The 55,881-nt window shown below is 57.2% G+C and carries 56 protein-coding genes (1 of these 56 only partly in view); 25 read left to right on the forward strand and 31 right to left on the reverse strand.

All coding sequences use genetic code 11. From position 1 onward, the window contains the following. Positions 1–611 precede the first annotated feature (611 nt). Positions 612–839 carry a hypothetical protein gene (locus ACN08V_RS00005; protein ID WP_419104071.1) on the reverse strand — a complete coding sequence of 76 codons (228 nt, stop codon included), beginning with the start codon at positions 837–839 and terminating at the stop codon, positions 612–614. A 577-nt stretch (positions 840–1,416) separates the two neighbouring features. Between ACN08V_RS00005 and ACN08V_RS00010 the strand changes: the two genes are divergently transcribed. The 3 genes from ACN08V_RS00010 to ACN08V_RS00020 all read left to right on the forward strand — a co-directional run bounded on the left by ACN08V_RS00010 (position 1,417) and on the right by ACN08V_RS00020 (position 3,907). Continuing rightward, positions 1,417–1,833, forward strand: coding sequence for a PaaI family thioesterase (locus ACN08V_RS00010; RefSeq protein WP_419099436.1), 417 nt, complete (start codon positions 1,417–1,419; stop codon positions 1,831–1,833). Next, positions 1,830–3,203 carry a phenylacetate--CoA ligase family protein gene (locus ACN08V_RS00015; protein ID WP_419104072.1) on the forward strand — a complete coding sequence of 458 codons (1,374 nt, stop codon included), beginning with the start codon at positions 1,830–1,832 and terminating at the stop codon, positions 3,201–3,203. The genes ACN08V_RS00010 and ACN08V_RS00015 overlap by 4 nt, the downstream gene beginning before the upstream one ends. 77 nt (positions 3,204–3,280) lie before the next feature. Then, positions 3,281–3,907: a TetR/AcrR family transcriptional regulator gene (locus tag ACN08V_RS00020; RefSeq protein ID WP_419104073.1), complete on the forward strand. Its 627-nt coding sequence runs from the start codon at positions 3,281–3,283 to the stop codon at positions 3,905–3,907. A 133-nt stretch (positions 3,908–4,040) separates the two neighbouring features. Here the strand turns inward: ACN08V_RS00020 and paaZ are convergent, their stop codons facing one another. Then, entirely contained in the window at positions 4,041–6,122 is a 2,082-nt protein-coding gene (gene paaZ, locus ACN08V_RS00025; protein WP_419104074.1) for a phenylacetic acid degradation bifunctional protein PaaZ, read from the reverse strand. Between the two features lie 146 nt (positions 6,123–6,268). Between paaZ and ACN08V_RS00030 the strand changes: the two genes are divergently transcribed. Next, positions 6,269–6,688, forward strand: a complete 420-nt coding sequence (locus tag ACN08V_RS00030) for a PaaI family thioesterase (protein ID WP_419104075.1) — start codon at positions 6,269–6,271, stop codon at positions 6,686–6,688. Between the two features lie 83 nt (positions 6,689–6,771). Here the strand turns inward: ACN08V_RS00030 and ACN08V_RS00035 are convergent, their stop codons facing one another. The 7 genes from ACN08V_RS00035 to ACN08V_RS00065 all read right to left on the reverse strand — a co-directional run bounded on the left by ACN08V_RS00035 (position 6,772) and on the right by ACN08V_RS00065 (position 14,693). Beyond that, positions 6,772–7,560 (reverse strand): hypothetical protein, encoded by a 789-nt coding sequence (locus ACN08V_RS00035; protein WP_419104076.1) that lies wholly within the window; start codon positions 7,558–7,560, stop codon positions 6,772–6,774. Between the two features lie 8 nt (positions 7,561–7,568). Next, positions 7,569–8,291 carry a hypothetical protein gene (locus ACN08V_RS00040; protein WP_419104077.1) on the reverse strand — a complete coding sequence of 241 codons (723 nt, stop codon included), beginning with the start codon at positions 8,289–8,291 and terminating at the stop codon, positions 7,569–7,571. A 367-nt stretch (positions 8,292–8,658) separates the two neighbouring features. Then, positions 8,659–9,525: a 3-hydroxyacyl-CoA dehydrogenase family protein gene (locus ACN08V_RS00045; protein WP_419098893.1), complete on the reverse strand. Its 867-nt coding sequence runs from the start codon at positions 9,523–9,525 to the stop codon at positions 8,659–8,661. Between the two features lie 9 nt (positions 9,526–9,534). Then, positions 9,535–10,233 (reverse strand): enoyl-CoA hydratase/isomerase family protein, encoded by a 699-nt coding sequence (locus ACN08V_RS00050; protein WP_419104214.1) that lies wholly within the window; start codon positions 10,231–10,233, stop codon positions 9,535–9,537. Positions 10,234–10,295: 62 nt separating this feature from the next. Further along, positions 10,296–11,504 (reverse strand): thiolase family protein, encoded by a 1,209-nt coding sequence (locus ACN08V_RS00055; protein WP_419104078.1) that lies wholly within the window; start codon positions 11,502–11,504, stop codon positions 10,296–10,298. Between the two features lie 176 nt (positions 11,505–11,680). Then, positions 11,681–13,012, reverse strand: a complete 1,332-nt coding sequence (locus tag ACN08V_RS00060) for an MFS transporter (RefSeq protein ID WP_419098895.1) — start codon at positions 13,010–13,012, stop codon at positions 11,681–11,683. Between the two features lie 265 nt (positions 13,013–13,277). Then, positions 13,278–14,693 carry an aldehyde dehydrogenase family protein gene (locus ACN08V_RS00065; RefSeq protein WP_419098896.1) on the reverse strand — a complete coding sequence of 472 codons (1,416 nt, stop codon included), beginning with the start codon at positions 14,691–14,693 and terminating at the stop codon, positions 13,278–13,280. 148 nt (positions 14,694–14,841) lie between these two features. Between ACN08V_RS00065 and ACN08V_RS00070 the strand changes: the two genes are divergently transcribed. After that, complete coding sequence (locus tag ACN08V_RS00070; protein WP_419098897.1) at positions 14,842–15,801, forward strand: helix-turn-helix domain-containing protein; 960 nt, start codon at positions 14,842–14,844, stop codon at positions 15,799–15,801. A gap of 37 nt (positions 15,802–15,838) precedes the next feature. Here ACN08V_RS00070 and ACN08V_RS00075 read toward each other — a convergent pair whose 3' ends face one another. From ACN08V_RS00075 to ACN08V_RS00125, 11 genes are all read right to left on the reverse strand, one after another. After that, positions 15,839–16,249 carry a hypothetical protein gene (locus tag ACN08V_RS00075; protein ID WP_419098898.1) on the reverse strand — a complete coding sequence of 137 codons (411 nt, stop codon included), beginning with the start codon at positions 16,247–16,249 and terminating at the stop codon, positions 15,839–15,841. After that, positions 16,242–16,814 carry a hypothetical protein gene (locus ACN08V_RS00080; RefSeq protein WP_419104079.1) on the reverse strand — a complete coding sequence of 191 codons (573 nt, stop codon included), beginning with the start codon at positions 16,812–16,814 and terminating at the stop codon, positions 16,242–16,244. Before ACN08V_RS00080 ends, ACN08V_RS00075 begins: the two co-directional genes overlap by 8 nt. A gap of 1 nt (position 16,815) precedes the next feature. Next, positions 16,816–17,379, reverse strand: a complete 564-nt coding sequence (locus ACN08V_RS00085; RefSeq protein ID WP_419098900.1) for an RNA polymerase sigma factor — start codon at positions 17,377–17,379, stop codon at positions 16,816–16,818. A gap of 100 nt (positions 17,380–17,479) precedes the next feature. Continuing rightward, complete coding sequence (locus ACN08V_RS00090; RefSeq protein WP_419104080.1) at positions 17,480–18,097, reverse strand: hypothetical protein; 618 nt, start codon at positions 18,095–18,097, stop codon at positions 17,480–17,482. Position 18,098: 1 nt separating this feature from the next. Next, positions 18,099–18,752, reverse strand: a complete 654-nt coding sequence (locus ACN08V_RS00095; RefSeq protein ID WP_419104081.1) for a DUF6286 domain-containing protein — start codon at positions 18,750–18,752, stop codon at positions 18,099–18,101. Next, on the reverse strand, positions 18,749–19,120 hold the full coding sequence (locus ACN08V_RS00100) for a hypothetical protein (RefSeq protein ID WP_419098903.1): 372 nt from the start codon (positions 19,118–19,120) through the stop codon (positions 18,749–18,751). Before ACN08V_RS00100 ends, ACN08V_RS00095 begins: the two co-directional genes overlap by 4 nt. A gap of 69 nt (positions 19,121–19,189) precedes the next feature. Continuing rightward, complete coding sequence (locus ACN08V_RS00105) at positions 19,190–19,384, reverse strand: hypothetical protein (protein WP_419098904.1); 195 nt, start codon at positions 19,382–19,384, stop codon at positions 19,190–19,192. Beyond that, a complete protein-coding gene (locus ACN08V_RS00110; RefSeq protein ID WP_419104082.1) occupies positions 19,384–19,863 on the reverse strand; it encodes an Asp23/Gls24 family envelope stress response protein in 480 nt (159 codons plus the stop codon). The genes ACN08V_RS00105 and ACN08V_RS00110 overlap by 1 nt, the downstream gene beginning before the upstream one ends. Positions 19,864–20,066: 203 nt before the next feature. Further along, entirely contained in the window at positions 20,067–22,325 is a 2,259-nt protein-coding gene (locus tag ACN08V_RS00115) for a heavy metal translocating P-type ATPase (protein WP_419104083.1), read from the reverse strand. 168 nt (positions 22,326–22,493) lie between these two features. Continuing rightward, the gene (locus ACN08V_RS00120) at positions 22,494–22,706 is read right to left on the reverse strand and encodes a heavy-metal-associated domain-containing protein (protein ID WP_419104084.1); all 213 of its coding nucleotides are present in this window, start codon (positions 22,704–22,706) and stop codon (positions 22,494–22,496) included. A gap of 15 nt (positions 22,707–22,721) precedes the next feature. Further along, positions 22,722–23,048, reverse strand: coding sequence for a metal-sensitive transcriptional regulator (locus tag ACN08V_RS00125; RefSeq protein WP_419104085.1), 327 nt, complete (start codon positions 23,046–23,048; stop codon positions 22,722–22,724). Positions 23,049–23,146: 98 nt separating this feature from the next. Here ACN08V_RS00125 and ACN08V_RS00130 point away from each other — a divergent pair, with 98 nt between their 5' ends. Beyond that, positions 23,147–25,192: a glycoside hydrolase family 15 protein gene (locus ACN08V_RS00130; RefSeq protein ID WP_419104086.1), complete on the forward strand. Its 2,046-nt coding sequence runs from the start codon at positions 23,147–23,149 to the stop codon at positions 25,190–25,192. 44 nt (positions 25,193–25,236) lie between these two features. Here ACN08V_RS00130 and ACN08V_RS00135 read toward each other — a convergent pair whose 3' ends face one another. Then, positions 25,237–25,959 (reverse strand): LysE family translocator, encoded by a 723-nt coding sequence (locus ACN08V_RS00135; RefSeq protein WP_419104087.1) that lies wholly within the window; start codon positions 25,957–25,959, stop codon positions 25,237–25,239. A gap of 156 nt (positions 25,960–26,115) precedes the next feature. Between ACN08V_RS00135 and ACN08V_RS00140 the strand changes: the two genes are divergently transcribed. Then, positions 26,116–26,640, forward strand: a complete 525-nt coding sequence (locus ACN08V_RS00140; protein WP_419098911.1) for an NUDIX domain-containing protein — start codon at positions 26,116–26,118, stop codon at positions 26,638–26,640. A 105-nt stretch (positions 26,641–26,745) separates the two neighbouring features. Here the strand turns inward: ACN08V_RS00140 and ACN08V_RS00145 are convergent, their stop codons facing one another. The 5 genes from ACN08V_RS00145 to pta all read right to left on the reverse strand — a co-directional run bounded on the left by ACN08V_RS00145 (position 26,746) and on the right by pta (position 33,078). Continuing rightward, positions 26,746–27,720 carry a bile acid:sodium symporter family protein gene (locus ACN08V_RS00145; RefSeq protein WP_419104088.1) on the reverse strand — a complete coding sequence of 325 codons (975 nt, stop codon included), beginning with the start codon at positions 27,718–27,720 and terminating at the stop codon, positions 26,746–26,748. An 11-nt stretch (positions 27,721–27,731) separates the two neighbouring features. Further along, positions 27,732–29,189, reverse strand: coding sequence for a M48 family metalloprotease (locus tag ACN08V_RS00150; protein WP_419104089.1), 1,458 nt, complete (start codon positions 29,187–29,189; stop codon positions 27,732–27,734). 100 nt (positions 29,190–29,289) lie between these two features. Then, positions 29,290–29,550, reverse strand: a complete 261-nt coding sequence (locus ACN08V_RS00155) for a hypothetical protein (protein ID WP_419104090.1) — start codon at positions 29,548–29,550, stop codon at positions 29,290–29,292. A 249-nt stretch (positions 29,551–29,799) separates the two neighbouring features. Continuing rightward, entirely contained in the window at positions 29,800–30,939 is a 1,140-nt protein-coding gene (locus tag ACN08V_RS00160) for an acetate/propionate family kinase (RefSeq protein WP_419098915.1), read from the reverse strand. Between the two features lie 27 nt (positions 30,940–30,966). Then, positions 30,967–33,078, reverse strand: a complete 2,112-nt coding sequence (pta, locus tag ACN08V_RS00165) for a phosphate acetyltransferase (RefSeq protein ID WP_419104091.1) — start codon at positions 33,076–33,078, stop codon at positions 30,967–30,969. Between the two features lie 248 nt (positions 33,079–33,326). Between pta and ACN08V_RS00170 the strand changes: the two genes are divergently transcribed. The 6 genes from ACN08V_RS00170 to ACN08V_RS00195 all read left to right on the forward strand — a co-directional run bounded on the left by ACN08V_RS00170 (position 33,327) and on the right by ACN08V_RS00195 (position 38,063). After that, complete coding sequence (locus ACN08V_RS00170) at positions 33,327–34,040, forward strand: DsbA family protein (protein ID WP_419104092.1); 714 nt, start codon at positions 33,327–33,329, stop codon at positions 34,038–34,040. Between the two features lie 40 nt (positions 34,041–34,080). Further along, positions 34,081–34,896, forward strand: a complete 816-nt coding sequence (locus tag ACN08V_RS00175) for a nitrilase-related carbon-nitrogen hydrolase (RefSeq protein WP_419104093.1) — start codon at positions 34,081–34,083, stop codon at positions 34,894–34,896. 160 nt (positions 34,897–35,056) lie between these two features. Further along, positions 35,057–35,374 carry an acylphosphatase gene (locus tag ACN08V_RS00180; protein WP_419098919.1) on the forward strand — a complete coding sequence of 106 codons (318 nt, stop codon included), beginning with the start codon at positions 35,057–35,059 and terminating at the stop codon, positions 35,372–35,374. 10 nt (positions 35,375–35,384) lie between these two features. After that, complete coding sequence (locus tag ACN08V_RS00185; protein ID WP_419104094.1) at positions 35,385–36,311, forward strand: cation diffusion facilitator family transporter; 927 nt, start codon at positions 35,385–35,387, stop codon at positions 36,309–36,311. 67 nt (positions 36,312–36,378) lie between these two features. Then, positions 36,379–37,176, forward strand: a complete 798-nt coding sequence (locus tag ACN08V_RS00190) for a spermidine synthase (protein ID WP_419104095.1) — start codon at positions 36,379–36,381, stop codon at positions 37,174–37,176. A gap of 83 nt (positions 37,177–37,259) precedes the next feature. After that, positions 37,260–38,063, forward strand: coding sequence for a di- and tripeptidase (locus ACN08V_RS00195; protein ID WP_419098924.1), 804 nt, complete (start codon positions 37,260–37,262; stop codon positions 38,061–38,063). A 77-nt stretch (positions 38,064–38,140) separates the two neighbouring features. Here ACN08V_RS00195 and ACN08V_RS00200 read toward each other — a convergent pair whose 3' ends face one another. Next, on the reverse strand, positions 38,141–39,004 hold the full coding sequence (locus ACN08V_RS00200) for a hypothetical protein (RefSeq protein ID WP_419104096.1): 864 nt from the start codon (positions 39,002–39,004) through the stop codon (positions 38,141–38,143). 24 nt (positions 39,005–39,028) lie between these two features. Beyond that, complete coding sequence (gene purB / locus ACN08V_RS00205; RefSeq protein ID WP_419104097.1) at positions 39,029–40,462, reverse strand: adenylosuccinate lyase; 1,434 nt, start codon at positions 40,460–40,462, stop codon at positions 39,029–39,031. A 265-nt stretch (positions 40,463–40,727) separates the two neighbouring features. On the opposite strand from purB, the gene ACN08V_RS00210 reads away from it, so the two are divergent. Beyond that, positions 40,728–41,270 (forward strand): hypothetical protein, encoded by a 543-nt coding sequence (locus tag ACN08V_RS00210; RefSeq protein WP_419104098.1) that lies wholly within the window; start codon positions 40,728–40,730, stop codon positions 41,268–41,270. Between the two features lie 4 nt (positions 41,271–41,274). Further along, on the forward strand, positions 41,275–43,068 hold the full coding sequence (locus ACN08V_RS00215; RefSeq protein WP_419098928.1) for a WXG100 family type VII secretion target: 1,794 nt from the start codon (positions 41,275–41,277) through the stop codon (positions 43,066–43,068). A 22-nt stretch (positions 43,069–43,090) separates the two neighbouring features. On the opposite strand, the gene ACN08V_RS00220 is transcribed toward ACN08V_RS00215, so the two are convergent. Next, positions 43,091–43,708 (reverse strand): GNAT family N-acetyltransferase, encoded by a 618-nt coding sequence (locus tag ACN08V_RS00220; protein ID WP_419104099.1) that lies wholly within the window; start codon positions 43,706–43,708, stop codon positions 43,091–43,093. 87 nt (positions 43,709–43,795) lie between these two features. Here ACN08V_RS00220 and ACN08V_RS00225 point away from each other — a divergent pair, with 87 nt between their 5' ends. The 3 genes from ACN08V_RS00225 (at position 43,796) to ACN08V_RS00235 (ending at position 45,427) form a co-directional block, all read left to right on the forward strand. Further along, positions 43,796–44,707: a spermidine synthase gene (locus ACN08V_RS00225; protein WP_419104100.1), complete on the forward strand. Its 912-nt coding sequence runs from the start codon at positions 43,796–43,798 to the stop codon at positions 44,705–44,707. A 189-nt stretch (positions 44,708–44,896) separates the two neighbouring features. Then, entirely contained in the window at positions 44,897–45,094 is a 198-nt protein-coding gene (locus ACN08V_RS00230) for a hypothetical protein (RefSeq protein ID WP_419104215.1), read from the forward strand. 27 nt (positions 45,095–45,121) lie between these two features. Further along, entirely contained in the window at positions 45,122–45,427 is a 306-nt protein-coding gene (locus tag ACN08V_RS00235; protein WP_419104101.1) for a winged helix-turn-helix domain-containing protein, read from the forward strand. Between the two features lie 52 nt (positions 45,428–45,479). Here the strand turns inward: ACN08V_RS00235 and ACN08V_RS00240 are convergent, their stop codons facing one another. Next, positions 45,480–45,902, reverse strand: a complete 423-nt coding sequence (locus ACN08V_RS00240) for a YchJ family protein (RefSeq protein ID WP_419104102.1) — start codon at positions 45,900–45,902, stop codon at positions 45,480–45,482. A gap of 100 nt (positions 45,903–46,002) precedes the next feature. Continuing rightward, the gene (locus ACN08V_RS00245; RefSeq protein WP_419104103.1) at positions 46,003–47,472 is read right to left on the reverse strand and encodes an NCS2 family permease; all 1,470 of its coding nucleotides are present in this window, start codon (positions 47,470–47,472) and stop codon (positions 46,003–46,005) included. A 237-nt stretch (positions 47,473–47,709) separates the two neighbouring features. Here ACN08V_RS00245 and ACN08V_RS00250 point away from each other — a divergent pair, with 237 nt between their 5' ends. The 7 genes from ACN08V_RS00250 to ACN08V_RS00280 form a co-directional block, all read left to right on the forward strand. Continuing rightward, entirely contained in the window at positions 47,710–48,066 is a 357-nt protein-coding gene (locus ACN08V_RS00250) for a DUF2218 domain-containing protein (RefSeq protein WP_419104104.1), read from the forward strand. Positions 48,067–48,200: 134 nt separating this feature from the next. Next, positions 48,201–48,509 carry a DUF6457 domain-containing protein gene (locus tag ACN08V_RS00255; protein ID WP_419104105.1) on the forward strand — a complete coding sequence of 103 codons (309 nt, stop codon included), beginning with the start codon at positions 48,201–48,203 and terminating at the stop codon, positions 48,507–48,509. Then, entirely contained in the window at positions 48,496–49,362 is an 867-nt protein-coding gene (fdhD, locus tag ACN08V_RS00260; protein ID WP_419104106.1) for a formate dehydrogenase accessory sulfurtransferase FdhD, read from the forward strand. The genes ACN08V_RS00255 and fdhD overlap by 14 nt, the downstream gene beginning before the upstream one ends. 41 nt (positions 49,363–49,403) lie before the next feature. Further along, positions 49,404–51,707: an FdhF/YdeP family oxidoreductase gene (locus tag ACN08V_RS00265; protein ID WP_419104107.1), complete on the forward strand. Its 2,304-nt coding sequence runs from the start codon at positions 49,404–49,406 to the stop codon at positions 51,705–51,707. A gap of 354 nt (positions 51,708–52,061) precedes the next feature. Beyond that, positions 52,062–53,330, forward strand: a complete 1,269-nt coding sequence (locus ACN08V_RS00270) for a hypothetical protein (RefSeq protein WP_419104108.1) — start codon at positions 52,062–52,064, stop codon at positions 53,328–53,330. 64 nt (positions 53,331–53,394) lie between these two features. Continuing rightward, positions 53,395–55,101 carry a GT4 family glycosyltransferase PelF gene (pelF, locus tag ACN08V_RS00275; protein WP_419104109.1) on the forward strand — a complete coding sequence of 569 codons (1,707 nt, stop codon included), beginning with the start codon at positions 53,395–53,397 and terminating at the stop codon, positions 55,099–55,101. Between the two features lie 8 nt (positions 55,102–55,109). Beyond that, positions 55,110–55,881, forward strand: partial view of a putative glycoside hydrolase gene (locus tag ACN08V_RS00280; RefSeq protein ID WP_419104110.1) — the 5' portion only. It continues 380 nt past the right edge of the window; 772 of the gene's 1,152 nt are visible here — the first part of the coding sequence; it begins with the start codon at positions 55,110–55,112; its stop codon lies beyond the right edge, outside the window.

Consider the following 55,881-nt stretch of genomic DNA (forward strand, 5'->3'; position numbering starts at 1 on the left):
ATGGCACGGATGGTGTTGTAGGCGTGGATGGCGAAGCCGATGAGGAGGATTATGAGGCCGGGGATGAAGAGCTCTTGGTGTTTGTAGCCGTGGTAGCCGAGGAGGATAAAGCCGATGAGGGCGGTGAGTACCCCTACCCAGTAGAGGGGTGTTTTGAGCGTTTCTTTCATAACTTCTTTATTGTTCATTTCAGCAGGCCGTACTGTCCGAAAAGTAGCAGGTAGAGGCAAACGAATAAACAAAGGACGCTAGGCCCTACTGTTGTGAGGTATCTGCCTGCTGGGGTGGGGTTTTTGAAGATCATGGTTTCAGGCCATACAGCAGGGTTCCCTTCTTTGATGTTTTTCTTAGTCTTAAAGTAGAAGAAGGGTATTGTGAACAAGGAAGCTACGATGAAGCAGATATAAACATAGTGGGAAATATTCATATAAGTATCCTATTTTTATCCGACCGGTAAGGGGAAATTAAAATTAAGGGTAGCACTTCAACCGACACGCTTTCTGCTTGCTCGGTCGGGGTGGACCTTTAACCTGTAGATGAAAACTGTAAAACCTACAAGAAAAGCAATCGCTCCAAATTTTATTACTGTATTATTTATTTTATTTCACAGGCTAAGATATTCCGTGGGCTCTAGGGCTCGTCCCAGGTAATTTTTTATTTTTTTCATCATAGTGCGCTGAAGCTCCAGCTACCATCAATATAATTACTCCTGTTCCAAACAGTATGTACCCTGCGGGGTGCACCGTTGATGCAGTTCCCGAAAAAGTATTAAGTATTATCAAAATTCCAGTAAATAAAAATAGGGCGGCAACTATCTGAATTATTAAAGCCTTCTTCATTATTTCCCTAAAAATATATAATTGTAAAAATTATCATCAACATTCCCATGAGGCACCCAAAAAACTGTGTTGCAAACTTGATAGAAAAGCCTTCACTGTTGAGCGTCCTGGCAGATAGTGTCACGGCAAATATCGTGTAAAAGCTAAACACTATCAACATGAGAACTTGCAATGTGCTCATTCTTATCCAATCGGTATTGAGAAATCCAATCCTAAATTATATCATCCGGAGCTTGTCACAATTCCGGCATGATGAACGTGGTACCTGGCTGCTTATTTGAAAGAGAGCCACCAAAATATCCTCCTACCGTGTAACCACCGCGACAGCCCCAGCTAGTCACCCCCTCACCCATATTGTCGTCGCTGCTAGGAGCGGGGGTGCGGTCACCTAAACCCTCGGGGGCAGGTGGGGGCTATTCTCCTACGCTCTGTGTCTGTAGAGGGCTTTGCGGTGCCGGATAACAAGACCCCCTAGAGTGTTGCACATCTCACTAAAATGTGAAACAGTGGGTCTAAACAATAACTGACCGAATGGTCACTAAATTCTTGTGGAGGTTATGTGGCCCCCCAGCACCCCATGCTCAAGCAGGACCAGGCCAGTCACTGGATGGGCATCCGCCTGCTCACCGTTGAGCCAGGCCATGCCATCATCGAAATGGACATCCGAGACGAAATGGTCAACGGCTTCGGCATGGTGCACGGGGGCATGACTTTCGCGTTCGCAGATACCGCCTTTGCCCTGGCCTGCAACAGCAGTGACCCAGAGGAACTAGCCCAAAGCATCACGGTCGGAACAGGCGTGGACATCAACTACCTTGCACCGGCCTACCGAGGGCAAACCCTGCAAGCAGAAGCCACACTCACCCACCGCACCGGGCGAACCTGCCTGGTCGATGTCACCGTCACCTGCAAGCAGAAGCTCATCGCTGAGTTTCGCGGGCGCGGGCGGTCAATCACCCCTCCAGCTCCCACCACGGAAGGACACCCAGCATGAGCACCACCCCGCACTCTACCTGTAGCGTAGAGAACCCCTACAGCCCCGCGCCCCGCGCCACAGACCCAGCCCAGCCCGACCCCGAAGAGCTGGCCAGCCGGGACCAGATCGAAGCCCTACAGTTTGAGCGCCTGCGCTGGACCCTGCACTACGCCTACGAGAACGTCCCCGCCTACAAGGAACTCTACGACTCCCACGGCGTTCACCCCGGCGACTTTAAAGAACTCGATGACCTCAAACTCTTCCCCTACACCGACAAAGAGTTCCTCCGCAAGGCCTACCCCTTCAAAGCCTTCGCGGTGCCCATGAGCGATGTCCGCCGCATCCACGCCTCCTCGGGTACTACCGGCCAGCCCACCGTGGTTGGCTACACCGAAAACGACATTGCCACCTGGAGCTCCCTGGTGGCCCGCTGCTTCCGTTTCTCCGGCATTAAACCCGGCTACAAGGTGCACAACGCCTACGGTTACGGCCTCTTCACTGGTGGGCTGGGTGCCCACTACGGTGCCGAACGCCTGGGTGCTGCCGTTATCCCCATGTCCGGTGGCCAGACCGAGAAGCAGGTTCAGCTCATCCGAGACTTTGAACCCGATGCCATCCTTTCAACTCCGACCTATCTGCTGACCATTGCAGATGCCTTCCGTAAACAGGGGATTGACCCGCAAGAAACTTCCCTCAAAACAGCTGTGCTTGGTGCCGAGCCCTGGACTGCGGAAATGCGCCACGAGATTGAAAAGACCTTCGGAACCCTCAAAGCCTGCGACATTTACGGGCTATCTGAGGTCATGGGCCCCGGTGTGGCCGGGGAGTCCTTTGAAACCCAGGACGGCTCCCACATCTGGGAGGACCATTTCCGCCCCGAAATCATCGACCCCTTTGATGACACTGTGCTGGATATGGGCCGCCCCGGTGAGCTGGTCTTTACCTCCCTGACTAAAGAGGCCCTGCCCATTATCCGCTACCGCACCCACGACCTAACCCGCCTCCTGCCCGGTACCGCCCGCCCCGGCCACCGCCGCCTGGGGCGCATCACCGGTCGTAGCGATGACATGATTATCTTGCGCGGGGTTAACCTCTTCCCCTCCCAGGTGGAAGAGCTCGCCCTGCAGCAGCCTGAGCTCTCGCCCCACTTTGCCCTGGAACTGACCCGCCCTGGCCGTATGGACGAGATGACTGTGCGCATTGAACGCCGCGAAGAGGTCACGCTCGAAGCCGCCCAGGAAGCCGGCAAGCGGCTCCTGCACGATATCAAAACCAAGATTGGTTCCACCTGCCAGATTGAGGTGCTAGACCCGGAGGTTCTGCCCCGCTCGGTAGGTAAGATTCGCCGTATCTACGACTACCGTAACAAGCCCAAGGGCAATGAGTAGGCTGGTCCGCTTAAGTTAGCATGTAGGGAGCCCCCGCTAGATGGGGGCTCCCTACTGCTGATGTGAGAGGACCACCCGTGAGCGCCCAGCCTACCGTCACCACTCAGACCGGTGCCCGTGTCAAACGAGGCCGCCCCGGCTACGACCGCCAAGAGGTGCTGCGGGTCTGCGTTGAGGCTTTCAACGAGCACGGCTACGACGCCACCAGCATGGACATGCTGGCTAAACGGCTGGGGCTGACTAAGAGCGCAATCTACCACCATGTCACATCCAAAGAGGAGATCCTGCGCACGGCCCTGGACCGGGCCCTCGATGCCCTCGAAGAGGTTTTTGAAGCCGGTGAGGTGCTAGAAGCTGACCCCAGAGAGCGCCTAGAGTTTGTGGTCCGTCAAACCGTCTTTGTGCTCGCTGAACACCTGCCCTCGGTCACCTTGCTCCTCAGGCTCAAGGGCAACACCCCGGTGCAAGAGGCGGCCCTGGATAAGCGCCGTGCCCTGACCGTGCGCCTTGCCGCCCTGGTCGCGGCGGCCCAGCAGGCGGGGCAGGTGCGGGAAAGCGCGGATGCCCGCACCCTGGCCCGCCTGATTTTCGGCATGATTAACTCCCTGGCGGTCTGGTACGACCCGGATCGCGGAGGGGATGTTGAGGCCCTGGCCGACGCCGTAGTCGACATGGCCTTCCGGGGCATTGCGGTTGAACCTTAAGGCCCAAGCTGGAGGGGAAAGAAAGTAGTCAAACTGAGTATTCGTTACCTCACGATCCCAGCTAAGAGCTAGGAGGGGCACTGGTCTTGTGCAACCGGCCCCTCCCGTTTCCCGTCTCTAGTACTGAGAGTTTTTAGTCCTCGCTCATCTCCTGCATAGGCCAGGTTTTAGCGACCAGGGTGAGCACATCGTAGGTGGCGACGACTTCGTCCTTCTGATTGTGCAGAACAGCGTCCCAGGTGACCTCGCCGTAGTCGTCGGTAACGCGCGGAGTAATCTTCTTAGCGGTCAGTGTCACCCGGATAGCGTCATCGTAGGTGACCGGTGTGATAAAGCGCAGATTCTCCAAGCCGTAGTTAGCCAGTACCGGGCCCGGTGCAGGGTCCACAAAAAGGCCTGCCGCCCACGAAACCAGCAGGTAGCCGTGAGCCACCCTGCGCGGGAAGAAGGGGTTAGCGGTAGCTGCCTGCTCATCGGTGTGGGCGTAGAACATATCCCCGGTTTCCTGCGCGAACGCCGTGATATCCTCCAGGGTCACCGTGCGCAGGTCAGAAGCGAACTGATCCCCGATCTCCAGCTCCGCCAGAGACTTGCGGAAGGGGTGGACCCCCTGCCCGGCCTCCACCTGGGCACGAGTCACCGTGCGAGCATCCGCCCCGCTATGCCAGACCCCGGTCAGGGCAGTGAGCTTATTGGGTGAGCCCTGAAGGGCGGTGCGCTGCATGTAATGCTTGATAGCGCGCACACCTCCCAGCTCCTCACCGCCACCGGCCCGGCCCGGCCCACCGTGAACCAGATGAGGCACCGGGGAGCCGTGCCCCGTAGAAGTCTTAGCGTCCTCACGGTCTAGAATCAGTACACGCCCGTGGTGGGCGGCAATGCCCAAAGCCAGTTGGCGGGCCACAGCATCGTCGTGGGTGCAGACTGTAGCAACCAAGGAACCAGCGCCCAGGGCTGCCAGCTCCACCGCTTCTGCCACATCCTGGTACTCAAGTACGGAGGTCACCGGCCCAAAAGCCTCTACCGCGTGAACCTCAGGGGTTCGAGCATCAGCAAAGGTCAGCACAGTCACCGGGTAGAAGGAGGGGCCCTCGGGGGCCTGCCCCTGGAAGGCGACCTGACCGCCTGCGGCAACCAGCCGCTCTACCGCTGCGCTGACCTCCGCTTTCTGCTCGGGTGAAGCCAAGGAACCCATGGTCACGCCCTCAGCCTGTGGGTCGCCCACTACAACGCGGCCCGAAATTTTAGCGGCAAGAGCTTCAACGACCTCACCGGCACGTCCCTGCGGGACCAGCACCCGGCGGATAGCCGTACACTTCTGACCGGCCTTAGCGGTAATCTCCACCATGACCGACTTGATAAAGGCCTCAAACTCCGGGGTATCAGCGGTAGCGTCCGGGCCCAGAATCGCGGCGTTGAGTGAATCAGTCTCGGCAGTAAAGTGCAGTCCCTTAGTCTGGACGCTGGGGTGGGAACGCAGAGTCTGCGCTGTGGCAGCTGAACCGGTGAAAGCAACATGATCCCGGTAGTCCAGATGATCCAGCAGATCGCGGGCAGAACCAGAAATGAGCTGTAGGGAGCCTTCCGGTAGCAGGCCGGAATCCAGCATGATGCGCACCGTGGCCTCAGTAACATAGCCGGTGGGGGTGGCTGGCTTAACAATGGTGGGCATCCCGGCAATAAAGGCAGGGGCGAACTTCTCGAGCATCCCCCAGATGGGGAAGTTGAAAGCATTAATTTCTACCGCAACACCGGGCAGGGTGGTGTAGATATGTTCACCGATAAAGGAGCCATCGCGTGAGAGCGGTTCCAGGGCACCATCAATAATGACCTGGGCGTTGGGCAGTTCCCGGCGGCCCTTGGACGAGAAGGTAAAGAGTGTGCCAATACCGCCGTCTACATCGATGTAGTGGTCGCGGGCGGTTGCGCCGGTGGCAAAGGAGAGCGCGTAGAGTTCCTCCTTGTACTTGCCCAGGTGCAGGGCCAGCTCTTTGATGATCAGGGCGCGTTCATGGAAGGTTAGTGCGCTGAGGTTGGCCTGGCCCACGGTGCGGGCGTAGTCGATGGCCCCGGCGGTGTCGATGCCCTCGGTGGAAACCCGGTAGATGACCTCACCGGTGACGGCCTTGAGGACGTCCTGGGCCTTGGAGGGGTTTTGGGGCACCCACCAGTTACCCTTGATGAAGCTGGGGACTAGAGGGGCAGTGCTCGTCATGGGGGTTCCTTTGCTCGGTCAGGTGGTAACGCTAGGGACAGCCCGGCAAATAAGTGACCGAGCGTTCAGTTATTGCTATAAACTATAGTTCACATCACACTTGAAAGAAAGTGCCCAGCCCGCCGGGCAGAAAGGAAAACAAAAGCATGACTCAGGATGCACGCCCCGCCGACCAGGCGGAACTCTGGAAGATTAGGCTGGGGGAGCTGGATCAAAAACTGGGTGTGGAAGTACTCGAAGAGTCGGCTCAGCGGGTTGTCGCCACTATGCCCATTGAGGGGAACCGTCAGTCGCTGGGGCTACTGCACGGTGGAGCCATGCTTGCCCTGGGCGAGGCCGTGGGCTCCTGGGCAGCCGTTATTCACGCGTCCAGCATGGGCAAGGTCGCTGTAGGTGTAGATGTCAACGCCACCCACCACAAATCTTCCCGGGCCGGTACCGTGCGCGCAGTAGCGCAGGCCATTCACCTGGGGCGCTCACTGACCACCCACGAAGTTATCATCACCCACCAGGAGAGCGGGGACCGGCTCTGCACCCTGCGAATCACCAACTTCATCAAGGGGTAGTTTCTTTATAAAGTAGCCCGCCCGGGTGGGTCCGGCAAATTTCTGCCAGGTCCGTAAAATGGGTACCCCGTTGGTTATTTTTACTAGCCAGTAATTATTTTATTAATCTTGAGATTTCTTAGCTGGCTTTCCAGCGGCTTGTTATTGCGAGTTTCTAGAATGCAATACCTAGAGCCGTTCAATACTGGCGCAGGATCAACCACCTTCAAATCATCACGCCACATATACGTTGATGTGCCCATATAAGTATTAGCTCGATCTTCGCAGTTGAGCGCTTCAGAGGCTGACTCAGCTTGTTGATATACAACCTCACCTAAGTGGGGCTCGCCGCAACTTACTATTTTTTGTGAAGATTGAATACCTGCATAACATGCACGCAAGGGGTCAATCTCAGGCGAATAGTTCAAACTATCCCAGATATTCTTAATGGACGAGCTCCTTATGGGAAAAGTTGCAATACAGGATTCATCGGATTTTTCTACAGATACTTCAGGGGCAGGAATGTCGTACTCTTTATTTCCTGCAGTGTAAGTGTAGAAATGATCCATAGAACAAGTGTCCCCTTGAGCGACCAATTCTTGATTATGGGTGGTGTCACAAGGGACAGTAGAACCTGAGTTAAGGCATGTCCCAATAGTCAAACCCTTGCTATCTATCGTAGGAGCTGTGCTACTTGATGGCCCCGTTGAGAGCTGATTGCTATTTGTGGACCCTTCTGAGGTGCGGGAGTCCCCTATATTTATTAATGAAATATCTGAATTTTGGATACTGGGGGCGCAAAGTGTGAAGGAGAATAGTGTGAAAGTGATGCCAGCAAAGGAAAAGAAAATTTTTGGAACATTTTTCCCTTTTTTATCAAAAAACTTAACCATGGACTGATTTAGGATAGGCTCACGTTGTAAATTACCGGCTCAATTGATTTACTGGAGCAGGTGTCGCTTCCTTTCTTTTGAATGTAAATCTGAATAAAAATAACACTTCGGTTGGTAGTATCAATATCAATGGGAACAATTTCATCAAATTGAACGGTATGTATATCACCTATTTGTTTGGTTCCATCGGTAATTCTAATTGCAAGAACTTGATCCATGGATTGGGATCCAATGTTTTGACCCGCTTTAAATTTGAGGGAACTATATTTATGCCCTAAATTTAGTCGAAGAGTTTCTTCCCCAGAGCCATAGCTATTGCCTAAATCATTTGTTTGAGGTGCTTCAATACACTGATCGAGTTTTGTTCCAATCCCGGTCATTGTTTCACCGGCAATAGAAAACGTCCCGTCTTTCCAGCCATTGCTGTGTGCGGCAAAGTCATCTAAAACCATAGAGTCTGAAGGTTCACTCAACTTAATGTTGTCACTTGCTGAGGGGGAGCTCTGTGCTTCGTAATTAGATGCCCTAGCGGCAGGGCTTGAAGGAGACGCGGCCTCTGTGGATGAGCTGGGTTCGGCTGAAGCCGGTGATTGAATGACCTGCTGAGAAGTAGAAGCACTGCTCTCTGTCGCCGCCGGTTCGCTATCGCTAGCTTTGGTTGCCCCGCACCCGGCTAGAAGCATGGCGCTGACGAATGCGAGTGAGACGAAACTTTTCATATTTGTTTTCATGTTAATCCCTAGTTGTTAACTATGCTACGTTTTACTCTAGTGATTATACATATAAATAAAAAATCCTGAAATACATTTGCTTATGAGGCCCATTCAACTTAGAATCTTCTGTGATTTAGTGCTCAGTGCATTACACGCGAAACAACGAGTGGGATCAATAGAGGTCTTTAATCGCGCGTCAACATCACTGTAGAGCCGGTTTAGCGCAATAAGTAGCCGGGGCGGGTCCATGAAATTTCTGCCGGGTCCACAATACGGGTGCCCCGCTGGAAAGATGGATGCCCAGACGCGTCAGCCCCGCCCGGTTCTCCGGAAGCTGACTTGTTGCGGCTTCTCGAAGACCGGGCCTCAGAGTAAGGGCAGGCACCTAGCTGTAGTCGTAGAAGCCCCTACCGCTTTTACGGCCTAGCTCGCCACGGGCCACCATGTCGCGCATGAGCTGCGGGGGTGCGAAACGTTCACCCAGCTGCGATTCCAGGTACTCAGCAATGCCCAGGCGCACATCCAGGCCCACCACATCGGTCAAAGCCAGCGGACCAATGGGGAACTTGTAGCCCAGCACCATAGCGTTATCAATATCCTCAGGGCTTGCTACGCCCTCTTCAACCATGCGGATAGCCTCCAAGGCGATAGCCACACCCAGGCGGGAGGACGCAAACCCTGGGGCGTCATTGACCACCACGGGGGTCTTGCCCAGGCCCTCAACCCAGGTGCGTGCAAGGGTTTTCAGTTCATCGGAGGAATGCTTAGACTGCACTACCTCCACCAGTTGTGAAGCCGGTACGGGGTTGAAAAAGTGCAGGCCAATAAAGTGAGCTGGCCGTTCTAGTGATTCTGCCAGCCCATCAATGGACAGCGATGAAGTATTAGAGGCCAACCATGCGCTTTCATCAAGCTCTTCCTCTACCGCGCGCAGGGCCGAGACTTTCAGGTCCCAGTTTTCGGGTACGGCTTCTACGACGAGTTGGCGGTCAGAAAAATCAGCGTAGCTCAGAGAGAGGCTCAAACGTTCGGTCAGTTCATCCAGATTGCCATCGAAGGTGCCGCGCTCTAGCGACTTAGCCAGGTCACGTTCGACCCTCTCGCGGGCGGCCTGGGCGCTGAGCTCGTCACGCTCCACCACCAGAACCTGCGCCCCAGCCAGCAGGAAGGCGTGGGCAATACCGGCACCCATGCGCCCACCGCCCAGCACGCCTACGCGGGCGGGTACTTTAAGTTCGTGAATTTCGGTCATAGGACACCTCTACTTCTTTTTGCGGTCTAAAAAGGCCTGCATACGGTCAAACTTGGCCTGGGATTCAAACAAGATAGCCTGGGCTAGCTCATCAATGTGCGGGTGAGCCTGCCGGGGGGCGGCAAACACCCGTTTGGTGACGCGAATAGCCAGGGGGTCCTGGGCGGCTATGCGGTCGGCTAGGGCATGCGCAGCCGGGAGCAGGTCATCCGGTTCGTGCAGCTCTGTGACCAGGTGCAGATCCAGGGCCTCCTGGGCATTGAGGATACGCCCGGCCAGCAGGATCTCCAGGGCCACCGGCTCACCGACCAGCTCTTTGAGCCGCCACAAACCACCTGCGGCGGCAATGATGCCCAGGTTGGTTTCTGGCTGACCCATCTTGAGGTAGGGGGTGCCCAGCCGGAAATCGGCGGCGTAGGCCAGCTCCGCCCCGCCGCCTAAGGCGTAGCCGTCAAGAGCGGCAATGACCGGCATGGGGAGCTTATGGATGCGGTCAAAAATCTGCGAGTTAACTCCGCGCAGGGCATCGTCCCGGCGGCGTTCACGCAACTGGGCGATATCGGCACCGGAGGCAAAAATGCCCCGTCCCTCTACCTGGCAGCCGGTCAGAATCAGAATCTTGGGGGTGTTTTCCAGATAGGCGCATACTTCGTGGAGCTCAGCGACCATGGTTGCGTCAATAGCGTTACGTACCTGGGGGCGGTTCATGCGTACCAGCAGGCGATCTTGGCTTTCCTCAAGGGTGAGGGCGGTGAAATGTTCAAACACGCTTAGACCCTTTCAAGTAGCAGGGCCGCGCCCTGGCCTACACCGATACACATGGTTGCCAGGCCACGCTGGGCCTCCTCCCGCTCCATGCGACCTAAGAGGGTGATGACGATACGGCAGCCGGAGGATCCCAGCGGGTGGCCCAGGGCAATAGCCCCACCGTCCTTGTTAACGATTTCTTCGTTGAGGCCCAGGCGACGCATGGAGGCAAGGGACTGGCTGGCGAAGGCTTCGTTTAGTTCTACAGCGTCAAGATCGGCTACAGACCAGCCTGCACGTGCCAGCGCCTTCTCGGTAGCGGGGACCGGGCCTAGGCCCATGATTTCGGGGGCAAGACCGGCGCTGGTACCGGTCACCACGCGGGCGCGCGGGGTCAGCCCGTACTTTTCGAGGGCGGCCTCGGAGGCAACCAAAATTGCAGAAGCACCGTCGTTGAGGGAGGATGAATTACCTGCTGTTACTACTGACCCACCGCTCACTACCGGGCGTAGGGAGGCCAGCACTTCTGTGCTGGTGCCTGGGCGGGGCCCCTCATCGGTGTCAACAAGGGTTTCGCGCCCCTTACGATCCCGGACGGTGACAGGGACAATCTCGTCACGGAAACGACCGTCCTTGATAGCTGCCAGGGCACGCTCATGGGAACGGAGGGCGAAAGCATCGCAGTCTTGCCGGCTGATGCCCTCTTGCCGCGCTACTTCCTCGGCGGTTTCGGGCATGGAGTAGGTGAACTTGTCACGGCTGGCAAAGGCCGGGTTGATAAAACGCCAGCCGATAGAGGTATCAAAAACCTGGCCGGGCTTAGCGAAAGCGGTTGCCGGTTTTTCCATGACCCAGGGGGCCCGCGACATGGACTCGGTGCCGCCTGCTATGACCAGGTCAGCTTCCCCTGCCTTAATCATCTGGGCCGCTAGGGTAATGGCGCTCATGCCGGAGGCGCAGAGGCGGTTGACGGTAATCCCGGGGACGGTATCGGGGTAGTCATTCAGTAGCCAGGCCAGGCGGGCAACGTTGCGGTTTTCTTCACCCGCGCCGTTGGCGTTGCCCAGGATGACCTCATCGATAGTGGCGGGGTCTATGCCGGTCTTCTCGACGAGGTCTTTGATGACCAGGGCGGCCAGATCATCGGGCCGGATGGAGGACAGGGCGCCTCCATACCTGCCAACGGGTGTGCGGGAGCCTCCCACGAGATAGGCCTGGGGTGTCTGGGACATTCTTACTCCTTTGTGAGAAGGCATGAGTCATAGAGCCAAATAACTGACCAATCGTTCAATAAATCTTGTCATTTTATGTGACTTAGGTCAAGTCTTGTGGTTGGGTGCTGGGCGGTCTTAAAGCCAACTGCCAGCCCTCTGGTCGGGGGCTGGCGGTTACTGTGCTCAGGTGTTACTTAGTGAACCCGGGAGCTTTCATCTGCTGGGTGCAAATCTATCTCCTGGATCCCTCGAGGTACCTTGCTGACGGCAATCAGGGAGACGACCGCTAGCAGGGCGATGTAGAGACCAATAATCCAGGACTGGCCGGTTTGCTTGAGAATCATCTCTGCAATCATGGGGGCAAAGGCACCGCCGAGAATCGCACCGATGGCATAGCCAATGGAGATACCTGAGAAACGGACGGAGGCAGGGAACATCTCAGCATACATAGCGGACTGGGGGCCGTAGGAGGGGCCCAGGGCCAGGGTAAGTACCAGGATGGCCAGGGTGAAGAGGGCAAAGTTGCCGCTATCAATCAGGAACCACATGGGAATAGCCCACAGGGCCATAAGACCATAGCCTATTTGGAAGGTTCGAACGCGGCCCACTGTATCAGACATCCAGCCGCCCACCATGGTGAAGATAAGCCAGCTGAGGCCACCAATGATGGCTGCGGTCATGGCTTGTCCACGGCTCATATCCAGGTTCTTGACGCCGTAGGAGATAAAGAAGGCGATCACCAGGTAGCCTGCGGCATTGTTGGCGATAAAGATTAAGGCGGCCAGGATGACCTCACGCTTGTTGCTCTTGAAGAGCTGTTTCAGGGGTGCTGATTCCTTCTTCTTGAGGGTTTGCATCTCCTTGAAGACGGGGGATTCCTCAACCGAGTGGCGGATGTAGAAGCCAACCAAAATCAAGATGATGGAGGACCAGAAGGGAATGCGCCAACCGAAGCTTAGGAACTGTTCTTCGGTGAGGATGGCGTTGAGGAGCAGATTGACCAGGGTTGCCAGAATCATGCCCAGGGGCACGCCAATCTGTGGGAAGGAGCCAAAGAAGCCGCGGCGGTGGCGGGGGGCGTGTTCTACAGACATGAGGGCCGCACCGCCCCATTCGCCACCGGCAGAGAAGCCCTGAATAATGCGCAGCAGGACGATGAGTAGGGGAGCGGCTATGCCGATTTGGGCGTAGGTGGGTACGCAGCCTACACCTACGGTTGCTAGCCCCATGAGCAGGAGGGTCAGGACCAGGGCGATGCGGCGGCCGAACTTATCGCCGATATGCCCGGCTACTACTGCCCCCAGGGGGCGGAAGATGAAGCTGATACCTAGGGAGGCCCAGGCGACGATCTGGGCTAGGGTGTTGTCCTCACCTTCGGGTGTGAAGTACTGTTTGGCCAGAATCAGGCCGGCTGCCTGGGCGTAGATGAAGAAGTCATACCACTCAATGGTTGTGCCAATGAGGGTTCCGGCGAGGACCTTTCTTTCTTCTTTATTTATTTTGTGTGCTGTGGCGGGTGAAGACATCTGCGTCTCCTTGTGTGTCATGGTCAAGTCAGGGGCCTTTATGAGGCGGGCATCACAGTGCCTTGCAAGAAATCATATATGAAAACTGGGCTTGGCACACCCGGGGCGCACTATTTTTTTACCATTTGGTCAGTAAATAAGGTCAGGCAGGGTGACGGACTGCCCTCACCCGAAGGTTTGCCTCATAGGGTGGGCGCGCGGTACACAAGGGCCCCGGCCCGCTCCACAAGGAGACAGGCCGGGGCCCTCAAAAAATGATGGCGCCCTACTCGCAAATGACCTGGGGTAGGCCCATGTGCTTGAGCCCCTCAACACCAAACTCGATGCCGTAGCCAGACTGCTTGATACCACCAAAAGGAATACGGGGATCAATAGCGCCGTGCTTATTAATCCAGACGGTACCGGCCTCAATCTTGGACGCAACCTCGCGGGCCCGCTCAATATTAGGAGACCAGACCGAAGCGCCCAGCCCTACATCCAGCTTGTTGGCTTCCTCAATGGCCTCTTCCAGGGTGGAGTAACGAACAATCGGCAGAGCCGGGCCGAACTGCTCCTCAACCACCAGAGGATTATCTCCATCAATATCTGCAACCAAGGTAGTGGGGTAGAAGAAACCCTTGGCGCTCTCGTCGGGATCCCCACCCAGTAGAATACGGGCGCCAGAGTCCTTAGCTTTCTGGACCAGATCAGCAACAATATCGTACTGGGCCTTATTCTGGAGCGGCCCCAGAACATTCTGCTCGTCCAGACCAACACCCATAGGCATCTGCTGGGCAACAGCTAGCAACTCTTGGCAGACCTGATCATAGAGTGAGTCGGGTACGTAGAGACGCTTCAGAGCGGCGCAGGTTTGGCCGGTATTAATAAAGGCTCCCCAGAAGAGACCTTCAGCAATAGCCTTGGGGTCAGCATCATCAAGAACGATACCGGCATCATTACCACCAAGCTCCAGGGTGAGCCGCTTGAGTGTATCTGCTGCCGAGGCAGCAATTTTTCTACCGGTAGCGGTAGACCCGGTGAAAGTAATCTTGTCAAAGCCGGGGTGGGTGCTCATAGCTGCACCGACACCGCGATCAGCGGCAATAATCTGGACCACTCCCTCGGGCAGGACCGTATTGATAATCTCTACCAGGGCCAGCACGCTCAAAGTGGTGTACTCAGAGGGCTTGAGCACAATAGTGTTGCCCATACGCAGGGCTGGGGCAATCTGCCAGATAGAAATCATCAGCGGCCAGTTCCAGGGGCCAATGCCACCTACTACACCGATAGGCCGATAATTGAGGACAGCCCGTGTCTCTTCATCATCTACCAAGACCTCCTCATCCATAGCAAAGGAGGCTGTAGCCCGGGTCCAGGCCACGCAACCACCGACCTCAAAACGGGCGTTAGGTCCGTTCAGGGGCTTGCCTTGCTCCCTGGAAAGGAGCTCAGCCAGCGGCTCGGCGCTTGCCTCAATGGCATCAGCCATCTTCATCAGGTAGTCGCTACGCTCAGCGTGCGAGAGGGCACCCCAGGCTGGCTGGGCCGCCCGGGCTTTCTCGACCAGCTCGTTGAGGACGTCTTCGCCCTGCACCGGTGCAAGACCAATGAGCTCTTCGGTTGCCGGGTCAAAAACCTCTCGGCTGCCACCGGTGGTGACGCGCTCAAGAAGTTCCTGGTAGGTGGTGGGTAGTGACGACACTGTCAGCTCCTTAGTTATGTATGAACAGTTATATCCATGGTGGGATTGGGCTGCAGGGTTGCGTTAGGTGGGGAGCGCACAACCCTTGGCCTGGTGTGCTACGCCTCACTTCCGCTAAAGTGTGAGAAGCCCCCCAGAAAGGTAATCCATGCGCCAGCCCGTTCAGCAGTCTTCCCCCTACCACTTTCGGCACCACGACCCTATGGGCTTTACCCAGTGGGTTGAGCGGGTCCGGGAGACTTTTGGCCCCCTGGAGATCAAAGCCCCCAACCCAGGTAGCTTTAGGGCCAGCGCTCGCACTGCCTCCCTGGGGGAAATTATGCTCTTGGACATGCGCACACCGGCCCATTCAGTTAGCAGGGACCCTGAGCCCTCAGAGCAGGTACAGGGCGGCTACTGCAAACTCAGCCTGCAATTAGAGGGACAATCCCAGGTAAGCCAGGACGGCCGTAGGTGCACCCTTAACCCCGGCGACCTTGCTCTCTATATCACCAAGCGTCCTTATCGACTTGATTACACCGGTCCCCAACGTAGCCTGGTCGTACTTTTCCCGCAGAGCTTTGTACACCTCAGCCCTGAATATACCGACCTGATAACGGCCACTCCGGTTTCTGAATCCCAGGGGCTTGGGAAATTCGCGGTTCCGCTTTTTGAGCAGCTAGCGACCAATCTGGAGGAGCTAGGAGGGCCTCACGCCTTAGCCTTGGTACGCTCTGCCCTAGAGATGGTCATTACAGTTATGATTGCTGAGTCTACACAAGCTGGGCGTCAACCGGCACACACAATATATCACCGAGCAGTAGCCTACATAGAGGAGCACCTGGACGACCCAGATCTAGGCCCCAGCAAAATAGCTGAAGCTCTCTATATTTCTCTACGCCAACTCCACAGCCGTTTTTCAGCCCACCAGCAGACAGTCTCTGCCTTTATTCGTGTCCGCCGTCTGGAAAGAATCCGAGAGGACCTAGCAAACCCGCGCTACAGGGCAGAGTCCGTGCAGGCCATCAGCGCCCGCTACGCCCTCTTTGATCCCTCCTATGTGAGCAAAGCCTTTAAAACTCAGTACGGTCTAAGTCCCTCAGCCTACCGTTCACAGATTCTTGGCTAGCTAGACCGGGTATCAACCGGAGAACCTCAGAGTCAGCTTATGAGCAACTAACGACTTCAAGATGGATAGGGTGGCCGGGTAGCTCGGCAGCTAGGGCTAACCCCACCTCTTGGGTAACCTCAACTACATTGTGGCTTGCACTGATACCCAATCTAACCTTGACTTGGGCAGGCAGGGAGCTGGCTTGCTCAGCGTCGTGCTCTAAAGCTTGGGCCCTTTCGGTATCTTCCGTCAAGAGCGGGGCACGGACCAGGTCTATCAGGTAAGGAGTACGCGGGTATAGCTTATGAGCCCCTGGAACCTGCAGAACTAGCTGCCGCAAGCGGTCAAGGTCAAGCTCCCCAGCGCTCCTGTCGTGAGGTTTACTAGCCCCTTCTTGTTCCTGAGAGGCCGGGGCATCAGCAGGCTCAAGGTAGATTTCCTGGATGGGCGCACTTGGGCTAGTCATTGAGGGATTTTTCATGAAGGTCCTGAATCGTGATATTGATTGCGACAATATTAAGCTCGCTGCACCGTTCCAGTGATTCCTGAATACTAGAGCGCAGGGCTTGGGCCAAATCTGGGATAACCAGACCTATCTGAACAGATGCTGTCACATTGACTTCCACAGGAGCCCCTGGGGTCTCAATGTCACCTTCTAGCCGGCACTGGCCGATGATTACTTCATCAAGTTCATCTGCAACAGCTCTTACAGCTGCCACAACAGCCCCTTCGTCCTGGCGGATGCGTACAGCCTGGTGTGGTGAGGGAAGGGGGATTGAACGGCCTGCCTTGGCTTCTAGAACCAGATTGCTCAGGAGGTTCTCCGCCCAGCTCAAATCCTTCTCTAGCTCTTTAACCTCGTGGTCAAAGTCTTGGCTAGCGAGGGAGTGAAGCTTGTGAAGAGAGGCGACTTTGCGGTCGCACTCCGGGCATGAATCAATATGACGTGTTAGCTGTGGCTTCTGTGAGTCTGTCTCTAAATCATCAACCCAGCTGCTCAGGGCGCTTAGAGGAATACTGCAGTTAGTCATTTTAGTTCTTTCCCTCCATCTCTTCGAGGAGTGTGGCCCGTGCACGTGCGAGTTTGCCCCGGACGCTGGGTGTGCTCATCCCCAGGGACTGAGCAATTTCTTGGTAGCTACAGGCGCCGTATTCACGCATGATCCAGACTCGCTGCTGATCTACCGGTAGTTTCTTGAGGGCCTGGCTGAGCGTATCAATCTCAGAGCGGCTCATTGCAAGGTCCTCAGGACTTGCTGAACCATCACTGAGGTGGTGGTAGTCATCGATATCCGCGTTAGGTTTGCGCTTCCTGAGCAGGTCGATACTTTTGCGACCGGTCAGTTTCATCACCCAGCTTTTAAACTGAGCGGGATCCTGGAGGGTATCAAGCTTTTGCCAGGCCTGTAGAAGAGAATCTTGGAGGGCATCATCCGCATCCGCTGAGTTACCGGTTAGTCGAATAGCATAGGCCCGCATCATGGGTAAATATGGTTGTACCAGCAAGCGGAAAGCCTGCGAGTCACCATCAACAGCTCGCTGCAGAAGTAGGCTTGGCGCTAACTCCGCGAGGTGACGGTTGCTCAGTTCTGTCACTACAGACTCCTGAAAGTATTGACGGGGGAAACCCCCTATGGCTAAGCGCGATGCTCTGGGGGGACAGTGCACCGCGCTTAGAATTTAGAGACAATTTATTTTACCGAACCCGCTGGGTCTCGTCTGCGAAGGTGGACCGCAGTCCACCGGTCACTCGGACCAGTAAGGGAATCTTGTGACCCAAAAGCTGATCTAAGCCCGCAACAACCTGAGCTGCCCTTTTTTCGAGGCTGGCGATGTCAGCACCCTGTCTGACCTCAAGTTTGACCGAGCAGGCTGAGGAGCGCTTGAGCTCCTGGGAGCTGACGGATACCGAGAGGATGTCGGGGTGACTTTCAAAGCCATCGGTGATGGCCTGCTTGATGAACTTATCGGAGATAGTGGTTCGTCCAGCGGTCTGGGTGTCCTGCTGACTGAGCAGGGTCTTTGATTTCTTAGGCTTCTGAGCAATTATTCCCATCATGAGGGCGATTACAACTAAGAGAAGCAAGAGAACAAAAAGCAGGGTCAGTAGGCTTGTCTGACCGTCAACGGTGTTGAAGGCAACCCTATCAAAGGCAGCTCGGGCAGGTTCCTCCAAGGGCTGTACATACTCGGCCCATAGATCTTGAGCTTGGGGCACAAGGGGAAGGCAAAGGCTCACAAGCCCTAGGACAAGTAAGACCAACCCCAGCACAGCTAGAAAGAAACGGTTTAGTTTTCTGGGAGTGTTACCCATTTTATATAGCTCCCTGCTTCTCAATAACTACCTTGGTACCCGGCTGGTCCTGCAAGGCCAGGTTGGCTACTGTCTGCTTAACCAGCTCATGCACCTGCTGCTGATCCAGCGGCCTGCCAGAGGTCGGCGTTACAGTAACTTTAATCTGGCGAGGGCTAACACTGGTTACTACCTGGTCCTGGTCAAGGCCGGTGCGAGCACGCACACTTGCGCTGATGGATGAGGCCAGGGCTTTATTATCAACCACCATAGCGAAGCGCCCTGAACGAGCACTGTGGCGGCTCAGGCGCCCCGGACGGAGGCTGAGGGCAAGCAATACCAGCCCCAGTAGAACTAGAACTGACCCAATGATGACGCCCCAAAGAGGGCTGAGAAGCTCATCGAGCTTAAAGAAGCCTGAAAAGAGATCCTCGCCGGTGATGAGGAGGGGAGGTTGGCCCAGGGCCGAAAGAACAAGTTCTGTGCCCAGCCAGGAAAGGCTCAAAATGAGTACAGTGTTGACAATGACTGTGGTCAGCCAGCGGGATGAGTGAGTCTCCTGGCGGGCCAGTAAGCGCTCATAAGGGCCAGCTTCTTGCCGTGAACCGATGAAAGAGGCCTGGTCAACCTGGCCTGAGGTCTGCTGATGCTGTGGTGTAGAGTTTTGTTGCTTCATTGCACCCTTGCCTTATCACTGCTGGGGCTAGTTGTTCCATCGAGTGCTATGTTGATTGATCCCACTTCTGAGCCACAGAGCTGAGTAAGTTGCCGGGCTATACGAGCCCGCGCCTGGGCAAGAAGATCAAAAATAGTTCCCTGCCCGTGGGTACCTTGAGCAAGAGCTTTTGCATCATGGATTGGGCCAAGCGGGTAGTCAAGGTTGATATCTACCCCCAGCTTGCCAGCATCATCAAAAATTGATGACTGGACATGATCGGAGGGTACACCAAGTTCCTGAGCCGCTACCGCATGAGACATAGAGACAAGAGCTTTCTTGCGTACTCTCGTGCTACCGGGGCCGCTATCGGTGGTATTTTTATTCATTAAAAGCCTGATCTATCCTATGCGCAGGTGGTTGAGTAACCACCTGCGCATGAATTTGGAATTCTGGGATTAGCGTGATGATGAATTCTTACGTACCGAATCCAGCATGTTACCCACTGAAAGATCTGAGCTCTGCACCAGGTGCCCAATCGTGGCACCTGCAGCCATCAGCACAGCAAAGAGGACAAACCCTCCAAAACCGTAGCGGAGGCCAGCAAAGGCCAGAAGGGCTCCTATGAGAGCGCCTGTGAATTCTTTAGACATTACTTAACGCGGCTTTCCTGCTCATCGTTCTTCTGCTCAGCGTCCTGGTCATCGCCGGGTACGTGAACATCAAGGACCTCAATGTTTACTTCGGTGACCTCAAGGCCAGCCAGTGACTGGATAGCCTCTACAACAGCCTTACGGGCGTTCTCGGCAACATCGTAGATGGGGTGGGGGTACTCAACGATGATGGACAGATCAACAGCAGCCTGAGTCTGGCCTACTTCTACGCTGATACCCTGCTTGAGGTTGTTGTCCTGGCCAACAGCGCTACGCAGAGCACCCATGGCACGAGCGGCACCGCCACCCAGATCGTAAACGCCTTCAACATCGCGCAGTGCGATACCGGCAATCTTGGCGACAACACCGTCATTGATGCTGGTGGTCCCCTGACCGGTTGCTGCACCGGTGTTCTTGACGGGAGCCTGGTTCTTCTTTTCAGCCAGGGTTGCGGGGGTGGTTGCAGGTGTCTGGTTCATATTATTTCCTAATTTCTGTTAGGTAGGTATTAAGGTGACAGCGCAGGTTGCGGAATCCGAAGAAACCGCAACCTATGCCAGTTGCGCTGTCATAGGTTAAGACGGGGTGAGCCCGGCAGATGTCACGCAGATTTCTAAAATTTTTTAATTTCTTTTTAGAACTGGCTGTGCCTGAGCCCTCTCCTACCTTTCAATCTAGCTGTTTATCCCTTGAAACCCAATAGCCTGGCAGAATTGAATACTACAAAAACTGACGAAAAGGCCATAGCGGCGGCGGCAATCATGGGGTTGAGCAGTCCAGCGGCCGCCACCGGAATTGCTACCGTGTTATAGGCAAAGGCCCAGAAGAGGTTGCCCTTAATGAGGCGCAGAGTAGCCCGAGAGAGCCTGATGGCGGTGGGCAGGGCGGCCAGATCACTGCGCATAATGGTCATATCTGCCGCTTCCATGGCCACATCGGTACCTGAACCCATAGCAACACCCAGGTCTGCCTTGGCTAGGGCGGCGGCATCGTTCACGCCGTCACCGACCATAGCGACTCCCCGCCCGCCTTCTTGCAGGCGGGTAATGGTGGCTAGCTTATCGTGCGGGCTGACTTCTGCAAATACGTTCTCGGCTGCAATGCCCACCTCGGCGGCGATAGCCCGCGCTACCGGCTGAGCATCACCTGTGAGGAGGACGGGGGTCAGACCCAGTTCTTTAAGCTGGGTCAGCGCGGCAAGGGCATCGGGCTTGGGGGAGTCTTGGAGCGATACTAGCCCGGCAACCTGCCCATCGACAGCCAGAATCACGGTAGTCTGACCGGCCTCCTGCTGGGTGCGCAGGGCCTGGTCCTGGGCCTGGCTCAGCTCAACACCTTCACCGCTCAGAAAGCTCTTTTGCCCCAGGACAATATGACGGTGCGCGCCCTTGTGCAGGAGGGTTGCTCGCACGCCGCCACCGGGGGCTGACTCAAAATCGGTGACCGAGGGAAGAGTGTGGCTGCTTCCCTGTTTGTGGGCTGTGTGCGCGGCGGCTTCGACAGCGCGGGCAATGGGGTGCTCGGAGTGAGCCTCCACCGCCCCGGCTAGGGCCAGCAGGCTGGTGGCGTCGTAGCCTGGGAAGGGGAAAACTTCGGTCACAGCCAGCTCACCGGTTGTCACGGTTCCGGTCTTATCCAGGACGATAGTACCTACTTTTTTGGTGTTTTCTAGTACCTGGGCTGAGCGAATCAGAATGCCGAGCTGGGACCCGCGCGAGGTGCCAGCTAGCAGGGCGGTAGGGGTCGCTAAACCTAGGGCACAGGGGCAGGCAATGACCAGGACGGAGACAGCGGCGGTGAAGGAATCGTTGATATCGCCGGTCACTAGGAGCCAGCCAGCCAGGGTGAGCACAGCTACCCCAATAACTATGGGAACAAAGACCGCCGATACCTTATCGGCTAGGCGGGCAATGGGAGCCTTGGTTGTTTGGGCTTGGGCTACGGTGCGGCTCATCTGGGCCAGGACCGTCTCGGTACCCACGCGGGTTGCGCGGACGGTGAGTGCCCCGGAGGTGTTGATGGTTGCACCAATGACGGTGTCACCCACACCGACCTCCAGGGGGAGGGACTCACCGGTCAGCAGGGAGGTGTCCAGGGCGGAGCGTCCCTCGATTACTTGCCCGTCCACCGCAATTTTCTCGCCGGGGCGTACCAGAAAGATGTCGCCCGGGAGCAGGTCTTTGACCGGGACTTCTACCTGTGCACCGCCCTGAAGGACGGTAGCGCTCTTGGCTCCTACACTGAGCAAGGCGCGTAAAGCCTGGGATGAGCGGCGCTGGGTGCGGTGCTCAATATGCCGCCCCACCAGCAAAAAGAGGGTAATCATGGTGGCTGCATCAAAGTAGAGCATGTGTTCCATGCCGTGCCCGCCGTGGGAGCTGCTCGCGTGGGCGGTCATGCCGGGGTTGGTGGCAAGTTGCCAGAGCGAAAAAGCGTAGCTGGCAATAACACCCAAAGAGATGAGGGTGTCCATGGTCAAGGAGCCGTGGCGTAGATTGGTCCAGGCCGGGCGGTGAAAGGGGAGCGCCGACCAGGTGGCCACCGGCAGGGTGAGAGCCGCTACCACCCAGCCCCAGTGGGGGAACTGGAAGGTGGCGAACATAGAGATAAGGAAGACGGGTATGCTCAGCAAGGCCGCCAGGATGAGCTGGGGTAGAAGCCTTGCCTGAGCATCCTCGTCTGGGCACTGGGCCTCATCATTTTTGAGGGAGGCGGTGTAGCCGGCCTTTTCGATGGTTTCGATGATGTGCTCATCGGGCATATCTGCCGGGGCGATTACCCGCGCGGTTTCTAGGGGCAGGTTCACCGAGGGGGTTGTCCCTATCTTTTTGAGTTTGCGTTCCACCCGCCCCACGCAGGAGGCGCAGGTCATGCCCCCTACGCTCAGAGTGACGATGCGAGTGTCACCGGTCAAAAGGTCCGGGGCGGGTGCTGTGGGCATAGCTCTTTCTTTCAGTGCTGGCATTTAGGGGGTGGTGCGCCTTGGTAGCCAACTGGCGGGGCTGGCGGGAAAGCTACCCCTGACTAAGCTGGCTCAGGACTGGCGTTTTAGGGGGGCTGGCATTTAGGGGGCTTGCCAATGGGTTAGTTTTCCCACCCGGTTAGGGGCTTAGGCGACCGGGGTGAACCCGGCTTCTTGAATAGCGGCGGTGACAGCGGCGGGGTCAAGATCGCCGGTGTGGCTGATGGTGACGGTGGATTGGCCGTCCTTGACAACCTCAACCTCAACGCCGGTGACGTTCTGGATCTCTTCGATTTCTTCGCGCACGCTCATGGCGCAGTGGTTGCAGGTGAGGCCGCTTGCTTTGACGGTGGTGGTCATGATTTTCTCCTTGGGTTAGCTCTTGACCAGGCGCGAGATAGCGGCCATGGCTTCTGAGATTTTTTCGTCGAGCGGTTCTTCGTGCCCGGTATCGTGTGCCTGATGGGCGGCGTCGACAAGGCAGTGGCGTACGTGGTCTTCGAGCAGTTGCAGACAGACGCTGTGGAGGGCTGCGTTGATGGCTGAGACCTGGGTAAGGATGTCTATGCAGTAGGTGTCCTCGTGCACCATGCGCTGGATACCGCGCACCTGCCCCTCGATGCGGCGGAGCCGTTTGAGGTAGGCATCTTTGTCTGCGGTGTAGCCGTGCTGGTGTTCTACCGGGCAATGTTCTTGGCTCATGCCTCTTAACATATACCCCCATGGGGTATATTTTCAAGGGGTGTTATAGAAATTCTCCAGCCCGGCCCGATACTAAGTACCCTGTTAGACTGAAAGACATGGCTTCTTATATCGAGGACTACGCCCTACTCTCAGACATGAATACCGGTGCGCTTGTTTCGCGTAGCGGTTCCATCGACTGGTTCTGCGCCCCGCGCTTTGACTCTCGGGCCGTTTTTGCGGCTCTGTTGGGCGAGCGCGAGCACGGTCGATGGCTTTTAGCTCCCCTCGAATCGGTCAATCCTGCACCGGTAGAAGAGATCCGCACCGAACGTTCCTACCGCCAAAACACCTTCATTCTGCAAACCGTCTGGTTTGTGGGTGATTCCAGTGTGCGGGTTACCGAATTTATGCCGCTCTCCGGCGGGACCACTATCGTCCGTAACGTTGAGGGCTTGACCGGCGAAGTCACCATGTACCACGAGCTAGCCCTACGCTTTGACTACGGTCGCACTATTCCCTGGGTGACCCGTTACGGTGGTGTCGATACCGCAGGTAAGGCCGACCCATCCACTGACATGCTGGTGGGCATGGCAGGCCCCCATGCGCTGGTCTTCCGGGGCGACTCTCTACCCGAGGGCGACCCTGAATCTAAAGCCGAAACTTTCACCGTCTCGGCAGGCCAGAGCTACACCTTTACCTTGTCCTACTTTGCCTCCAACCACAACCCGCCTGCGCCGGTGGACTACCTCACCGCCTTGACCTACACCCAGGAGCAGTGGGGCGAATGGTCTGATCTCTACATGCCTGCCACTGCGGACGAAGAGCCCCCGGCCCCTGATGACGCCGGCACCACACCCCAGGCCACTGTGATTTCGGCGGTCCGCGATGTGGAGCAGGAGCACGAGAAACCCTCATCCCTACTGGACGCCGGTTCTAACACCGCCGCTCCTGAGGTAGACCTAGAAACCTACCAGGAGCTAGCTCAGACTGCGGCCCAGCAGATTGTTGTGCCTACCGCATCGGGCCGCCGTAATGAGGCTAACCAGCGTTACCGCACAGCTCGCCTGCGTTCCCTGCTGCTGCTGCGCGCCCTGATCTCCCGCGAAACCGGTGCCCTGGTTGCATCGGTGACCACCTCCCTGCCCGAGGTTATTGGTGGCAAACGCAACTATGACTTCCGGTTCACCTGGCTCCGCGACGTTGCCATGGCTATGGACGTTACCCTGGCCCACGGCCACGAACGCGAAACCGCCCAGCTCCGCAACTGGGTTCTGCGCGCGCTGGCTAATAATCCGCGTCAGATTCACGCGGTCTACGGGCTGGCTGGCGAAAAAGACGACATCGAGCGCCGCCTAGCCCTACCCGGTTACGAAGGCTCCCAGCCCGTCCGTTCCGGCAATGGCACTGGCGACCGTTTCCAGGGTGATGCCCTGGGCCAGGTGCTGGTTACTTTTGCCCACCTGCGCGAGCAGGGGGTGGCCGAGGATCATCTGTCCTGGCCCCTCCAAAAGGCTCTGCTCAAGGCTGCGACCGAGCGCATTGGCCAGCCCGATCGTTCCATGTGGGAAACCTTTGGTGAACCTGCCGTCTATACCCACTCTCAGGCCATGCTCTGGGCGGCTTTCGATGCCGGTGTTTCGGCGGTGCGCGACTTCGGGCTGGACGGGGACGCCGCCGTCTGGGAGCACTGCCGCGATACAGTAGCTGAAGATATCTTGACCAAGGGTTATAACCAAGAGCTAGGGTGCTTTGTTTCTACCTATGGAGGATCAGCAGTAGATAGCTCTCTGCTGCAGCTCCCACAGATTGGCCTCTTAGCCTGGGATGACCCCCGTCTGTTGGCAACGGTAGAGCGAATAGAGCAGACTATCCGTCACCCGTCGGGCATGATTTACCGCTACGATAATTCGGATTCTCATGATGGCTTTGAGGGGCAGAGTAACCCCCATTTCGTTTCCTCGCTGTGGTTGGCTGAACAGTATATTCGTTCGGGCCGCGAAGAGGATGGCCGTGCCCTGCTTGATACGGTTCTGGATAAGGCCAATGATTTGGGCTTGATGAGCCCCGAATACTCTTTTGACGAGCAGCGATTGACCGGTAACTTCCCGCAGGCACTTGCCCATATCTCCCTGGTGCGGGCGGTGCAGGCCCTGGGGCTCTAGGGCTTCTGGCCTTAGTTGCGGGGTTTCCTTCTGTCCCTGTGGGCCTAGAGGAACTTGTGGGTGGCCTCCACCAGAATGAGCACCCCGAAAACGAGCAGGACGGCTCCGGCGACTCCGTCAATGACCAGGGCCGCGCGGGGATGCAGTAGCCACTTCATGGCCAGGGTGGCCAGGGAGATAATGACCGCGAACCAGGCCACGTTAATGCCGCCGTGAATTAAGGCCAGCAGGGATCCCATAAGGACCGGGCTGACGCTGGCAACCATAAAGGGCGGCACGCTAGCAATATAGAAGACCGCGATTTTGGGGTTGAGGATATTGGCGATAAAGCCGGCTAGAAAATCCTTGTGGGCGCTACCTGAGGGGCGGGGGGCCTGGTGTCCGCCGAGTGCGGCCTGACCCAGTTCGCCGGGTGCGGGCTGGGGCAGAGAAGCTAGGGCGGCCTGCTCAGTTTTGAGGGCGGTGACCTGGTTCCAGCGGCGCAGGGTGAGGAGGAAGCTGATTCCCAGATAGATGAGGTAGAGACCACCGGCTACCGTCATCAGGTCGAAGACGGTGGGTGCGGCTGCCATGAGCACGGCTAGGCCGGTTGCGGCGGTGACTCCCCAGATCAGGAGCCCGCTGGTAATACCCATGACGCAGGCGTAGGCGCTTTTCTTGCCCCCGGCCACCAAGGAGCGCAGTACTAGGGCGGTATCGGTGGCGGGAATGACGGTAATCAGGAAAGCGATACCGGCGAAACCAAGGAGTGCCTGTGTGAGAGTCATGGCTCCCACTGTAGGCTAGGTGCGAACAGCGTTCAATACCGTGAAAGCCAATAGTGGTTGTGGGTTTTTATCCGTTCGGCAGCGAAGGTGCAGGATGCACCTTTCCTATAGTTATATGTGCTTATGGCAATCTCAGCTAGGTGAAAGGACAAGCAAATGCGGATTGATGATTTTGGGGAGCGTCTTCGCCCAGTCGGCGTTTTTTATGTTGATGTACACCCCGCCCGGTGGAGGGAAGACGGGAGCCTGGAGTTCTTATTATTACGCCGTTTGAGCACAGATGCCGCGGTTCCTATGCCCGGTGAGTGGCAAACTGTGTCGGGCAAACTGGTGCAGGGGGAACGCATTTCGGATGCTTTCGCGCGTCAGGTTCATGCTAAGACAGGAAGCTGGCCCAGCCAGCTTTTTAAGTTTCGTAATGTAGCACAGTTTTATGATGATAACTACGATACGGTGATGCTGGTTCCGAATGCGGTAGCTATCATGCCCCCTGGGCCTGTGGAGCTTGATGAGACTCTCCACGATCAGTTTGTGTGGCTTCCCCTTGCCGATGCCCTGGAGACATTGATCTACCCCACGCAGAGGTGGGCGGTCGAGACGGCGGCCAAGTTATTGAGCTTGGGTGATGATGGAAAAACTTACGCACGAGAGGGACAGGTTGAGCTAACAGCCTTGGCATAGGCCAGGAGCATAGCAACTACTGTGCCTGGTGTGGTAGCTGCGGGGTAGGTGCCCCGGCAGGAGGGCTGCACCTGCGCCGTGTGAGAGCCGAGCCGGACTTGCTTCTTAGGGGGTTTCGTGCGCCTGCCTGCCCCAGCGGGCGGCTTTAGCCGCGCAGACCATGAGCTGAACCTGGTGGAAAATCATCAGCGGCAGAATGAGGGCACCCACCTGGGCTCCACCAAAAATGACGGCGGCCATGGGCAGGCCCGTGGCTAAGGACTTCTTGGAGCCGCAGAATTGGATAGCGACCCGGTCGCCGTAGCTAAAGCCCAGTTTGCGGGCAAGGACCCCGCTGAGCCAGAGCAGGAACTCCACCAGGAGCAGGGAGAGAACCACCAGAAACAGAATTTGCCAGGGACTAATACGCCTCCAAATGCCCTGCACAATACCGTCCGAAAAGGCCGCGTAGACCACCATGGCGATAGAAAGCCGGTCAATATGCTTGGTCAGTTTGTTGCGGGCAATTTCTCCCACCCACCGGCGCAGAAGCTGGCCCAGGATAAAGGGCAGCAGGAGCTGAATGGCGATGTTCCCAAAGACTGAGCCAGAGATAACCAGCTGATCACTGCGCATCAGAAGCATGACCAGTAGGGGTGTGAGGACTACCCCGGCAAGGTTGGATGCGCTGGCGCTGACGATGGCACCGGCTACGTTGCCCTTAGCTAGGGAGGTAAAGGCGACCGAGGACTGCACGGTGGAGGGCACCAGGGTCATGAAGAGTAGGCCCAGGTAAAGCTCCCTGCCGATGACCGCCTGCAGGGGGTAGAGGGCAAGACCAATCAGCGGGAAAAGGATAAAAGTGAGGGCCAGGATGGTGCCGTGGAGCTGCCAATGTTTGAGGCCCTGGAGGGCTTCTTGGGGTGAGAGGCGCGCGCCGTAGAGGAAAAAGAGCAAGCCGATAGCTAGCTTGGTGGCTAGGCTGAACCCCTCCGCGAAGTCCCCCCGCGCGGGTGCAAGGATAGCCAGGATAAGAGCTATCAGGATGAGGGTAATGAGCGGGTCGGGCCGCCAGGTTTTGAGCGGACGTTGAGGAGACACGGTGGTGGTGGCTAGGAATCTGACGGCCTGGGGCCGCCGTTTTCTGGTTCTGCGGTGGGAGGGGTATCAGCCTGGGCCGGAGGTGCCTTAGGGTGAGCTGGTGCTTGATTCTGCTGGCCTGGCATGCCCGGCCCCTGTGGCGGCTGAGGTGCTTGGCGCAGGTGCGGGGGAATCCAACCGTTATTGAGCATATCTGCGACTCTACGGTCCCGGTATTGGGCGGGCTTACGGTAGGTTGTTTCTACAGAACCCCAGTGCTGGTTGGCCGGATTTTCGGGGTAAATACCCATGTAGTCAAGGGCCTGGAGGGGGTCAGCCCAGGATTCAGCAGGTTCTGCCGCAGGGATCATGGAGAGGGGGTAGGGCGGGTTGTTCTTGGGCCGCCAGATCAGACGGCCCGGCTCGCTGCGGTCACGCAGGGCGTGGGCGCGCCAGGTTACTGGCGGGTGGGTGGTGGTCAGGTTGTAGGCCCAGGTGAAGAAGCCCCGCTCGTAGACGGCGCGGTTGGCTAGTTCGTGGAAGTTCACATCATTGACCAGGTATTTACCGGCGGCCAGGACGCAGGTGGTGGTTTCTGCCCCCTCCGGTGCGTAGCGGTAGCCAAAGTTATCGGCGGTGTATTCCTGGGTGCGGGAGAGGAGCTTGCCCGCAATAGGGATCTGCATGAAGAAGGAGGTGAAGATCAGGCGGAAGTAGCCGGTGTGGCCGGCGGCAATATGACCGACTTCGTGGCCGATGATAAAGCGCAGGGCCTCGGGGTTGCGTGCGGCCCCACCGATTTCGAAGAGGTCGGAATAGATGGCGATAAAACGGCGGTGCCCGTGCCCGGCGGCGTAGGCGTTGATGACACCGTTACCGAGTACGACATAAGCATCGGGTACTCGACGCAGGCCCGCTGCCTGGGCCGCTTCAACGACCATCTGGTAGGCATCGGGGAACTGGGTGGGGCTGATGCGCACACCTGTCATGCGTAGCTGGGCGTACATGAGGGCACGGGCCAGGAAGATCCCTAGGGGCAGGTAGATAGCCAGGACAACCAGCTGGCTGACCAGGCTCCCTAAGCCACTGAAGGCGGGTTTACTGTCGGTGACAAGAGCGATGAAGGATGAGATCAGGTAGACGGCCCCACCCACATAGGCCAGTAGGGTCAGGGCGTAGGCCATGATGACCAGGGGCAGCTCGGCGGGGTGCCGAATAGCGTTGATGAACTTGAAGGGCAGTAGGGACTGGTAGCCAAAGAGCTTGGGTGCCGGTAGCGGTGAGAAGGGGCGTTGGCGCTTGTCTTCGGGCATCCAGCCCTTGCTGAGGTCGTTAGGTAGCGGGTTCTGTAGCCCTGGCTCGTGCGGGCCACTGGGGTGCCCGGCTGTACCTGTTGCTTGGTTGTGCCGGTTACCGCCATCTGCCGGTGGGGTGTTGGGTCTTCCCTGGTTGTCGGGGCCGCTGCTACCGCCTGGGGTGTTCTCGCTCATCTACTATCCTGCTGGCTAGGGTTTGTTTTCTACCCACCACAGTAGCAAGAAAGCTGGCTATGGTGCCTGTTTCTGCGGCTGCCGTGGAGTGGGCGGGTGCTTAGAGCACGGATTCACTGCGAACAACGGTGTGGAGAATCAGCAGGAAAAGGCTGACGGCGCAAAAGAAGATTTGGAGCAGGAGGATTTTTGCCGGGAGCACCCGGTAGGTGCGGGGCAGGTTGGCTAGGGTCCAGAGCAGGCTGGCGGCGTTGAGGGCCAGTACCGGCAGAATCAGGAAGGTCAGGAAGAAGGCTGCGATAGTTGCCACGCCCTGAACGTGGATGAGGGGCGGTAAACCTTTTGCTGAGCGGTTAATCATGGTAGAAACTCCCTTGTTTCAGGCTGTAGGGCAAGCATCCCACATCCCTTGAGGCTTATTCAAACGTTTGGTGTCCCAGTTCACTGCTCTATCAGCCAACTGGATCGGGTCTGGCGTTCAGGGATGTTGGCTGATAGAGCGCTGAGCAAGGTGCTGTTTGAATAAACCTTATAGAAGCCTTAAAGGCGCTGTGCCCGCTCCCTGATAGTTCAGGGCGCGGGCACAGCGTGGCATTTGCCGAGAGGCTGGTTAGGCGACCAGTGCGGCGGTTGCCTCCGCGATAGCCTTCTCCTCGTTGGTGGGAACCACCAGAACGGGGATAGCAGAATCAGCGGTCGAAATCAGTCGGGGCTCGTCACTGCGTACCTTGTTGGCCTCAGCATCCAGCTTGATACCCAGGGCACCTAGGCGCTCTACGGCCAGCTGGCGGAACTGGTGGGAGTTCTCGCCGATACCTGCGGTAAAGACCAGGGCCTTCGCGCCGCCCACAGCAACGTGGTAGGCACCGATGTACTTAGCCAGGCGGTAGGAGGTCATGTCCAGGGCCAGCTGAGCGCGGGCATCGCCAGCTTCCATTGCCTCAACAACAGCGCGCATGTCGTTGTTGCCAGCAATAGCCAGCAGGCCGGATTCCTTGTTGAGCAGGGCATCCATCTTAGCGGGAGTCATCTCGGGGTCGCGCATCATAATTGAGGTCAGAACCGAGGGGTCAATGTCGCCGGAGCGGGTACCCATGACCAGGCCAGCCAGGGGAGTGTAGCCCATAGAGGTATCCAGGCACTTGCCGCCCTGTACGGCGGTAATGGAAGCACCGTTACCCAGGTGGGCAATGACACCGTTGAACTCGGAACGGTCAAGACCCAGGAAGTCAGCGGCAATGCCGGTCACATAGTCGTGGGAGGTGCCGTGGAAGCCGTAGCGGCGCACACCGTACTTCTCGACCAGTTCTTGGGGCACAGCGTAGCGGTAGACGTGCTCGGGCATGGTGCCGTGGAAGGCGGTATCAAAGACAGCGACCATGGGGACACCGGGGTAGGTTTCCTGCGCGGCCTTGAGACCCAGAACGTGGGCGGGGTTGTGCAGGGGTGCCAGCGGTGAGAGTTCGTCAATTTGGGCGATAATCTCATCGGTGACCAGGACGGGCTCAGAGAAGACATCGCCGCCCTGGACGATGCGGTGGCCAATAGCGTCGATGGTCTTGCCGTGCAGGGGCTCCACTAGGGCCTGAGCCATGATGTCCAGGGCCTCGGTGTGGGTGGGAATCTCTGCCCCACCGATATTTTCGATCAGGCCCTTAGCGATGACCTGGTTGTCTTCGCCGCTAGCGGAGGTGTCGCGCACCTGGTACTTGACCGATGATGAGCCACAGTTGATAACGAGAACGAGCATGTATGTTTTCCTTTGGTTTGGCGGGCTTTAGAGGGTCTGTGCCTGAATAGCGGTGATCGCTACGGTATTGATGATGTCTTCAACGGTGCAACCACGGGACAGGTCATTTACGGGCTTGCGCAGGCCCTGCAGAATCGGGCCAACGGCGACAGCACCGGAGGTCTGCTGAACAGCCTTGTAGGTGTTGTTGCCGGTGTTCAGGTCCGGGAAGATGAAGACGGTAGCCTGTCCAGCTACCTGGGAACCGGGCAGTTTGGAGGAGGCAATGGACATATTGGAGGCAGCGTCGAACTGGATGGGGCCTTCAAAAGCGAAGTCGGGGTTGGTTTCCCGGAGCTTGTCGGTGGCCTCAACAACGATTTCTACATCCGCCCCGGAGCCGGAGGTGCCGGTGGAGTAGGAGAGCATGGCGACCTTGGGGTCTACACCGAACTGGCGGGCAGTTTCGGCAGAAGCCTTGGCAATGTCGGCTAGCTGGTCGGAGTTGGGGTTGGGGTTGACCGCGCAGTCACCGAAGACCAGCACGCGGTCTTCCATGAGCATGAGGAAGACCGAGGAGACAACCTTGACACCGTCGCGGGTCTTGATGAACTCCAGGGAGGGGCGGATGGTGTTGGCGGTGGTGTTAACCGCGCCGGAGACCATGCCGTCCACGATGCCCTTGTAGACCAGCATGGTGCCGAAGTAGGAGGGGTCCATCATGCGGTTCTGGGCGCCTTCCAGGGTCATACCCTTGTGGGCGCGCAGTTCGGCGTAGGTGGCGGCGAAGTCATCGGTGTAGGGGTTCTCGTCCAGGTCGATGATGGTAACACCGCGCTTGCCCTCTTCTGCCAGAGGCAGGTCGATGGATTCACGCTGGCAGATTTCGGCAATCTTGGCGGGGTTGCCAATCAGAACCAGGTCGCAGAAGTCACGGCGCACGATGATGGAGGCGGCGCGCAGGATACGGGGGTCGTAGCCTTCGGGCAGCACAATAGAGCGGCGGTCGCTGCGGGCCTTCTCGATCAGGTTGTGCAAGAAGCGCAGGGGGGTCATGGTGGCGGGGCGTTCCAGGTTGAGACGCTCAAAGAGTTCTTTTTCGTCTACGTTGCGGAACCATTCACCCAGGGCGGTAGCAATTTTACGGGGCTGGCCTAGGGCTAGCTGGCCGCGAATACGTGAGACGGCCCGGCCTGCCTTGAAGGTATCGAGCTGGGTTGAGAAGACCGGGAAGGGGGCCTTTTCAACCAGCTGGCCGATGGCGGTGTCGCCCTTGAGCTCACCGGCCAGGCCGCCGGTCAGGAGCATACCTGAGGGGGCCGGGAAGGTAGGGGAGAGGGCGGAGGCTAGGGTTGCGACCATGATGTCTGAGCGGTCGCCGGGGACAATAACGAAGTCTCCGTCGGTGAACTGGGAGAGGAAGTTGGAGACGGTCATGGCCGCGATTTTGATGTCGTGGATGTCGCGGTCCAGGAAGTCTTGGCTCATGCCGTCGTGCTCTAGGTTGAGGCTACCGGCAACTTCTGCCACGGTGGGCAGGGCGATTTCGGGTAGTTCGGGGAGCACGTAGACGGGGCGCTGGGAGGGGCCGCGCTTGACGTTCTTGAGGATTTCTTCGCGCAGTTCGGGGCGGGCGCGGTTGACCATGACGGCCAGGACGTCGACCTTGGCGGCGTGCAGTTCGGTGCGGGCTACATCGACTGCGTTGACGACGTCGGAGACGCTTGATTCCTGCGCGCCAACCACGGCGATAACCGGGGTGCCGAGGTCCTTGGCGAACTGGGCGTTAAGGTCGAATTCAACGGTTGCGGCGTTGTGGGCGAGCATGTCGGTGCCATCGACGATGATGACGTCGCAGTGCTTTGCCATGTCGGAGTAGATGGAAACGGCGATGGAGGACATTTCCTCGTGATCCCCGGATGCTAATAGTTCGCGGCATCGGTCCAGGGAGACACCGCCACGTGCCTGGTTTTCGGTCAGGTCGTATTTGGTGCGCAGTAGCCGGATGAGCGGGTCTTGCGCTTCGATCTCGCCGCTGAAGACGGGGCGGAAGAAGCCTACACGGTCGGTTTCTTTGACGAGGGAGTCAACGAGGCCGATAGCGATGAGGGACTTTCCGGAGCCCTGGTTCATGGCTGAGATATACATGCCGTTGGTCATATTTGGTCTACATCCTTGTGGCGTTTTTGGGTGGTGCGCGGTCCCTGGCGGGCTGGTGCGCACGGTGGCTGTATGCCACCTATCTTTACTTTCGAGTTTATTCCTTTGGGTGGGGTTTAAGGGCGGCAGGGCATGCGTTTGTGTGGTATCTCATGGGAGCTATTGTTTGCTGACAGTCTGTGACATAAAACCTGGGTGTGGTGGACTCTAAAGTGAGAGCAAAGATTATTACTGAGCCAGGAGGCTTTATGCTTGTTTTCCCCCGCCGATCGGCCCTGGGCCTTATGGCTACGCTGGCTCTGACTGCCTGCGGGACAGGCCATAAAACCGCACAGAGTAGTAAGGCCGCAAGCGGTAACCAGGCCTCAGAAACCAGCCCAAGTGCTTCACCTGCGGGCGAGCAGTCGGTTGAAACAGGTGTGCGCACTGATTCTGGCTACCATCTGAACACTGTGCTTGAAGGCGCCCCAACTGTTACCCTCTACACCGACCTACAGTGCCCCTACTGTGCCCGCACTGACCCGACCTACCGTGAGGTAGCGCGCCGTCTGGCGGGCACCATGAACCTTACTGTGCGTCACTTCCCCCTGCCCATGCACGCAAACGCTCTTCCGGCTGCTCAGGCGGTACAGGCGGCGGAGAAGCAGGGTGCTTATATGGCCATGAGCGGGAAGATTTTTGAACATCAAACGGAGTGGAAGGGTCTTACAGATGTCGCCCAGCTCACCGAGATTTTTACCGGCTATGCCCGGGAACTCAAGCTGAACACTGATCGTTTTATAGCCGACCTACCCGATGCCGGTGGCCTCAAACTTATTCAGGACGAATTTGAGGCAGGTAATGAGGTAGGCGTACACGGTACCCCCAGTTTCGTGATAGACGGGGTTCTGGTAGAGAAGGTTGATTCATCCACCAGCGCTGACCATATGGTAGCTGCCTTCACCGAGCAGGCAGGTCTCTAAAGAACTAGAAGCTACCGGTCTATGGGCTTAGAGTGGAGCTATGAAGATAGCCCTTTGCCAGATGCTCAGCACCCAGGACGTTGAACGTAACATCGCTACGATTCGTGAGTACACGGCACTGGCCGCTGCTCGTGGGGCCCGGCTGGTGGTTTTTCCCGAGGCCGCCATGCGGTGTTTTGGGGGGAGTCTCTACGATGCTGCCGCCCAGCACGAGTTCACTTTCCGGTCTGCTCTGGCTGAGATAGCCCGCGAACACTACCTCACCCTGGTTGCCGGGGGCTTTGCTCCGGTGGAACTATCCGATGAGTGGGATTTGAGGGTCTATAACAACCTTTATGCCTACGACCAGACCGGCACCGAGACTATCTACACTAAGGTTCATCTCTACGATGCCTTCGGGTTTAAGGAATCTGACGGGGTGAAAGCGGGGGAGAGTCTGCGAACTATCACTGTCGATGGCACGGTTATAGGGCTAGCTACCTGCTATGACCTTCGTTTCCCCAAGCTCTTTACGGAGTACGCGCGGGCAGGTGCCCAGGCAACTGTTGTGGCCGCGTCCTGGGCGGGCGGTGAAGGTAAGGTGGCCCAGTGGCAGGTGCTGACCACTGCCCGCGCTCTGGACTCTACCCAGTTTGTGCTGGCTGTTGATCAGGCCTCCCCTGCAAGCGCTGATGCCCGCGCCGATGTTACCCAGCCGCGCGGTGTTGGCTACTCTCGTGCAGTTGACCCTCTGGGCCTTACCCTGGTGGAGGCCGGTGAGGCACCGGAGATTCTGGTGGTTGACCTGGACCTGTCCCGGGTGGCTGACGCCCGGCAGTCTATCCCGGTGCTCACTAACGCTAAGCTGGGCTATTAGAAGGCTTATTCAAGGGTGCTCCTGAGGCTAAATCTCGCTGGGTGTTTTACCCACCAACTGGCTCGGGGCTGGCGCCTAAGGGAAGTTGGTGGGTAAAGCGCTGGGCTGGGGTACACGCCCCTTGAGTAATCCTTAAGATGTAGCGTCAGGAAGGGAAGCTATGGGTTTTTTCGATATTTTTTCAAGCAAGGATCCCGCCGGCCCGATTGAAGTGCAGCTCATGGCCACTGTCTACGGCAAGGTTCAGGGTGTGGGCTTTCGCTGGTGGACGGCGGGTATCGCTAAGCCCCTGGGGCTGGTGGGCTACGCTAAGAACCTGGATGATGGCTCAGTGGAGATTGTCGCCCAGGGGAGCCGGGCCGCGGTGGAGGGCCTCCTTGCTGAACTTAAATCGGGTGATACCGCTGGCCGGGTAGATCACCTGGACGCGGACATCACCCAGCCGGTTGGCAGTTACGATAATTTCGGTATCTATTAGGGGCACACACATGGGTCACTCCCACAGCCATCAACATTCGCATGCCGGAGGGCAGAACCTTAAGCGCCTGCGCCTTGTGGTGCTTATAGCCTGGTCGCTGGTTGCCTTCCAGCTGGTGGGGGCCTGGCTGACTGGCTCCCTGGCTCTGCTTTTTGATACCGTCCACGTTTTTACCGATGCCCTGGGGGTGAGTGTGGCCCTGGTGGCCACCCGCCTGGCTTTGCGCCCTGCCTCGGACCGGCACACCTGGGGTTTTCGCCGGGTGGAGGTTATCTCGGCTATGCTCCAGGCTACGGTCTTGCTGGGTGTTGGCCTGTTTGTTCTCTATGAGGCTATCCAGCGTTTTATGCACCCGGAAGAGATTCCTGGCCGCGAGGTCCTCTTTTTTGGTCTGGTGGGTCTGCTGGGTAACGTCATCATGATTGCGGTGTTGGTGGGCGGGGACCGCTCTAATTTCAACATGCGGGCGGCCTTTCTAGAGGTGCTTAACGATGCCCTGGGGTCGGTGGCGGTGATTATCTCTGCACTGATTATTTGGCGTACCGGCTTCTATCAGGCCGATGCTCTTGTTGCCCTGCTGATTGGTCTGCTGATTATTCCGCGCACCGTCAAACTTTTCCGTGAGACGGTGAGTGTGCTCTTGGAGAGTACCCCGCCGGGCCTTGACCTGGAGCTGGTACGCAGTCACCTGCTGGGCCAGGAGCACGTTCTGGCGGTGCATGATTTGCACGCCAGTCAGATTTCTTCTGATCTGCCGGTGCTCACCGCCCATATTGTCTTGGATGATGAGTGCTTTACCTCCGGGCACACGGTGCAGATTTTGAAGAACCTGCAAACCTGTGTTGCCGAGCATTTTGAGGTCTCTATTGAGCACTCCACCTTCCAGCTGGAACCGCAGGGCTTTTCCGCCGACGAAGACCTGCGTCACTTGCACTAGGGGCTAGCGGGCCTATTACCTCTTCACCGGTAGGCGGTGCGCCCGCTAGCTCTGTAAGCTAGTGGGCATGTCACGCGCTATCCAGCTTTCCTTCTCGGGGCTTTCGGCCTCTGTTGCCCGCGACGGGTTTTCAGACACCGGCTACATCCTAGAAATCGGTGGGGCCGAACAGTCCCACGTTGATCTGGGGCGGCCCAGCTATATCTTCTATGAGTACCTGCGCCGTATCGGCAACCTCGCCGACATACTAGCCCCAGCCGGTCAGCCCATCACCGCCGCCCACTTAGGGGCCGGTGCCCTGACCCTGGTGCGCTACCTGCAAGCCACCCGGCCTGGTTCCCGCCAACTGGCTGTGGACATTGAGCGCGAACTTCCCAGCTTCGTCATGCAAGAGCTGCCCCTGCCGGAGGGCACCGACTGTCGGGTGCTGATCGAGGACGCCGCGACCGCCGCACCCCGGCTGGCAGAGGAGCTTGATACCCCCGCTGGGGTGGACCTGGTGGTGCTAGATATTTTTTCTGGTTGGGAGGCCCCTGCCCACCTGACCACCCCTGAGTTTTACACCGATCTGCGCCAGGTGCTCGCCCCGGCGGGTAAGCTGGTGGTCAATGTGGGCGATGACGCCGGGCTGACTTTCTTTAGTGCCCAGGCCCGTACCCTGCTTGAGGTCTTTGAGCACCTCTGGTGCCTGGCTGATACCGCCATGCTGACCGGCAAGCAGGCCGGCAACCTGATTCTGGTGGGGTCTGCTGATGCGCTCGCCCCGGAGACTGCCGCGCGCCTGGTTAGTGCAGGTCCGCACCCGGCTTCCGCCCTGGGTACCGACGAACTGATTGAGCTACTGCAAGGCCCCTTAAGCAGGTAGGTCCACTGCCTTAACGCCCTAGGCGTACACCGGCTTTAGTAAGCAGACTGTGTTTCTAGGAAGACAGGCTGTAAGCTGAGACTATGTTCAACTTCAACGCATCCAGTGCCTTTGATTCCAACGGCCAGCCTAAGCCCGCTGTAACCCGCACCGTCGATACCGTGCTCAAAGCACAGCGCCCCCTGGTCCTTTCCCTGCTCAAAAAAATGCGCCAGAAGCACCCCCAGGAAACCCCCCAGCAAATTGCTAAGCGCCTAGAAAAGGCCTACCTGCGGGATGTCACCGTAGGCGGTGGAGCTGTAGGAGCCACTGCCTTTGTGCCCGGCCTGGGCACCATTACCTCCCTGGGCCTCTCTGCCCTAGCCGTAGGTGGCTACATGGAGCGCACCGCCGTCTACGCCCAGGCTATGGCCGAGTTGCACGGCGTTCACGTTGATGACCCCGAAAAGGCCCGCCTCATGGTTATGGCTATCATGCTAGGCGAAGATGGCTCAGTGCTCATGAATTCGATTCTGGCCCACACAGGTAAGACCGGCGGGGCATCCCGCAAGTGGGGCATGATGATGGGCTCCAAGGACTCCGGCAAGATTTTCAGTATCGAGCGCACAATTCGCAATATGTTCTTCAAACGATTCTTGGCCCGCCAGTCTGGTGCCCTGATGGGCCGGGCCCTACCCTTTGGCATAGGTGCGGTTGTGGGGGGTGGCGCTAACCTGGCCCTCGGGAAGAACGTTGTCAAGGCTGTGGAAGAGACCTTCGGTTCCTTACCTGCTGTCTTCCCCGATGCACTCAACATGGACCGTGCCCCCAAGTTCGTTGCAGAGCAGGAGTCGGAGCCGGCAGCTGGTAGCTCCAGCGCAGAGGAAGCCGCCCAGCTCGATTCGTAAGAATCTCTCCCTGCACGGGGGCTAGACCCCGCCAGCCCAGGCCCTCTAGGGGGCTAGGGTGGCGGGGTTTTCTCTACCTACTTATTGCGCAAGCCGGCACGAGCTCTCACAAAGGCCCGAGCCGCAAGCCGGGCACCGCGCGCAGAAACCCCGCTAGCCTCTGCTAACTCCTGCTCGGTGCTGGGGCGCACCTGCTCTACCGGTGCTATCTCCTGTGGTGGCTGGGCGGTGGGGTTTTGGCTCCCCATAAGTTCTAAAGTCTCATGGCTGAACTGGGCCGGGGCCTGCCCCAGGGTTTGCTCTACTTGGGCGATCAGCTGTTGGGCAAAGTCTTTGCGGGTGCTCTGGTTAGCTAGCATCGCCCCGCCAGCCTTAATAAGCTGCTCACCTGCCGTCACCAGCAGCAGGGTTTGAGGGTTGCGCAGTCCAATGGCGGCTACCGCACCCAGCACATTGATCTGGCTCGGCCTGCTGCCGGTAGGCTCTGGGCTGGTCTCAATATGGGTCAGTAAGTCTTTAACATCGGTGCCCAGCACCGCTTGTGCGGCCTCATCACTATTGGTTACGGGGATGCCATAGATCAGGGCCACCCCGTGCAGGTAGGTTTTGATGGCCTGGGAACTACCCACCTGCCCGGTGGTGCGGATCCCTTGGCTTGCCGCCCGAGTGTAAGTGGCAGTGCCCTCTTTGAGGGCGCCCAGATGAGCGGCGGCCTGGGTCAGCCCTGCCACTCGCTGGTGACGGCTTACCGTTCCGAGCAGGTTGGGTGTCAGCTCCTGGGCACCTGCCTGGGCGCTCCCCACCAGGGTAAAGTCCCGCACAAACATGCTGCCTAGGTGCTGGATGAGCTCCGCCGGGGTCGCCAGCGGGTTCCGGGCGTAGAGCTTGCGCAGGCGACGCACCGCCAGAGGTATCTGCTGGGCTTCAGAGGACTCGGTCATAACTATTACTTTAGTGATAGGGCTTTAGCGGGTAGCGTGCTCCAGTAGCTGAGGCGCTAGGCCAATGTAGGTGCGCGGGGTCAGCTCTGACAGGCGCTTCTCGGCCTCGGGCGAAAGCCCTAACCCGGCAACAAACTCCTTAAGACGGGCCGCATCCACACGCTGACCACGAGTCAGCTCCTTGAGGCGTTCGTAGGGGTCCTCCATGCCCTCAACACCGGCAATAGCTTCGGCACGCATGACCATCTGAATGGCCTCGGCAAGAACCTCCCAGTTCTCATCCAGATCCTGGGCGATGACATCGGTAGCGATATCCAGGCGTTCAAGGCCCTTAACTACGTTAGAAATTGCCAGAACAGAGTGTCCAAAAGCCACACCAATGTTGCGCTGTGAAGATGAGTCGGTCAGGTCGCGCTGCCACCGGGACTGCACCAGGGTCGCACCCAAGGTATTCAAAAGGGCGTTGGAGATTTCCAGGTTGGCTTCGGCGTTCTCAAAACGAATGGGATTGACCTTGTGGGGCATGGTCGATGAACCGGTCGCCCCAGCCACAGGAATTTGGCGGAAGAAACCGATCGAAATGTAGCTCCAGACATCGGTGCACAGGTTGTGCAGTACCGAGTTGAAGTGGGCCATGAAGGAGTAGAGCTCGGCCTGCCAGTCGTGGTTTTCAATCTGGGTGGTCAGCGGGTTCCAGTCCAAGCCCAGGCCGGTCACAAAGTCTTCAGAAATCTTCTGCCAGTTAGCGGTCGGAACAGAGACGACGTGAGCGGAGTAGGTGCCGGTTGCGCCGTTGATTTTGCCCAGAAACTCAGCATTTTCAACCTGCTTTATCTGCCGGTTCAGGCGGTAGGCAAAAACAGCCAGTTCCTTACCCAGGGTGGAGGGGGTGGCAGGCTGGCCGTGGGTACGCGAGAGCATGGGCACCTCACGGGCCTCTTCTGCCAGCTTCATAATCTCTTGCACCAGGCCGCGGGCGGCGGGCAACCAAATGTTAGTGACCGCGTCCTTGATGCCTAGGGCGTAGGAGAGGTTATTGATGTCTTCTGAGGTGCACCCAAAATGTACCAGGGGCTTAAGGTGGCCCAGGCCCAAGGGTTCTAAGCGGCGAGCGATAAAGTACTCAACAGCCTTAACGTCGTGAACAGTGACGGCCTCAATTTCGGCCAATTCAGCGGCGGATTCTTCGGTGAATTCGGTGACGATAGCGCGCAGACCGGTGCGCTGATCATCGGTGAGGGGCTCCAGACCGGGCAGAACCTGCTTGTCACAGAGGTAGATGAACCATTCAATTTCTACGTGCACACGGTCACGGTTGAGGGCGGCCTCCGAGAGGTAGTCAACAAGCGGTTCGGTAGCGGCTTTGTAGCGGCCATCCAGAGCACCGAGGGCTAGATCGGCGCCGGTAAGTGAGTGGCGGCCAGAGGGCAGAGTTGTGCAGTTTTCGCGATGAGACATATTTCTAGTTTCTCATGGGAACGTGTCGGCGCGCACGGTTTTGGGGCGGCTTTGGGACAGTCCGGGGGCTGTATGGCTGAGCTACGTACAGGTCAGGCTGTGGATAGGGCGGTGTCATGGGTAGTCACTGCTTCACCAATTCCGCTGAAAGTGGGGTTGAACTGCCCGGTGGCCTTCTTCCACAGACCTGCCCACCACTCACCGTGCGAATTACGGCCCCTAAGGTGTAGGCACAAAGGTACCCCGATAAATGAGGAGGTAGGGCATGCCCTCGATCTATGAGATTGCGCAAGCCGCCGGCAGGTCAGGCTGGGCCAGTAGCGGTGCGGCCCAGGCCAGCGCGGGCGCACTGGATATGGCTCAGCGAGTCCGCAACTGGGCCGCTTCGCTGGCTGAGCAGGTGAGCCGTGAAGCTGTCCATGTGCACACCGCAACCGGTACAGCGCGGGTAGCGGGGCAGGTGCAGTGGACCTCCGCGGCAGGTCGTGCCTTCCAGAAAGGTCTTGAGATTGAATGTTTAGCTGGCCAACGGTTGTGGGGCGAGCTTGACCAAACAGCCCATCACATCCGGATTTCTGGTGAGATGGTTGCCCTTGAACTTGAGGCCGCTGCGACGGCGGTTAAGGCGGCGGGAGCGGCCTTAGACCTGGCGCTCAGTGGCATGGGAGTGATCGAGGACGTATTGGACGACTTCGTGGTCTACGCACAGAAGGCCGGTGTTCCCGGCCTACACGCGGAGCTGGTTCAGGCCATGAACAACCCCCTACTGGCCCAAGTCTCCACAGCCTTAGCCGGAGTAGGGAGGTAAAGCCATGAACCAGAAACTTCTTTCGCTTGGCTCAAGCATCTCGGTGGAAATGTCTGAACTCGGGCCGCTTTCTGACCAGTTGAACGGTGTTGCCGATCGGTACGATCAGACGGGGAACGCTCTACTCGGCATTACTTCCCAGGTTGCCCTGCTGGCCCCTCTGGACGCTAGCGGCAACGGGGCGCAGGCACTCACTTCTCTGGGTGTGACTTCAACGGGGCTTACTGCCCTGGTTGCGGGTACGCGCCGCTTATCCCGAGCTGTCGGCCAAGCGGCTCAGGCCTACGAGGAAGCCGAGACCTTTGCCCTAACTCTTATGGGCGGATTTACTGTTGCTGCCAATCAGGGTAAGTCTCTAGCACTAGCCTATGGCTCTGCCTTCGGTTACACGGTTGACAGTCTCAAAATTAGGGTGATCAAGGGTGGCCTGGTTCTTAGCAGTAGTGCCCCAAAAGTTGGGTTGCCTCTCTTGGATATTTACCGGAAGACCCCCGGTGGATATTTACTCCTAGCGAGAGGGGCTTCTACCCTTAACGGTTTTGTTAATCGACTGGGTATGACCGGAAGGCTACGCGCCAAGCGGGAGATGACCGGTGACCTCTTTACCGATCAAACCGAGGCAGCAGCCTTTATGGGGCCCGTTCCGATCACACCGCAGGACGTTACACACCGTTTCGGGCAGGTCAAGGAGATCGAGGAGAGAGGCGATACCTACATGGCTAGCCAGGGCTACCAGGGGGAGTGGGACCATATTGTGGTGGAGAAGCTGGTTAACCCCACCACGGGCAAAACCATGTACCTAGTGACTATTCCTGGGACAGATGGGAATCTTTTGGGGGGTAACCTCGAGGATACACTGGCTGGATTCTATAAGGGGGGCGTCAATAGTTGGCCCGGCACCGTTGGCACTGTATCCAGCAGTAACCCGCACCTTGCCCCGCAAGACTATACGGCCCTCATGTCTCTGGTGGAGAAAGCTATAGAGGACGCCGGGGTCCCCGAGGGGGCAACTATATCCTTTATGGGCTTTAGCCAGGGAGCTACCGCAGCGGCTACCCTCGCTAATAACGACACCATCAATTCCCGTTACAGGGTCAAGGGGCTGGTGACCCAGGCTGGCCCAATTGGCCATCTCAAAGTGCGCGATAGCATCCATCACGTTGATCTGCGCCATCGGGAGGATTATGTTCCTATGCTGAGTGGAGACCGCCCGGACTATAAGCCCGATGAGTCCCATGTCTACACGGCTGTGCCGGATTCAGGAGGTATTCACGGTGCACAGGAGTACCAGGAGATAGCCAGCAAGGAGCCAGAAGCCCAGCAACCGTCCCCGGAGCTTGAAGAAATCTTTGCTGGCTATGTATCGGTGAAGGCTGATATCTATTCTGGAACCACCCAGAAGCCCGATATCACCCAGGATGAGCAAAGGGCGATAGGTGCCATGGGAGCTGCCCATGGAGCGGCGGAGATCATGACGGGAGTGAGTTTAGACGTGAACCCGGCAGATCTCTATCAAGATACGGAAGATCTGGTTCAAGCTGTAGAGCATAGTCTGGGGGAGGTGAACATCGGGGGTGTAGAGATTTTTGACCCGATCCTTGAGCCACTCCATCCCAAGGAGGGAGCTAGCAAACCGCCGGTTCCTGTTCCGGATCATAAGATCAAGGTGTATGAGGCTACCTTGCAGGACCATCTGGAGAACCTGGGCGGCTTGCTTGGAGCTCCTGATATTCCGGCTACCGGGCTGGGGAGCCCCATCCAGATTTTTGAGCCTGAACTCGAACTGGTTGCCGGGTAGCTAAGCTCTGCGGAGGGGGTGCTTAGTCGCTACTTTCGATGCTCAACCCGCGCACCATGCGGGCTGTGCGAGCCTTCCCCCAGGCACCACCGCAATCAATGATGCTTCCTTCTGGCTCGAAGCCTCGTTGCTCGTAGAAACGCACTGCTTTCTGGTTACCTATGATGTACCAGAGGTAGGCCGGCTCGTCGGGGTAGAGTACCGCATCAAAGAGGGCGGCTCCCAGCCCGGTCCCCTGAACGGACTCTAGGGTGTAGAGGTGGGTGAGGTCCCGTGTGCCTTCCGGCGCTAGGGGCAGGTTCACCTCGTACTCCCAGGGCAGGGGGCCCGGGCGGGAGAGGGCAAAACCTACCGGCTTACCCCAGTCAAGAGCGGTACCGACTGTGCAAGAAGTGCCGGAAGTCGGTGTCCACTGGGGGTTCTCGTAGGCGAAAAAGGCTCGTACACCGGGGGCTACAATATTTTCAGCAAACTCCCGGTGCAGGGTTTCGGCGGCAGCTCTCTGGCGGGCACCGAACTCGGGGTCCACCAGGGTGTTATAGGTCTGGGCCAGGCACTGAAGTTGCAACTTAACATAGGTGCTTCCATCCTCAGTGCCCACCGGGCTGAGGATATACCTGCCACTTACCGCAAAACCCACAGCCGCCTCCTTCCTCTTCTACCGGCGTTACCGCTCTCTCACCCTACCCAGTCTACTGCCCGGCCCAAGAAGCACTAGGCTAGAGGGGTGGCTAAACGAAGAAGAAAACCTAAGGCGACGGTAGAGGCCCCTGAGGCCCTAGTTGAGGGTAAATACCCTATTGATACCGGTATCGCTGAACTCATTGAGGATGACTACACCCCCGGTGGCTGGGTGCTAGAAATCAATGGCATGGAGTCCTCCCACATTGTGCTGGGTAAACCCCGCGAGCTAGATTTTGAGTATATGCGCTGGCTAGCGGCTGTCATTGAGCCTTTCGTGGATGCCCACTGCGATCCCGCCAAGCTCCGAATTACCCACCTGGGCGGCGGCGCCTGCTCAATGGCCCGCTACCTGGCCGATATCTACCCGCAGTCGCGTAACACCGTGGTGGAACTTGACGGCAAGTTAGCCGAGTACGTGCGTGAGTGGTTTGAACTGCCCAAGGCACCCCTGGTTAAGATTCGCGTGGGTGAAGCCCGTCAGGTCACCGAGGGGTTCGCTCCCCAGTCGCGGGACATCATCATCCGTGACGTTTTTTCGGGCTATATCACTCCTGAGCCGCTAACCACCCTTGAATTCACCCAGCTAGGCGCTCGCTCTCTAGCGCCCGGTGGGCTGTACATCATCAACTGCGGCGATGACCGTAACCTCAACGGTGCACGGGCCGAGGCTGCTGCTATCGCCCGGGTATTTGAGCACACCTGTATTGTGGCTGACCCGGCCATGCTTAAGGGCCGTCGCCGCGGCAACGTGATTATCGCCGGTTCTAATTCGCCCCTCCCCGTGGAGGGGGACCTGGTAACGGCCGCTATTAGCAAACGCCTGCTGGGTGGCGGTGTCCCCGCCCAGTACAAGGACGATGCTTGGGTCCGAGACTTTGCTCGCTCTGCCCAGCCTCGGCGGGATGGCGCCCCGAACCTGGATACGGTCCAACTAGATCGAGAGCTACGCGGGTAACGTCAAATTCTTCCCCTGGAGCAATAGTCTTGTGCTAGTGGCTCTTGGGGCAAGTCCTCACTCTTAACACTGAGGGTATCACTGATAAAAATCTACCTCACTGAGAATCATTGACTTATGGAATAGAACGCCCAGAGACTTGAAGAAACCCTTGCCCTACTTCGGGAACGAGGCTTTGATAGCACTGAGATTGAGGTCAAGGCCGCCCGGGAGGGTTTACCGCAGAATCTAGGGCAAACACTCCCCGCTTTTGCTAATATGCCCGATGGCGGGACCCTGATCCTGGGTGTCGATGAGAAGAGCGGGTTTACCGCGGTTGGAGCGGATGCCACGGTAGAGGCGGGCATTGCCTCCCTCGCTCGGAATGAGGCTACCCCCACTCCTTAGCTTATTAACAGCGGGGTTAAGTTTAAGGTGATTCTTTGGTTTGACCGGGCTGAGCCGCTAGCCCAGGTTGCTCCTGAATCTGCGAAGCTTGCTCCTGTAGTGTCTGCGGTAGCTGAATCGCCGGTAAGGCTGAGCAAGAATTCCCCATATATTGTTGATGCCCTAGGCCGGGGCGGTGAGCTTTCAGCACCAGAATTGGCAGAGCGCCTGGGCTTAAGCCTTGCTCAGGTGCGCTATGCTTTACGTCCCCTGTTGAAGCGCGGGGACGTGGTGATGGTGGGTAGTCAGGGTAGCCATTCCACTGTGTATGCCTTAAAGAGCATGATTGGTTAGTTCTTGCAGAAATCCTGCTTGTTGAGCCCCTGATAGGTGCTTTTTTCGTGGGCTACTCGACAGCGCCGTCAAGGTAGTACCAGACCCCCTTTTCTCTGGTGAATTGGGAAACTTCGGTCTGTAGCCCGCCCACCTTCTGACTTTTGGGTGTACCCGGTGCTGACCGGTAGTAGGCGGCAAAGTGTACGGTTCCCTGGGGGTCGAAGGGCCCGCCGGTGGCTTTCAGGATATCGAGCCTGTACCACCGTAGGCTCTCATCAAGTTCTAGAGAGTGTGGCCTGGTTGTGGGGTGCCAGGTTGCCAGTAGATAGTCAGGCAGGTTGAGGGCAAAAGCAGTGAAGCGGGAGCGCATGAGAGCCTCAGGGGTGGGGGCGGTGAGGGCACCGGTCTGAGCGAATTGCCGGTGGTAGCGCTGGCAGCAGGAGCCATAGGTTTCGCCGGTCCCGCAGGGGCAACGTGTTGTGGAATCAATCATGCCCTCAATTAAAACAGGGAATAAGAAACCCCGCCCGCTCTGTATTGGGGGTGACGCAAAGAGGGGGGCGGGGCTTAGAACTATAGGGGTTCTTGCGGGCTTAGCTGTGCATCCAACCTTCAATGATGCCCATACCGAAAAAGACCAGGAAGGCTGCCGAGACGATGTACATAATGGGGTGTACATCTTTACCGCAGCCCTGGACCAGGCGGATGAAGGTGAAGGCGACGAAGCCTGCACCGATACCGTCGGCAATGGAGTAGGTGAAAGGCATCATGATGATGGTCAGGAAGGCTGGGATACCCAGGCCCCAGTCGGTCCAATCAATGTGGATGGCCTGGCGGACCATGAGGAAGCCGACGACAACCAGCGCGGGTGCTACTGCTTCGAAAGGAACAATAGATACCAGCGGTGAGATGAAGACAGCCAGCAGGAAGAGCGCGCCGGTGACCATGTTGGCAAAGCCTGTACGGGCGCCTTCGCCGATGCCGGTTGCGGACTCCACAAAGATTTGGTGTGCGGAGCTCGATGAGCCACCACCGAGTACGGAGCCTGCCGCGTCTATGAGGAGCACCCGGTCGATGTTCTCAATCTTGCCGTCTTTATCTATGGTGCCGGCTTCAGTAGCCAGGCCTACCGAGGTTCCCATGACATCGAAGAAAACGGCGAGCAGGATGGCGAACATGAGCATGGTGGCGCCCAGGGTTCCTAGGGAGCTTGCGGAGAAAGCTCCGACCATGTCCACTGAGCCAATGAGGGAGAGGTCGGGGTGGCCTACCCACTGGGTAGGAATGCCAGGGATCATGAGTGACCAGCCGGTTGCTGAGTCAAGGGATGAGCCAGAGGGCGCTACTTTTTCTAGGATGATGGCCAGGATGGTTGAGGCAACTACACCGATGAGAATTGCGCCGCGCACGTTGCGGATGAAGAGGGCAATAGTTAGGAAGAGCCCAAAGAGGAAGACCAGGGTAGGCCAGCCGTTGAGGTGGCCGTCAGCACCGAAGGAGACGGGGACGGTGGTACCTGCGGCGTCGGGCATGCGGCGTACAATGCCGGCGTTGACCAGGCCAATGAGGGAGATGAAGAGGCCGATACCTACAACGATTGCGGTTTTAAGAGATTCGGGTACGGCGTCAAAGACTGCGCGGCGGAAGCCGGTAAGAACTAGGATTGCCATGACGATACCTGCCCAGACGACCAGGCCCATGATTTGGGGCCAGGTGAGGTTGGGGGTGGTGGCAATGGTTGATGCGAGTAGGGCGTTGACGCCCAGGCCGGCTGCCATGGCGAAGGGCTGTTTGGCCCACAGACCCATGACGATGGTGAGGATACCCGCGATAAGCGCGGTTGCGGCGGCAACTCGTTCAACGCCGAGGGTGTTGCCTGCGCCGTCCGGGGCTAGCCCCAGGATGAGAGGGTTGAGGACTACGATGTAGGCCATGGCAAAGAAGGTGGCCAGGCCGCCTCGGAGTTCGGTGGCTAGGGTTGAGCCACGTTCGGTGATTTTGAAGAAGCTGTCGATAGCGCTGGTGGTTGCGGGTTTTTGAGCCGCGGTGTTCTCAGAAGACATTCGTGAAAATCCGTAGATACTCGTGTGGGTGTGTGCCCAGAAATGAGAGAGCGCCACCGTATCGGAGTCTGTGGTAGCGCTCTAATGTACCTGTCTAGTCTACGCCTTTTACACTTTCTGAGGTATCCGGGGCTGGTTTTAATCTTGCGCAGGGGGGAGGGAGATGCCTGTGCCATAGTGCTTTTTACGGATGCCCTATAAGATAAGGTGTGCCTAACTACCATGAAAGGTTTACCCATGACTGATTCCGCTTACCCAGCTCTTGAGAGTTTATCTGTTCGTTCGCGCGCAGTTGTGACTACGGAGCGCCCGGCTCGGTATGCCAAGCAACTCGCTTCGCACATGGGGCATAAAATTCCGGTAGAGCAGATTGAGGGGGGCTACCGCCTAACTTTTAATCGTGACGGGAACTTCAGGGGGTATGGGGATCTTCTCGTGGGATCGGGGCAGGAGCAGGGTTGCCTGGTTCTTAAGGTGTACGCTGGGACTCCCGAGAAGCGCGAAGGTCTTGAAGGCGTTTTAGGTCGCCACCTGGAGCGGTTCGGTGAGCGTGAGGGGCTGGCGGTCAGTTTTACCCCTGAGAGCCTCAGCTGACAGATAGGTTCAGGGGTTTCACTGTGGGGCTTTGCCCGCTATCGCCTTTGGGATGTGTTGAGAGGCTGTCCCAGGGGGGCTTGCGGGGGAGTGTATCTTGGAAGGGAACCTTTTTGATCCTGACCTGGAGGGCTATGGCTGAGAAAAATCCTGGTGACTTAGAGATGGCTCGTGACTTCCTGCGCCGGGCATCTGCTCAACTAGACCTTGATCCAGCGCTTATCAGCGAGCTAACCCCCCACTTACTTGGCTTGACCAAGAGGGTAGCGCACGGTGTGGTTCGTCCCGCTGCACCCCTGGCGGCTTTTTTGGTGGGCTATGCTGCAGCTCAAGCCGGTTCTGGTCAGGCTGGCGCTCTATCAACACCCGATGCGATAGCCCAAGCGCTTGTGGCTATCGCCGGTATCGACGATGTGGTGGAGGAAGCTGATGGGCAGGCTTAACCGTAGCCTTGCGGCAACCCGCTATGTCTTGGGTGAAGATGGTAGCTTCACATCTAGTCGTCGAACTGAGTCGCTGACCCCCGAGGAGCCCCTAGAAATCCGTCTGGATGGGCGTGTTATCACCACCACCATGCGCACGCCGGGGCATGACCTTGAGCTGGCACATGGGTTTTTACATTCTGAGGGCATTATTCGCGGTGCAGAGGACATCAGGGCTGCCCGGTACTGTGCCGGGGCTACCGGTCCAGATGGCGCTAATACCTATAACGTGCTGGATCTGACCAGTGCAGGCGCAGTCCTCGCTCCGGGCTTGGAACAGGCGCGGCTGACCGTGACGAACTCAGCCTGCGGGGTGTGTGGTTCTACTTCTATTGAGTCGATTATGGGTAAGGCCAACAGGCCGATTGCGCCTGCGGCTTTGACTCCACAGCAGATACTGGATTTTCCCCAGCAGCTCCGGGGGCGGCAGGTGCTTTTTGGTAAAACCGGGGGAATTCATGGGGCGGCTGTTTTTGATTCACAGGGCAGTATGCTCGTTGCGCGCGAAGATATTGGCCGCCATAACGCTGTGGATAAGGTTATTGGCTATCTGCTTTTAAAGGGGGGGTTGGGGGAGCCAGAATCTGGGCAGAATATGAATGTGCCCGGCAAGACCCTTGTGGTTAGTTCCCGGGCTTCTTTTGAGCTGGTGCAGAAGGCTGTTTTAGCTGGTTTTTCTGCCTTAGTGGCGGTCTCTGCGCCGTCTTCATTAGCTGTTGATCTTGCCCGCCAAGCGGGCTTGACCCTCATTGCTTTCACTCGGGATAATCGCTTTACTCTCTATGCGGGGCATATAGCAGAACATAGCAGGTGAGATTCTCTGATCCCGTGTGCTCAGGGGGCTAGAATGATGCTATGGCTAAAGTGTTGAGGCAAAAGAGTAGTTCCTTGTCGGGGGCCGAGGGCGCTAACCCCACGGCCTTTGATAACCCTAAGGTAGGTCATCGGGTAAAGGTGGCGGCAGGTCCTGGGGGAGTTATCCACGCAATGCAGCATGCCATTCCTGCGCGGGGTCTCTTGCCTTTGCTGACCATGAATAAGCCCGGGGGCGTAGATTGCCCAGGCTGTGCTTGGCCTGAGCCCTATCAGAATGACATGAATCTTGTGGAGTTCTGCGAAAACGGTGCTAAGGCTATTGCGGAGGAGACCACTGCTGATCGGGCGGGGGCTGATTTTTGGGCACGTTACTCAGTGACAGAGCTACGAACTAAGACGGATTTCTGGTTGGGTAAGCAGGGGCGTATCACCGAACCTCTTCTCTATGACCGTTCCAGCGGTGATGACCACTACCGCCCCGTCTCCTGGGAGAAAGCCTTTGCCCTGATCGCTGAGCAACTCCAGCGCACTGACCCTCAAAAAGCGGTTTTTTATACCTCCGGTCGGGCCTCCAACGAGGCCGCCTATGCTTTCCAACTATTGGCCCGACGCTTGGGATCAAATAATCTCCCAGACTGCGGTAATCTCTGCCACGAATCAACGGGGGTAGCCCTTAAAGAGGTAGCGGGTCTGGGCAAGGGGTCCATCACCATGAGCGACCTTGAAACCACCGACCTGCTGATTTCTGTGGGGCAGAACCCCGGCACCAACCACCCGCGTTCGCTCACTAGCTTTAAGAAAATGAAGGAAAACGGCGGCAAGATGGTGGTGCTCAACCCCATGCCTGAAACCGGGTTGATGGCCTTTCGGGAGCCTCAGTCACCTATGGGTATGGTGGTTCCAGAGAAACTAGCCGATGAGTACCTGCAGGTACGTCTTGATGGTGACCGCGCCTTCTTCCAACAGCTCAATAAGGAGCTGATTCTGCGTGATGCCCTGGACCATGTTTTTATCGACAAGTTCACCAGCGGCTTTGAGCAGCTCAAGGAGCATCTGCTGAGCCTTGATGATGCCGAGCTTGAAGTTGGCTCAGGCATTTCTGCCGCTCAGGTGGCTCGGGTTGCTGACTTGGTGGAGCGGGCCGAGAGCGCTATTGTTTCATGGACGCTCGGCGTTACTCAGCACCGCGAGTCGGTAGGCACCCTGCGTGAGATCATGAACTTCCTCTTCCTGACCGGTAATATCGGTAAGCCGGGCGCCGGTAGCGCACCATTTAGGGGCCATTCCAATGTCCAGGGCAACCGGACGGTAGGTATCTGGGAGAAGATGCCTGAGCCCTTCTTGGCAGCAGTTGAAGAGCACTTCGGTTTTCCCGTTCCCCGTGAGCATGGTTTAGATACCGTTAAGGCGCTACGCCAGATGCGTGATGGTAGTAACCGGTTCTTTATGTCTCTGGGTGGAAACCTGGTGCGTGTTGCCTCCGATACCGCTGCCTGTGAGAAGGCCATGAGCAGCCAGGAGATGACGGTCCACCTCTCCACCAAGCCCAACGGGTCACATGCTTGGCCCGGGGAAAAAGCCCTGATTCTGCCGGTCCGTGCTCGAACCGATGAGGATATCCAGGCCAGTGGCCCTCAGAAAGTTACCGTGGAGAATTCCTTTGGTGTTGTTTCAGCCTCCGTCGGTAAGCGTAAGGCCAACAATGACCTGAACCTGAAATCTGAGGTAGATATTATCTGCTCGGTGGGGCGCGAAACTTTTGGGGATGACTTCTGGCAGCCCATGATTGATAACTACGCTCTGATCCGTGATGCGATTGAGGCCACTGTGCCTGGTTTTGAGAACTACAATGAGCGCATAGAGAAGCCCGGGGGCTTCTACCTGCCTAATGGCCCGCGTGAGCGTGTTTTCAATACTGAGAACGGTAAGGCTTTGTTAACGGTGAACGAGACAAACGTGCTGGATCTTCCTGCCGGTCACCTTTTGCTATCAACAGTGCGCTCTCACGACCAGTTCAATTCCACCATTTACGGGCTTGACGATCGTTATCGGGGTGTTCGTCAGGGCCGCCGAGTTGTCTTTATGCACAGGGATGATATTGCTCAGCTGGGCCTGCAGGATGGCAGCCTGGTCGATATTGTTTCTGTCTGGGAGGACGGGGAGCGCCGCGCCCCTAACTTCCGCGTCATTGAGTATGATCACGCGCGCGGTTGTTGCTCTGTTTATCTTCCTGAGGGGAATGTTTTGGTCCCGCTGGATTCAGCAGCTAAAGGTTCCAATACGCCGGTTTATAAGTCTGTGCTAGTGCGCCTTGAGTCTTTAGGGCGGCAAGCAGAGGTATAGCGAGTTGGGGAGGGGGCAGACCGCTAGGTCTGCCCCTTTTCCTTTTAAAGTTCTGCTGACCGGGGTCTAGAAAATATGCGCCCCGGAATGTGATGCCCCGACTTTACTGGTATTCTTTATGCCATTTTTATGACCCTGACTAGCGCTTATGTTTCTTTTACCCCTTTTGGGGGACGGGTGCTGGGTCCTCACCCTGAGCTCCTGGCTCACTTGTCAGTTTTCGCCCTGGATTTCTGTCCCACATTATGGTGACAAAGCCTGAATGGGGGCAAAACCCTGCTTTTGACAAGCACCGATACTGGGATAATGGTTCTAAATAAAGAAGAGGGAATCGCACCTAAGAAAGATCTACCTATGTCAACCGCACTTATGACATCTACTCGTCGGGGCAAGATAATAAATCCACGAAAGCGTAAATTTCTGATTCAATTTCTGCTTTATCTATCCCCCGTCATCCTCCTAACCACTATTTTTCCGCTAGTCACCCCGCAAATTTCTGAGGTGACCCTGGGCGGTGTAGCCCTCACACAGGTGATTCTGGCAGTCTCCATTACTGTGCCCTGGATGTCCCAGAGCATCTGCCTGCCCGTCTATAAAGCTATGGACGACCTGCTGGGGGAGCGTGATCTGGAGGCTTGCACCAAAAGGTTCGCCGAATATTGGGTCTCAACCTGCCTGGCAGTAGTGCCCGCGCTCATCCTTTTCGCTCTTCCCTTTTACTTTGCTCTGCACTGGAACCTGACCGTTCTGATGGCTTTCCTGCTCCTGGGTTTCTTAAACGTCATGTTTGGGCAGCTTCTGGTTGTGGCTAATCTGCCCACCGATAGCCGTAAGGCCTGGGGCTTCTCCTGGCTGGCCTACGCCCTTGCCCTGCTGATCGCCCCCAAGATCTGGTTCCTCCCCCCTCTCATGGGTATTTTGGTCATGCTCTTTGTAATTCGCGATTACATTGGCTACCTGAGCCTCTTCAAACGGCTTTACTACCCTGTTGTTGCACGCGAGATGCTCCGTGGCTTCCTCATTGGTACCGTCCTTTGGGCAGATAAGTACATCTTCTTTATCTCCCAGGGTGGCGAACTGCAGGTTGTCACCATCTACATGGGTCTTATCCCTGCTGTTGTTGCCTATAACTATTTCTTCGCTGCTGAGGCAAAACAGGTTGACCGTGCTGTGGCAAAGCTGCGTGAGGCTATCCAGACCAGAGGTTATAGCCAGGTTCAGAGCTACTCGAAGAAGGTGGAACGCCGAGTTCTGCAGGCTACACAGCGCACCCTGCTGATGGCTGGTATCTGCTCTGTCTTCGTTGCAGTCTTCATGTTCTTCTACCTGCCAGACTCGGTTATCTTGGCTTTTAGCATCATCATGTCTTCATGGATGTTCCTGGCTGTTGCTATCTACAGCTACCAGGTTGATTACTTGGGGTCCCATCTGATTCCTCAGGTCTTAGGCCTGGCACATTTGATTTTGTGCATGCTTGCTTTCGCCCTTATCCCGAATACCAATGGCTACTTCATCATCATGGCTGGTGAGGTCGTGCTTGTCACGATTGCCTACATAGCCTTCCGCAAGACCTGGAAACTTCCTGCCTACGACCTTTTCTGGCGGCACGCTATCACCTGGTAGTTCTCTCCCCCTATTGATCGCTCTTCCCCAAATTGCACCTTTTAGACATTTGAAGATAGGCACCATGACTGTAGAAAACACCTACAAAGAACTTCTTAAGCCTGATTCCGGCGCGCATTACACTGACCCGAACTACCCTGATGTTGATGTGGCTATTACGATGGAGTCCACCTACCCCTATCTCAAGGGTGGGGTTTCGGCGGTTGTCCACGACATTATTACCAGTAACCCAGATCTGACGTTCGGCATCATTCACATTGCCTGGGACAGAGATTCCCCCATGAAGGACCTCTACGGGGTCCCAGAGAACGTACTCTGGGTTAAGACCATTTTCTTGAGCTTCGACGAGCACCGGGAGTCCTATTCTGATTCCGCCAAGAAGCTACACCTGAATGCCCAGGAGCGGATTGCGGCTTCGCACGAACTCTTCGATGCCCTGTATGCGCTCACAGAAGAAGCCGATGTTAATCCTCTGTGGCGGGTCTATGACCGCATGTTCTCAGAGAAAACCCGGGAGTTTCCCGGGTGGGGGCTTCTTGGTAGCAAGGAATTTATGGAGGTGCTCTTTGAACGCCTCCCGCTCGATAACATGAGCTTTTCTGATGCTTTCTGGCTAATCCGTACCTTCTTTTCTCTTGCTTATGCGCTCCTGCATGAGCGTCTTCCCTACGCTAGGGTTTACCACGCACACACCACAGGGTACGCATCTCTCATCGGTGCTGCCGGGGCACGAGATAATGGGAGCAGCTTCCTGCTAACGGAACATAACCTCTACGTCCGTGACACCGTGAACACTCTCTTGGACCGGAATATGTCCCTCCCCGTGACTGTCCAGGATCCCGACGTTTTTGATGTTACCCCCGAAGAGCGCGCCTGGATGCTGTGGTGGATTCAGATGGGTCGTTTCTGCTACCCCAGCGCGGATCTGATTACCTACCTTTACCCCAAGGCCATTGACGAGGCTCAGGGGCTTCATGGCATCCGTGAACGCTCCATTATCTTGCCCAACGGCATGCTGATTTCTGATGTCAATGAGGCTTACGCACTCCGTCGCCATGCCCGTGAAACGATTATTCAAGAGGGCACAAACCACCTTTGGAAGTTCGTCTTTATTGCCCGTGTGGTTCCTATTAAGGGCCTGATCGACCTGATTGAGACGGTGGCGATTCTCCGTGATGAAGGCTTCAAGCTTCACATTGACTGCCTGGGCCCCACCGAACATCTTCCGTCCTATTATGAGAAGTGCCGTGAGGCTATCGCGGAGCGCGGCCTTGAAGACTACTTCACCTTCCACGGAACCGTTAATGTCCGTGAAAAGCTGGGTCTCTTTGATGCGCTGGTCATGCCCAGCTACAACGAGGGCCAGCCTATCGTTGCTTTGGAAGCGATGAGTGCTTCAATCCCCGTGATTGGTTCGGATGTGGGTGGTATGTCCCAGCTGATTGATGATGTTCTTGTCTCTGAGGATGGCTCACACGTTGAGCGTTGCGGAATTCTTACCCAGGCCGGTGACCCGCAAGGTTTCGCAGATGCACTCAAGCGGATTATGAATAGCCCGGACTTCTACGAGCAGCTATGTCTCAACGCTCGTGAACGCGTACTGCAGTTCTTCCAGCTTCACGATGTGATGGACCGTTATAACTACATCTATCGCAAGCTGGGCAAGTTGGATTATAAGCCTGGCCAAGAACACACTTCGCTGGCGGGTGTCCCCAGCGCGGTTGTTGCCGAAGGTGACCAGAACATAGATTACATTGAGGCTAATAGCTAGGAGGTGGCATGACTACGGTCAGTCGAGGATTATGGGTACGCTACGGAGGCGACCCAATTACCCGCGAACAGGTTGAATTTGCAGCTCAACATTACGCGGTGGCCTTGGTCCAACCGGGGGAGAGGGAGGCTGCACGGCAGCTCAAAGAGCTCAACCCTAATATCATCGTACTGGCCTATAAGTGCCTATCTTCAGCTCGTAGGTATGAGGAGAGCGCACCTTACACCTCCGGTGTTTCGTATTCTGAAGCTGAGGCTCAGGGGTGGTTTGCTCGTCGCCTCAACGGTGACAAGATCGAGTGGAACGGTTACTGGGGGCACTACCAGATGCGAGTTTGGGATGCCTCCTACCGGAGCCGTTGGACTCAGAACGTGGTGGAGGAGATTGCGGATTCCCCCTTTGATGGTGTTCTTGCAGATAACGATATCTACGGGGATTACTACGGTTTGAACTTCCCCCTTGAGGGCGCAGAAAGCATCGAGGTAGTCCACCGTGGCCTTGACGCGCTGATCTCAGAGGCCGGTCAGGCCCTGAACGCGCGCGGCAAAATCCTGGTTCCGAACATTGCTGAGTCCCGCAGGGATGAGGGTAAGTGGGAGCGCCATAGCGCCTACGGCGGCGGTTTTGAAGAGGTCTTCTTGGGCTGGGGGCCGAACGAGTTTTTGGATGCCAATAGCTCGGTGGCTCAGATTAAGCAGATGATGCCTAGCCCCCAGGCCAACCTTCGGAACTTCATGCAGGGGGAGCAGGCGCAGGGTGAGGGAAGGTTAACCCTGTTGC

The sequence above is a fragment of the Rothia sp. P5766 genome (assembly GCF_048513555.1).
Taxonomy (GTDB): Bacteria; Actinomycetota; Actinomycetes; order Actinomycetales; family Micrococcaceae; genus Rothia.

What these genes read in the sequence shown, in the direction of transcription:
- ACN08V_RS00005 (WP_419104071.1), bottom strand. Translation starts at nt 839, where the DNA reads ATGAAGAAGGCTTTAATAATTCAGATAGTTGCCGCCCTATTTTTATTT.
- ACN08V_RS00010 (WP_419099436.1), top strand. Translation starts at nt 1,417, where the DNA reads ATGCTCAAGCAGGACCAGGCCAGTCACTGGATGGGCATCCGCCTGCTC.
- ACN08V_RS00015 (WP_419104072.1), top strand. Translation starts at nt 1,830, where the DNA reads ATGAGCACCACCCCGCACTCTACCTGTAGCGTAGAGAACCCCTACAGC.
- paaZ (WP_419104074.1), bottom strand. Translation starts at nt 6,122, where the DNA reads ATGACGAGCACTGCCCCTCTAGTCCCCAGCTTCATCAAGGGTAACTGG.
- ACN08V_RS00030 (WP_419104075.1), top strand. Translation starts at nt 6,269, where the DNA reads ATGACTCAGGATGCACGCCCCGCCGACCAGGCGGAACTCTGGAAGATT.
- ACN08V_RS00035 (WP_419104076.1), bottom strand. Translation starts at nt 7,560, where the DNA reads ATGGTTAAGTTTTTTGATAAAAAAGGGAAAAATGTTCCAAAAATTTTC.
- ACN08V_RS00040 (WP_419104077.1), bottom strand. Translation starts at nt 8,291, where the DNA reads ATGAAAACAAATATGAAAAGTTTCGTCTCACTCGCATTCGTCAGCGCC.
- ACN08V_RS00045 (WP_419098893.1), bottom strand. Translation starts at nt 9,525, where the DNA reads ATGACCGAAATTCACGAACTTAAAGTACCCGCCCGCGTAGGCGTGCTG.
- ACN08V_RS00050 (WP_419104214.1), bottom strand. Translation starts at nt 10,233, where the DNA reads ATGAACCGCCCCCAGGTACGTAACGCTATTGACGCAACCATGGTCGCT.
- ACN08V_RS00055 (WP_419104078.1), bottom strand. Translation starts at nt 11,504, where the DNA reads ATGTCCCAGACACCCCAGGCCTATCTCGTGGGAGGCTCCCGCACACCC.
- ACN08V_RS00060 (WP_419098895.1), bottom strand. Translation starts at nt 13,012, where the DNA reads ATGTCTTCACCCGCCACAGCACACAAAATAAATAAAGAAGAAAGAAAG.
- ACN08V_RS00070 (WP_419098897.1), top strand. Translation starts at nt 14,842, where the DNA reads ATGCGCCAGCCCGTTCAGCAGTCTTCCCCCTACCACTTTCGGCACCAC.
- ACN08V_RS00075 (WP_419098898.1), bottom strand. Translation starts at nt 16,249, where the DNA reads ATGACTAGCCCAAGTGCGCCCATCCAGGAAATCTACCTTGAGCCTGCT.
- ACN08V_RS00080 (WP_419104079.1), bottom strand. Translation starts at nt 16,814, where the DNA reads ATGACTAACTGCAGTATTCCTCTAAGCGCCCTGAGCAGCTGGGTTGAT.
- ACN08V_RS00090 (WP_419104080.1), bottom strand. Translation starts at nt 18,097, where the DNA reads ATGGGTAACACTCCCAGAAAACTAAACCGTTTCTTTCTAGCTGTGCTG.
- ACN08V_RS00095 (WP_419104081.1), bottom strand. Translation starts at nt 18,752, where the DNA reads ATGAAGCAACAAAACTCTACACCACAGCATCAGCAGACCTCAGGCCAG.
- ACN08V_RS00100 (WP_419098903.1), bottom strand. Translation starts at nt 19,120, where the DNA reads ATGAATAAAAATACCACCGATAGCGGCCCCGGTAGCACGAGAGTACGC.
- ACN08V_RS00105 (WP_419098904.1), bottom strand. Translation starts at nt 19,384, where the DNA reads ATGTCTAAAGAATTCACAGGCGCTCTCATAGGAGCCCTTCTGGCCTTT.
- ACN08V_RS00110 (WP_419104082.1), bottom strand. Translation starts at nt 19,863, where the DNA reads ATGAACCAGACACCTGCAACCACCCCCGCAACCCTGGCTGAAAAGAAG.
- ACN08V_RS00115 (WP_419104083.1), bottom strand. Translation starts at nt 22,325, where the DNA reads ATGCCCACAGCACCCGCCCCGGACCTTTTGACCGGTGACACTCGCATC.
- ACN08V_RS00120 (WP_419104084.1), bottom strand. Translation starts at nt 22,706, where the DNA reads ATGACCACCACCGTCAAAGCAAGCGGCCTCACCTGCAACCACTGCGCC.
- ACN08V_RS00125 (WP_419104085.1), bottom strand. Translation starts at nt 23,048, where the DNA reads ATGAGCCAAGAACATTGCCCGGTAGAACACCAGCACGGCTACACCGCA.
- ACN08V_RS00130 (WP_419104086.1), top strand. Translation starts at nt 23,147, where the DNA reads ATGGCTTCTTATATCGAGGACTACGCCCTACTCTCAGACATGAATACC.
- ACN08V_RS00135 (WP_419104087.1), bottom strand. Translation starts at nt 25,959, where the DNA reads ATGACTCTCACACAGGCACTCCTTGGTTTCGCCGGTATCGCTTTCCTG.
- ACN08V_RS00140 (WP_419098911.1), top strand. Translation starts at nt 26,116, where the DNA reads ATGCGGATTGATGATTTTGGGGAGCGTCTTCGCCCAGTCGGCGTTTTT.
- ACN08V_RS00150 (WP_419104089.1), bottom strand. Translation starts at nt 29,189, where the DNA reads ATGAGCGAGAACACCCCAGGCGGTAGCAGCGGCCCCGACAACCAGGGA.
- ACN08V_RS00155 (WP_419104090.1), bottom strand. Translation starts at nt 29,550, where the DNA reads ATGATTAACCGCTCAGCAAAAGGTTTACCGCCCCTCATCCACGTTCAG.
- ACN08V_RS00160 (WP_419098915.1), bottom strand. Translation starts at nt 30,939, where the DNA reads ATGCTCGTTCTCGTTATCAACTGTGGCTCATCATCGGTCAAGTACCAG.
- pta (WP_419104091.1), bottom strand. Translation starts at nt 33,078, where the DNA reads ATGACCAACGGCATGTATATCTCAGCCATGAACCAGGGCTCCGGAAAG.
- ACN08V_RS00170 (WP_419104092.1), top strand. Translation starts at nt 33,327, where the DNA reads ATGCTTGTTTTCCCCCGCCGATCGGCCCTGGGCCTTATGGCTACGCTG.
- ACN08V_RS00175 (WP_419104093.1), top strand. Translation starts at nt 34,081, where the DNA reads ATGAAGATAGCCCTTTGCCAGATGCTCAGCACCCAGGACGTTGAACGT.
- ACN08V_RS00180 (WP_419098919.1), top strand. Translation starts at nt 35,057, where the DNA reads ATGGGTTTTTTCGATATTTTTTCAAGCAAGGATCCCGCCGGCCCGATT.
- ACN08V_RS00185 (WP_419104094.1), top strand. Translation starts at nt 35,385, where the DNA reads ATGGGTCACTCCCACAGCCATCAACATTCGCATGCCGGAGGGCAGAAC.
- ACN08V_RS00190 (WP_419104095.1), top strand. Translation starts at nt 36,379, where the DNA reads ATGTCACGCGCTATCCAGCTTTCCTTCTCGGGGCTTTCGGCCTCTGTT.
- ACN08V_RS00195 (WP_419098924.1), top strand. Translation starts at nt 37,260, where the DNA reads ATGTTCAACTTCAACGCATCCAGTGCCTTTGATTCCAACGGCCAGCCT.
- ACN08V_RS00200 (WP_419104096.1), bottom strand. Translation starts at nt 39,004, where the DNA reads ATGACCGAGTCCTCTGAAGCCCAGCAGATACCTCTGGCGGTGCGTCGC.
- purB (WP_419104097.1), bottom strand. Translation starts at nt 40,462, where the DNA reads ATGTCTCATCGCGAAAACTGCACAACTCTGCCCTCTGGCCGCCACTCA.
- ACN08V_RS00210 (WP_419104098.1), top strand. Translation starts at nt 40,728, where the DNA reads ATGCCCTCGATCTATGAGATTGCGCAAGCCGCCGGCAGGTCAGGCTGG.
- ACN08V_RS00215 (WP_419098928.1), top strand. Translation starts at nt 41,275, where the DNA reads ATGAACCAGAAACTTCTTTCGCTTGGCTCAAGCATCTCGGTGGAAATG.
- ACN08V_RS00240 (WP_419104102.1), bottom strand. Translation starts at nt 45,902, where the DNA reads ATGATTGATTCCACAACACGTTGCCCCTGCGGGACCGGCGAAACCTAT.
- ACN08V_RS00245 (WP_419104103.1), bottom strand. Translation starts at nt 47,472, where the DNA reads ATGTCTTCTGAGAACACCGCGGCTCAAAAACCCGCAACCACCAGCGCT.
- ACN08V_RS00250 (WP_419104104.1), top strand. Translation starts at nt 47,710, where the DNA reads ATGACTGATTCCGCTTACCCAGCTCTTGAGAGTTTATCTGTTCGTTCG.
- ACN08V_RS00255 (WP_419104105.1), top strand. Translation starts at nt 48,201, where the DNA reads ATGGCTGAGAAAAATCCTGGTGACTTAGAGATGGCTCGTGACTTCCTG.
- fdhD (WP_419104106.1), top strand. Translation starts at nt 48,496, where the DNA reads ATGGGCAGGCTTAACCGTAGCCTTGCGGCAACCCGCTATGTCTTGGGT.
- ACN08V_RS00265 (WP_419104107.1), top strand. Translation starts at nt 49,404, where the DNA reads ATGGCTAAAGTGTTGAGGCAAAAGAGTAGTTCCTTGTCGGGGGCCGAG.
- ACN08V_RS00270 (WP_419104108.1), top strand. Translation starts at nt 52,062, where the DNA reads ATGTCAACCGCACTTATGACATCTACTCGTCGGGGCAAGATAATAAAT.
- pelF (WP_419104109.1), top strand. Translation starts at nt 53,395, where the DNA reads ATGACTGTAGAAAACACCTACAAAGAACTTCTTAAGCCTGATTCCGGC.